This is a genomic window from Huintestinicola sp. (assembly GCF_051882455.1).
Lineage (GTDB): Bacteria > Bacillota > Clostridia > Oscillospirales > Ruminococcaceae > Huintestinicola.
Map to the genome: position 1 here is coordinate 1 of NZ_JBJERV010000009.1, position 57,671 is coordinate 57,671.

Below are 57,671 nucleotides of genomic sequence, written 5' to 3' on the forward strand. Positions count from 1 at the left end.
TGTTTCTTGCCGAGGACAGCAAGATAAAGGACCCGAGTATTCTGGAGCAGATAAAATAATAATTTACTCAGGCATAGCCGTAAAAGGGTTATGCCTGATTTTTTTAATACAAAGCCACTGCAGTTCTCAATACGGCAAGTACGGCATTATCCCTTGAAAATCCCAAAGTAATATGGTATAATTGTAAAAATACTTATTGGCAAGAATGTCTGTTATCTTATGATTTTGGAGAAATGAAAATGTACAGTATAGGAGTGTTTTCAAAGCTTACAAGAACTACCGTAGCCGCTCTCAGATTTTATGACAGAGAAGGCATATTCAAGCCTGCATACACCGATGAAAAAACAGGGTACAGATACTATCTTTCCTCTCAGCTTTCGGAGCTTCAGGAGATCATTTCTCTGCGGCAGACAGGTATGTCTGTGGAGCAGATAAAGGAGATATCGGTTTGTACGGATAAAGGCAGGTATCTGTCCGAATATCATAAGCAGCTTGAAAATAAGCTTTCCGAAATGCAAAGGCAGCTGAAAAAGCTTGAACTTATGCAAAGCGGACAAGACAGCTATAAGGCCGCAGTCAAGGACATTCCGGAATGTAAAGTTTTTTTCAGAACAGCTTCCGTTGAAAGCAATAAAAAGCTGTATGATTTTATAAGCGATACCGAACGTGAGTTTTTCACCCGATACAGCGGACTTAAAACCGCTGTGCCCGATTACTGCTTTCTGACATACCTTGACAATGAATACCGCTGTGAAAATATGACGGTTGAATACAGTATGGCAGTCGCCCCCTGCGAAAGAGAAGCTGACGGCATCGAATTTAAGTATCTTAAAGGATGTCGGGCAGCCTGTCTGTATTTTAATGGCTCAAACAAATACATAGGTGCAGCTTTTGCATATCTGTACGACTGGATAAACAAAAGCGGATACATACCCTGCGGTGCTCCGAGAGAGCGCTACATAGACGGTATGTGGAATGTGGATTCGGTTGATAGGTGGCTTACGGAGATACAGATACCTATTGAATAATATTGCACAAAATTTCGTGTTGGGCTTGTGCTATATCACGATTTTTTCAAAACCGCTTGACTCTATCCTTACATCAGAGTTTATAATATCCGTAACATCTTTGATGAAAGGATATGGTCATATGAAAAAGCGAATAATTGCGGTATGCGTACTTAGCCTTATGGTGTCTGTGTTTATATGCGGCTGCCAAAACAGTTCTCCCGACAGTTCGGATACAGGCGGGGAGATGGTCACAGAAGCAATTGCAGACACAGAAAAAACAGGCAGATATTCCGAAAATATCTTTGAAAATATCACGTTGGAAAAAGATATTGTTTACGCTGTGAAAAAGGACAGCAAACAGGCAGATACCGAGCTGAAGCTTGATGTTTACAGCCCCGGGGGTGATACCGAAAATGCCCGCCCCGTAATTATCTGGGTACACGGCGGGGGAATGTACACGGGCGGAAAGAGTGAAAGCTGGGAGCCCGCTGTCATGCTTGCCTCAGATCTTGCAAAAAAAGGCTATGTCTGCATTTCCATAGATTACCGTCTTGACCCCGAATGGGAGCAAAACGGTACATTCAACGAAGCTATAAAAAATGCCGCTGAGGACGTTGCTTCCGCAGTTGAATGGGTAAGGGAGAATGGGGCGGCCTATGGCATGGACGACAGTAAGATTGTCCTGGGCGGATATTCCTCAGGCGCTGAAATTGCGGATAATTTCTATTTCAGCAATTATCTTTGCAGCGAAAAAACAGTTGACAAAAGCGGGATAAAAGCCGTTATCTCCATAAGCGGCAACAGATTGTTTTTTGACAGCTCCGCCTGCTCGGGCGATGAAAATGTTAAATGTCTTATCCTTCACGGCGACTCGGACGATATAAATCCCTTGTCGGACGCAGAGACCTTTTTATCGCAGCTCGGCGAGCGCGGAGAAATGAAGACCATGCCCGGAAACGGTCATTTCTGGCTTGATAATGATGAACAGAAGGCTTTCCTTGAAGAAAATATCACCGAATTTCTGCTCAGAGAAGTAATTTCGGAGGAGTATCTATGGACAAAATAGTATTAAATCAGATAGGCTATCTGCCGAAAGCCGAAAAAAAGGCAGTTTTCAGAGGCGAATGCTCCGATAAGGAGTTTGAGGTCGTGGACGCTCTGAATAATTCGGTGGTATTTACAGGAAAAATATCCGAAAAAGGTCACAGCGCTTCATCGGGCGAAAATGTATGCACGGGCGATTTTTCTGAGGTCACCGAAGCAGGTGAGTATTATATCCGTTCGGAAAGCTGCGGCAGTTCTTTTCCTTTTAAGATAGGCGGAAATGTGTTTGACAGGCTTCTCAGGGACTCTGTCCGTATGATGTATTTTCAGCGCTGCGGAACGGAGCTTGACGAAAAATATGCAGGAAAATTCTCGCATAAGCCCTGTCATATGCATAAGGCATATCTTTACGGCACCGATGAGAGCATTGATGTATCGGGCGGGTGGCACGACGCCGGAGATTACGGAAGATATACCGTTGCTGCTGCGGTCACAGCTGCACAGCTGCTGCTTGCGTATGAAAAGGCTCCGTCTCTTTTTACGGACGATACGGGTATCCCCGAAAGCGGAAACGGCGTTCCCGATATCCTTGACGAGGTGAAGTATTGTCTTGACTGGCTGTTTAAAATGCAGACCCCCGATGGAGGAGTATATCACAAAGTTACCTGTGCGGATTTCCCAGGATATGTTATGCCCGAGGAGGAGACGGACAGACTTATAATATGCCCTGTTTCAAAAACAGCTTCGGCTGATCTTGCTGCTGTAATGGCTATGGCATATGAAAGCTTCAAGGATATTTATCCCGATCACGCATTAAAATGCTTAGCTGCCGCCGAAAGGGCATGGACTTTTCTTGAAAACGGCGGAGGGACGATAATAACGGAAAATCCCCCGGGTATCGTTACAGGCGCATACGGTGACGATAGCTGTGACGATGAACTTTACTGGGCTGCAGCACAGCTTTATAAGGCGACGGGCAGGGAAAAATACAGGTCGTATTTTGAAAAAGCTGCCCATGAAAATGTATTTGCGGGCTTCGGCTGGAGAAATGTGGGGCATTTCGGAAATATCGCCTATCTGAGCCTTGACGATGAAATGAAAGACCCGTCTGTTTCCGAAATGATAAGCAAAGCGGTGATAAAGGAGGCGGAGCATTATATTTCCTGTGCCGCTTCCGACGGATACGGTTCAGCTTTAGAGCATTATTGGTGGGGGAGCAATATGCAGATAATGAGCTGCGGAATGACCCTTATGCTCGCATATCGGCTGACTGAGGACCCATTGTATTATAACGCCGCAGCCGAGCAGCTGAACTATCTTCTCGGGAAAAATCCTTTGGGTATGTGCTTTGTCACAGGTCACGGAACACGTTCGCCTCATGACCCTCATCACAGACTGTCAGCAGCAATGGGTGAGGCTGTAAAGGGTATGGTCGTAGGAGGGGCGGACGAGGAGCTTGAGGACCCTGTTGTCAAGGAAAAATGCAAAGCTGCCTTCCCTGCAATGTGTTACATAGACGACCATAACAGCTATTCCACAAATGAGACAGACACCTATTGGAACTCACTTCTGACCTTGCTGCTCGTCTGGATATATTAAAAGGATGTATTAAAATAAGAAAGTGCCGCTTATTATCAAGCTTGACCCGGTAATAAGCGGCACTTTCGTTATGCACGTATTTCTCCGCCGCAGAGATCTTTATATTTTTGTTTGTCCTTGTACATCTCGGCATCAGCTCGTGCGCACACTTTGTCAAAATCCTCGGCTGTGATGTATGCGGCACCCAGAGCGCAGGTGTAAGGCGTATTTTTCATTTCCGAGCGGATATCATCGAGCATTTTTTCAACAGTGCTCTGTTCTGTCCCGGTGCATAGTATCACAAATTCATCGCCGCCTGTGCGGTAAAGGGTGCAGCCTTTGGAAAGAACGTTTTCTATAGTATTCACAACCGCACATATAGCTTCATCGCCCTTGGCGTGACCTTGGATATCGTTGATCTTTTTCAGGTCGTTCAGATCTGCGGAGACCACCGCAGTCAGCTCCGCTCTGTGCTTCTCCGAATCGATATACAGGCAGCGTCGGTTGCGTGCACCGGTCAGAGGGTCGCGTTTGAAGCTTTCCACACAGAAAAATGAGGAATACAGAACAATGGAAAGAGTGTATGCGTTTCTGATAACACCGTGCATTCCTGCAAACGACTCCATCAGCATCGCAATAACATTGACAATTACTATCAAAAATACAAGGAGTCCCTCCGAATAATCCTTGTTGCAGAATTTCCTGAACGTAAGCACCATCATAATGATAAGATAAATTATGCTTACAATATGTGCGGAAAATCCCAAAGGCCCTCTTACAAATTTATTTGCGGAGTCATATGAATAAGCAATATCTGTAAAGAAAGCCGAAAAAGCAACCAGCATATTGATAGGCATGGGCAAAATGATAAGAGCTCTTGACAGATCACTTATCTTTTTATCCCTCAGAAGCAGCATAACAAAAAGATAACATATCATAGGACGTACTGAGTAGCCGACCGCAGATAAGAATATCCTGAGAGCTGTCGGTCTGTCGAGACTTGCTGTCCATAATTCGGCGCAGTAAGCGATCATTTCAATGACCGTCAGTACAAGGCTCTGAGCGAAAACAGCGTTTATCTTTTTTGGAAAGATGGAATTTATCATCAGAAAAGCCGACATATATACAATTATTACCAGAGTGGGGAAATTCATTTCAATAAACCATTTTATCATAGTGTCACTCTCCCGGCGCTCATTTTGTGCAGATCTTTTTTTTAATTATATCACAGTAATTTGACTCTGTCAATTAACGGATATGTTACAAAAATTTTTTTCACGAAACATACTTAAAAGACTTTTTCGTTTAGTGCGAAACATAGATCTTTTGCCGAAAGTATTGCTTTTTTTTGATATATATGATAAACTCTGACTGTCGGAAACGTTACCGATAACGTTTCCGACAGTCAGAGTTTTTTCGAGGCGGTGAAATATCATTGACAATAAAGGATATTGCAAGGCTTTCGGGATGTGCCGTAAGCACAGTATCGAGAGCGCTGAACGATCACCCCGATGTGAATGCCGAAACCAAGGAACGCATATGCAGGATAGTAAAAGAGTATAACTACTGCCCGAACCGCAATGCAAAGCTTTTAAAGCAAACCTCGGGAAAAACTGTACTGCTTATTGTCAAGGGCAGCGCTAATCTGTTTTTTACACCCATACTTGAGCAGATACAGTCTGCGGCGGGGAAAAAAGGCTTATCAGTTACCGTGAGCTACATAAGCGAAACTGACAATGAGGTCTCCGAGGCGCTGCACCTGTGTGAAGAAATGAAGCCTATCGGGATAATTTTTCTCGGCGGAAACATATGCATTTTCCGCAAGTGCTTCGACAGGATAAATATTCCCTGCGTCCTCTGCACAGCGTATGCAGGAAAGCTTGGTTTTGCAAATCTTTCATCGGTCAGCGTAAATGACTTTCTTGGAGGAAAAGCGGCTGCACGTAAGCTGTGTGAGCTGGGTCATCGTAAGATAGGCATATTAAGCGGCGACTACAAATCTGCGGGACCCTTCTGCGAGCGCTTCGGGGGCATATGCGAAACTCTGTCGGAGTATGGCATCACCGATGTGGAGAATGTGACCGAGATCTGCGAATTTTCCTTCCGCTCGGCATATGAGAAGGCGTGGAAGCTGATCTCGGAGCACGGCGATATAACGGCGGTGATCGCTATGTCGGATATAATGGCAATAGGCGCTGTAAGGGCATTCGGGGATATGAAGCTTAAAATTCCCGATGATATTTCCGTTATCGGTTTTGACGGACTGGAGCTTGCGGATTTTTACACTCCCAGGATAACTACCTTTCATCAGCCTGTGGACAAGCTTGCCGAGATAACGGTAAAAATGCTTATTGATATGATTGAGCATAATGATGAGGCATCTCATATTCTGCTTGACGCCGAATATGTCAGAGGTGAAACAGTCAGGGAAAGAGGGGTCGTATGAGAAAAAGCGGTATTTTATTTCACATTGCCTGCCTGCCGAATGATTACGGCATAGGTACCATGGGCAAAGAAGCATACGAATTTGTGGATTATCTGAAAGAATGCGGTCAGTCCATATGGCAGATACTTCCCTTGTCGCCCACAAGCTTCGGCGATTCACCCTATCAGAGCTTTTCGATATTTGCGGGCAATCCTTATTTTATCAGTCTTGAAGCTCTTGAAGAAGAAGGACTGCTTAAAAGAGAGGAATACGGGGAGATAAAGTGGCGTGAGGACGAACGGTATATCGACTACGGAACGATTTATGAAAATATCTACATCGTCCTGAAAAAAGCATATCTTAGGTTTATCGAAAATGATGATATGAAAGAAATGCTTCGCCGCTTTTCCGAGGATAACCCATGGGTCCATGAATATGCGCTGTTTATGGCGCTCAAAACAGTCCACGGCGGCAGACCCTGGAACGAATGGGACGAGCCCTTGCGAATGCGCGATGAGAATGCGCTCAGGGCAGCGCGTGAGCAGTATGCCGAGGAGATAGATTTTCAGAAATTTATGCAGTTTAAATTTTCCGAGCAGTGGGAACGTCTCAAGGCATATGCAAATAAAAATGGCATACAAATAATCGGCGATATCCCAATTTACTGTGCATATGACAGCTGTGATGTCTGGTGTGAGCCTCAGCTTTTCGAGCTTGATGAAAACAGAGTTCCCGTTGTTGTGGCAGGCTTTCCGCCCGACTGCTTCTCGGCGGACGGTCAGCTCTGGGGAAATCCCATATACAACTGGCAGCGCATGAAGGAAGAGAATTTCGACTGGTGGGTAAAGCGCATAGCCTATGCCAAAAAGCTGTATGATATTGTGAGGATAGACCATTTTATCGGCTTTGAAAGATACTATGCCATACCCTACGGCGATACTACCGCACGTAACGGAAAGTGGCGTCAGGGACCTTCCTATGAGCTTTTCAGCGAGATGATCCGCCGCACCGGCAAGGGAAATATCATTGCGGAGGATCTGGGGATAGTGACCCCCGCAGTCAGAAGGCTGTTAAAAAAGACGGGATATCCCGGAATGAAGGTGCTGCAGTTTGCCTTTGACCCTGAGGGAAAAAGCGAATATATGCCGCAGAACTACAGCAGCAGAAACTGTGCGGTATACACCTCTACTCATGACAGCGACACCGTCGCAGGGTGGGTAAGACATAACAAAAGGGGGGATAACAGATTTTGCCGTGAATATCTGAATGTCAGAAAAAATTCCGACATTCCTCATGCAATGATACGTCTTGCGTGGCAGAGCACAGCCGATATTGCCATGACCACCATCCAGGAAATGTGCGGATATGGCAGCGAAGCGCGTATCAACGTCCCTTCAACTATCGGCAGCAACTGGAGATGGAGAGCGGTCAGATCGGATTTTTCAGCGGAAAATGCAGATATGCTCAGACGTCTTACCGAAATATGCAACAGAAAGGAAAAGTAAGCTATGAAAATCGAAAATTTACAGGCAAAGATCAGGGCAGAGCTTGAAAAAAATAGCGGCAGCACCGAAAAGTTTACTCCCGAACAGCTTCACAACGGCGTTTCCGCGGTGGTGATGAACGAGCTTCGTCCCGAATGGGATAAAAGCAGGGCAGCCCATGACAGCGCCAGAAAGGCAAGCTATCTTTCAATGGAATTTCTTGTGGGCAGAGCGATATATAACAATATGCTCTGTCTGGGAATTACAGAGGACGTTTCCGCGGCGCTTGAGGCTATGGGAGCGGATATCAACGATATGGAAGAGATAGAGGACGCAGCTCTCGGAAACGGCGGTCTCGGTCGTCTTGCAGCCTGCTTCCTTGACAGCGCGGCATCTCTTTCCCTTCCCCTTGACGGATACGGTATCCGCTATAAGTACGGACTTTTCAAGCAGAGCATCGAAAACGGATTTCAGTGCGAGACTGCCGATGACTGGTCCCGTTTCGGAGACCCCTGGAGCATAAGGCGTGACAGCGAGGCTGTGACCGTTCATTTTGCAGATCTTGACGTTAAGGCGGTTCCCTATGATTATCCTGTTATAGGCTATGGCTGCGATAATATCGGAACTCTTCGCTTATGGCAGGCGGAGACGGAGAATGAATTTGATTTCGGGCTCTTCAACAGCGGAAAATTCTCCGAGGCAAGCGAGCTTAAACGCCGTGCGGAGGATATTTCAAGAGTGCTTTATCCCAATGACGAGACCGATGAGGGCAAAAAGCTCCGTCTGAGACAGGAATACTTTTTCAGCGCAGCCGCTGTTGCCGATCTTATGAGAAAGCACCGCAGACTGTTCGGAAATATGGAAAGCTTTGCCGAATATAACGTTATCCAGCTTAACGATACCCACCCCGTTATCGCAGTTCCCGAGCTTATCCGCAGGCTTATGAACGAGGAAGGATATTCCTTTGAGAAGGCATTTGATACTGCACGGAAGGTGTTCTGCTACACAAATCACACCATAATGGCGGAGGCGCTTGAAAAGTGGAATATCCGTCTTATCAAGGAAATACTCCCCGATATATACAGCATTATCATTATGATAAACGAGCATTTCCATTCCGAGACCATACGCAGGAATATTTCTGCCGAAAGCAGAGACAATATGCGTATTATCAAGGGCGATACCGTTCATATGGCGAATATGGCTGTGTATGTGTCTTCATATGTAAACGGCGTTGCAAGGATACATACGGAACTTCTTAAATCTACCGTTCTCAGTGACTGGTACAAGCTTTATCCCGAGCGCTTTACAAACAAGACCAACGGAATTACTCAGAGAAGGTGGCTTGCACTCTGCGATCCCGGGCTTTCCGCACTTATCACCGAGCTGCTTGGCGATGACAGCTGGATAACCGACCTTGACAGACTTGCGGAGCTGAAAAAGTATGCGGACGATGAGAACGTTCTGAACAGGTTTATAGAGATAAAAAATGCAAACAAGCACAGACTTGCAGCATATATTTCCGAGAACGAGCATATTGACATCGACCCCGATATGATATTCGACATTCAGATAAAGCGTCTCCACGAATACAAGCGTCAGCTTATGAATGCTCTGTCAATACTGTACCTTTACTTTGAGATAAAAGAGGGCAGGCTGAAGGACATCGTTCCCACAGCCTATATCTTCGGCGCAAAGGCTGCTCCCGGATATTACCGAGCGAAGGGCATTATCAAGCTTATCGGCGAGATAGGCAGGCTCGTAAATTCCGACCCGGATACAAGAGACCTGATAAAGGTGGTATTTGTCAGCAATTACCGCGTTACCTATGCCGAGAAGCTGGTTGCCGCCGCCGATGTTTCCGAGCAGATATCTATGGCTGGAACGGAGGCTTCGGGTACGGGCAATATGAAGCTTATGCTCAACGGCGCAGTAACTCTCGGTACCCTTGACGGCGCAAATGTTGAGATAGCCGAGGAGGCAGGTGCGGAAAACAATTATATTTTCGGCGCCACTGTTGAGGAGCTTGAAAAGCTGCTTCCCGAATACGATGCCCGTGCTGCAGCGGAAAATGACCCGAAGATAAAGCGTGTGCTGAACGCACTTATTGACGGCACATTGGACGATAACGGCACAGGTATGTTCAGAGAGCTTTATTTCTCCCTCATGGACGGCGCAAGCTGGCACAAGCCCGATAATTACTATGTTATCGGCGATCTCATGAGCTATATTGACGCAAAGCTTAAAGTAAATTCCGATTATAAGGACAGGATATCTTTTGCGAGAAAATGCTGGCTCAATATGTGCAGCGCAGGCAAGTTCAGCTCCGACAGGACAATTGCCGAATATGCCGATGAGATATGGAAGATCAGGAAGATATAGTCATTTTGTATAATGGAATATTTTACTATTTGTTGATAGTTACAAATCTACAAAATGTGCGTATCTTTTCGAAAAAAATTAGCAAAAACGCTTGACAAATCTAAAGCGTGGTGTTATACTTTAATTAAAGTTTCGAAACAAAAATAAAGTATCGAAACAAAACGAAAATACAGGAGGAAAAGATTATGAAAAGCAGAAGATTTATTGGTGCACTGGCAGCTATGGCTATTACAGGAACACTTTTTGCAGGCTGTTCAAATTCAGCCGATACGGGAAATACGGAAAACGGAGGCAATGCAGGGGGCAATGCAGCAGCAGGCGGAGAAGCGGTAACACTTACCGTCTGGGGACCTCAGGAGGGTCAGGAATCCCTCAAGAAAATGTGCGAATCCTTTGCAGCAGCAAACCCCGATAAGAGCTATACCTTCAACTATGGCGTTGTCAGCGAGGCTGACGCAAAGAAGGAGGCCCTCAAGGACATTTCCGCAGCAGCCGATGTATTCGCCTTTGCTTCCGACCAGACAGGCGAGCTTGTTTCCGCAGGCGCTCTTTACAGAATTACCAAGAACAAGGAGCAGATAGTTGCCGATAATTCCGAGCCTTCCATACAGGCAGCAACGGTTGACGGCGAGCTTTACGGCTATCCCTTCGTTTCCGATACATACTTTATGTATTACGACAAGTCCAAGTTCACCGAAGAAGAGGTGCTTTCACTTGACGTAATGCTTGCAAAGGATATTGACGGAACATCAACAAACTTTGCATTCGATACCGATAACGGCTGGTATCAGTCGGCATTCTTCTTCGGCGCAGGCTGCAAGCTTTTCGGAGATGACGGCACAGATCCCACACAGTGCGATTTCAACAATGACAGAGGTCTTCTTGTAGGCGAGTATCTTATCGACCTTGTTAAAAATCCCAAGTTCGGAGCAAACATGGACGACGGTCTTATCAAGGCAGGCTTTGCCGACGGCTCTGTTGCAGCGGCTGTAACAGGAACATGGAACGCTGCCGATATCCAGGCATCCCTCGGCGATAACTATGCTGCAACAAAGCTCCCCAGCATTACTCTTCCCAACGGCGAAAGCGTTCAGCTGGGCGGCATGGCAAACTTCAAGATCATGGGCGTAAATTCCGAGACAAAAAATCCTCTCGACGCAATGGCACTTGCAGAATGGCTCACAAACTATGACAATCAGGTAATAAATTTTGAAGAGCGTTCATTTGCTCCTTCAAATGTAAAACTTGCAGCAGACACAGAAAAGCTCAATTCCAATATAGCAGTAGCAGCTCTTGCACAGCAGGCTCAGTACGCAACCGTTCAGACCTCCATTCCTCAGTCGGGCAACTACTGGACACCCGCAGAGGCATTCGGTCAGGACCTCATCGCTGGCAATATCACAAAGGATAATCTCCAGGAAAAGCTTGATAAGTATGTTGAATCCGTTCTTTCGGCACTTACAAGCGAGTAATCTCAGCTAACCTTTTTTCTCCTTAAATAAAGCCTGTTATCCGCAAGCGATATTGCGGATAACAGCTTTGAACAAGTATCCGAAATGTTCGGATATTTGTTTAAAGCTGTATCGGGGCTTTATCAAATGAAAATAAAATTATACGGAGGGATCGATATGACGCAGTTAGAATATTTCCTTTTGCCGTGGTATACGAAGCTTATTGTTAAGATCGTGGAGACTGTCAAAGGAGCTGTATTGGGAATAGTGAATTTCTTCAGGGGAATTCCCAAAAATGTGTCCTCATTTTTCAGAAAGCTGGGAGACGGCTTTAAAAATTTCGGAAAGACCTTTGCCGAAGGCGGGTTGCGCACAAAGCTGTCCTTCTTTATAATGGGCATGGGAAATCTTTTCAGAGGACAGATAGTACGAGGCTTGCTTTTCCTTGCTTCTGAGGTGTCGTACATATGGTATATGGTGACCAGCGGCGCAGGCTGCATTGCAGGGCTTAAAACTCTCGGAACTGTCCGGCGCGGCTGGTATTTCGACGAGGAGCTCGGAATTGATGTTATGCGCGAAAACGGCGATAACTCAATGCTCATACTTCTTTACGGAATACTCGCATTGTTTGTGACAGCGGTATTTATTGCAGTTTATCTGAACAATGTCTCATCTGCCGCAGAGGCTGAGAAGCTTTCAAAGGCAGGCTCAAAGCTCCCCAAATTCAAAGATGATGTGGCAGCGCTTCTTGACGGCAAGTTCCACAAAACACTTCTTGCTTTCCCCATTGCAGGCGTTCTGATATTTACCATAATCCCTCTGGTCTATATGATACTCCTTGCCTTCACCAATTACGACAAGGATCATCAGGTTCCCGCAAATCTGTTCACCTGGGTAGGACTTGACAATTTCAAAACAATGCTCGGGGCAAATTCCGTTCTTTCTCAGACCTTCTGGCCTGTTCTGGGCTGGACCCTTGTATGGGCTGTATTTGCAACATTTCTGAACTATGTTTTCGGAATTATCCTTGCAATGCTCATCAATAAAAAGGGAATTAGATTTAAATCGTTTTACAGAACTCTTTTTGTTCTGGCGATCGCAGTTCCCCAGTTCGTTTCCCTGCTTGTAATGAAGAATATGCTTGCAGAGGCAGGACCCGTGAATGTGCTTCTTATGGAGCTTGGTCTTATTGACACCCCGCTGCCCTTCTTCACCGACCCTACCTGGGCAAGAGTAACGGTAATTCTCGTAAACCTCTGGATAGGTATTCCCTACACAATGCTCATAACCTCCGGTATCCTCATGAATATCCCCGAGGACCTTTATGAAGCAGCAAGGATAGACGGTGCGTCTCCCTTTGTTATGTTTACGAAGATAACAATGCCCTACGTGCTTTTTGTTACCACACCATACCTTATCACACAGTTTATCGGAAATATCAACAACTTTAACGTCATCTACTTCCTCACAGGCGGAACTCCCGCAACACTTGATTACTATCAGGCAGGAAAGACAGACCTGCTCGTTACATGGCTCTACAAGCTTACAGTCAACTCGAGAGACTATTGCTATGCGTCCACCATCGGAATACTCGTGTTTGTTATCTGCTCGGTCATCTCGCTGATAACATTCCGTAATTCTCAGTCCTACAATAATGAGGAGGCGTTCCAGTAATGTTTGATCTGAATAAATCATACAAGGCACAGCAGAAATTCACAAACGGCTTTATACAGATACTGCTGCTGGTTCTCGGCATCATCTGGATACTGCCCCTGTGCTGGGTGATACTCACATCCTTCCGTGAAGAACCCGGTTCCTACACCAGCTACTTCTGGCCCAAGGGCTTCACCGTAAATAACTACGTAAATCTTATAACAAAGGATCAGCAGTTCCACTTTACAAAATGGTTTGCCAATACTCTTCTTGTGTCGGTAATATCCTGCATCGGTTCTACACTTATCGTGCTTGCAGTCTCCTTTGCACTCAGCCGTCTGCGCTTTAAAATGAGAAAGCCGCTGATGAATGTAGCGCTTATTCTCGGAATGTTCCCCGGATTTATGTCAATGATAGCAGTTTACTACATACTCAAGGGTATGAATCTTCTGAACGAACCTCTTGTATGCCTTACCCTTGTTTATATCGCAGGCTCGGGACTTCAGTATTATATTGCAAAGGGATTTTTTGACACAGTTCCCAAGGCGCTTGACGAATCCGCCTATCTGGACGGCGCAACAAAGTCACAGGTATTCTTCAAGATAACTCTTCCGCTTTCAAAGCCGATAATCGTATATACTATCCTCACTTCCTTTATGGCACCCTGGATAGATTATATCTTCCCCAGCATCATCTGCGGCTCGAATTATGAGAGCTATACCGTTGCGCTGGGAATGTTCAAAATGCTTGAAAGAGAATTTATCGGAGCGTATTATACACAGTTTGCGGCGGGTGCGGTACTCGTTTCCATTCCTATCGCAGCACTGTTTATTTCAATGCAGAAATACTATGTTGAGGGTGTTACAGGCGGCGCTGTAAAGGGCTGATACTTCATCTGTCTTCAATAAAAAGGGAGGAATGAGCTTGGGCAAAAGAGTCACGATACAGGACATTGCCGATAAAATGAAATTGTCCAAAAGTACGGTATCAAAGGCGATCTCGGGTGCTACCGATATCAGCGACGAGACTCGCGAGAGCATAATGAGATGTGCTGCCGAGATGGGATATTATATCAGTCCCGAGCGTATGCTCAGAAAGAAGAACGTGGCAGTCCTCGTATACGGCATACATTACGGAACAAGCAGCCAGTTCGGCTATGAGATAATCGCAGGCGTTCAGGCTGCCGCTGTGGAGAATAATATCGGTCTGAATATTATTTCGGTCACAGAGGATCAGGTCAATACGGGAAACTATGACCATCTTGTGATCGGCAACGGCTATGAGGGGATATTCTTTCTCGGCTTCAGACCTCATATTGACTTTATCGAGCGCAACAAGGGGCACAATCTCCCCATGGTGGTCCTGGATAACTACATTGAAAATCCCCTTGTGGCAAGAGTAGGCTGCGACAATGCCGACGGTATATCTCAGGCAGTAAAATATCTTTACCGCAAGGGACACCGACAGATCGGCTTTATCGGGGGAGAGGCGGACAGCATCGTTACCGTGGAGCGAAAGAACGCTTTTCTGAGCAATATGGAGGAGCTGGGACTGACCGTTGCCGACGGCACTGTGAAATGCGGTCATTTCTCGGGAAGAGGCATAAAAAAGCTGACTCTTGACATAGCCAAAACGGGTGTAACAGCTATCGTGTGCATAAGCGATGTAATTGCCTCGGCAGCAGTGAAGGAGCTTGTAAAGGCGGGCTACCACGTTCCGCAGGATATAAGCGTTACAGGCTATGACAATCTTCCTGCTGCGGAATACTGCTCTCCCGCGCTTACAACTATAAACCAGAACAGGATACACATAGGAAAGGCTGCATTTTATACCATGATGCAGATAAAAAACGGAATACAGATCAGCTCGGTGCAGCTTCATACAAACCTTGTTGAGCGGGACTCGGTTGCTGATATAAATTGAGAAACAGAATGAAACAGAGCGTGAGGTCACTACTCACGCTCTGTTTCATTCATCGGGATATCGTTTCATTATTTCAATGAATTTATCAAAGTTCTGAACAAATGCATCTACCACCTCGGGGTCAAACTGCTTTCCGCTCTGGGAAACTATCTCATCATAAGCTTCCTCAGGCGCCCAAGGCTTTTTGTATGCTCTGCGGCTTACCAGAGCGTCAAAAACATCGGCTAAAGCCACACATCTTGCATAAGGCGCAATATTATCGCCGCGGATACCCATATAACCTGTACCGTCCCATTTTTCGTGGTGCTGGTAGGCAATTTCCGTTGACATTTTAAATAATTCTCCCGGAGAGGTCTCAAGCATCTGTTTTCCGTATTTAATGTGGTCTTTTACGATATCAAATTCCTCGGCGGTAAGTTTTCCGGGCTTTTCCAGAATATTTTCGGGTATCATAATTTTTCCCACATCATGCATCATAGCAGCCAGACTTATCTTCCAGCTTTCTTCTGCGCTGTATCCAAGACTTCTGCATAAGACCTCCGTATATTCGGAAACACGCTTTACATGCTGTCCTGTATTTTCCGACTTGTTTTCAATTATCTGGGAAAGTGACAAAATAAGATTTTCCTGGTCTTCATATAGCTCTTTGTTTTTATTTGCAAGAGTATCGACCAGCTTTTCTATTCTGTCCGAAATGAACAGGCAGATTATTACCACAGCACAAAATTCAATTGTCCGCTGGATTATCCCATACAGTATAGTGCCCTTTAAAGTGATCAGCGGTTCATCGGGAACAACTTTTAAATAATATGCCGCAAAATGGGATATCACTATCATGGGGATACTCAGTACAGAGGTGTAAATGACATATTTTCTTTCGTTGTAAAGACAGGACATCACTAATGGAAATACTAACATTATGATGGTGTGATAAGAAAGGGTGGCATATTGCAGACCTGACTGAAATACCATGAGCCCTAAAATAAAATATCTCATTCCGACAGAGCTGATCTTTAGGATATTGCAGAGCAGGGTCGGCAAAAAGAAATTAACTATTGATACTGCCACAGTTAAATACAAGGGGAGCGGCTCGATCTTAAATACTCCCGAAATATTTAATACCGCGACCAATAACATAAATCCGATCATTAACCGACAGACAAAAGCAAGACGTTTATCGGCATTTTCCCTGTATTCATTTATAATTTTATCTGAGAAATTCATACGTCATTATCCTTTCGGAAGCAAATGGAAAAATATTTTCAAAAATGACAAATTATACTATTTTTATTATACTCCAATACAATGATTTAGTCAAGCAGCATTATGGAATAAATCGGAAAAGGTCATCTGCGGCTGCTATAAAATGCTCCTGCCGCTCTGCTAAAAAAACAGCCGAAGGGTCGGTTTTTTATTATAGATGTGATATGATCAGCGAGGAAATAATATGCTTGAAAAAATCGCGCTCATATAGTATAATAGAAATAAAGCAAATCACTGCAAAGGATTGAGCATTTTGGATAGTTATATGGACAAAAAAGAGCTTGCCATAGCAGGAATTTCCGAGGCAGAGCTTATAAAATATTATATTATGCCCGACGGTGTAACGGGGCTGCTTGTGATAAAGGGGACAGAGGTGTTTAATCTTTCGGCGGGGGAAGAGCATTTTGACAGCTTGGAGCAGGCGGCGGTAAGGGCATATGCCGCCTGTCCCGAGGCAGCGGCAGATGATTATACCCGTGAGATACTGAAAGGGAGAATGGGAGCGGATATATCCCCAATGCTTGGGCAGTATGAGAGCGCAGACGGCGCTTATGAAAAAGGTCTGCCCTTTGAAAAGGACTCCGTCTCGGCTTTACGCCTTATGATGGAATATTATCTTGAAATGATATATGACAAGCTGGGATACACAGCGATGTTCCCATCGGAACTCAAAGGGTACCGCAGAAAATATACCCTTAGTTTCAGACTGAGCGGCGAGCGGAAAGCTATCCCGTTTTCGTACAGCGAAAAAGGCAGCTGCTTTGAAATGGTGTTCGGCAATGTTATCGCACCCTCCGACAGTATAAAGCTTTCGGTAAAATATTCCTTCGGGGTCATAACAGCCGCCGCCGATGTGAGATGCGGCAAGCGTATGCGGATAGAGAACACATTTGATATTATCCATAAAGCGGAAAAGCTCAGGATATTCGACGAGACGGAAATAGTATATGACGGCAGCAAAGCTCTGGCTTCATCGCCAGAGAATGATACCGAGGAGATAAAAATGCTTTCCGGCGGCGGCAGCTGTGAAATGATGAAGCTTCCCTTCGGCAGGGCTTACTGTTTTTATTCGGATAATAAGACCGAAATAATAGTATCTCAGAAGGAGTCAGATGACAAAGCTTCGTTTTTGTATCATTCCGAGCGGGAATATCTGTCTTGTGACACGAGCATTGTGACCGACAGCTTTAATGCTGTTCATGAGATATTCCGCAGTGACGGAAAAATGAGCATCTGCACGCATTTCCTTCCGACAGATTCTTTTTCACGAGGGATATACAAGCAGAAATATGAAAACCGATATTTTTACCGCAGCATAGGGGGCAGGGAAAATGGCAGCTAAAAAAAGCAAATTCGATACAGTTGCAGAGCAGATAAAGTCACTTATAAATAAAGACGGAAGATATGCCTTGTTCAGCGCATACTTAAATGACATAAAGAAAAATCCCGAAAAAAATCCTTTCGGTTCCATTGAACTGCTGGGAGAGCTGGCAGAGAGAATTCTGGTGCTGAAAAAATACGGAAGCATAAAAGAGGCGCTTGATGACGCGGAGGAAATATACAGCACGGTCATTCCTCTTGGTGAGAAAACGGAAAACTATGAATTTCTGGAAGCCGTTTTTCTTAAAATATTTGAGAAAGACGGGATATATGCCTTTGATATTTTTTCCGCGCCGCTGTATACCTGCTTTGCGGACAAGCTCATATACATAAGCGTGATGAATTCGCTTATGTATATCCACAAGGTCCAGGATAATATTGAGCTGATATCCGATTATGCCGTGGCTGTACGTCAGTATTATACGGACGAGCAGGCATTCGGCTCAGCGGTCATAAATGCGGCGGAAAAGCTGTCGCTTGCGGGGGACAAGTCCGAGGTGATGAAGAACCTTGTTTCGCTTGCCCGGAGGTCTGCGGGAATATATGATGTCAGCGAGGAGCTGCTCAGTGCTGCGGATATCAATACAAGAAAGGCGGAAATGCTGCTTGAGAGTGCCGAGAAAAAGCTTGCCGCATCGGAAAAGCATTCCGCAGGCTACAAGGCTCTGGCAGAGAGCTGCGAGCAGACCCTTAAAAGCATATCGGTATCCGAAACACAAAGCATACGCAGCGAGGCGTCTGCCGCTATCCTCGATGTAAAGCGTGCGTATGAGGAAATGCTTGCAGCGGAGCAGAAAAGGCTTGATTTTGACAAGGACAAGCTGCTTCGGGATATTATTGACTCTGCGGACAAGAAAATAAGAGAGCTTCGCATGATATCCGAAAGCATAAAGGAAAGCACATCTGCCGATCTTTACAGAATAAACACCGAGGCAAACAGAGCGGCAGAACGGGCTGCCGAAATGCTTCAGAGCGACGAGATAAAAAATATAATAAAAGAGCTTAATCAGACTGAGGGACTTGTTGAGAAGATAATCCACGTTGAGCAGTTCAGCAGAAATTTTGATGAGGAGACTATGGCTGTAAAGGCTGTGCCTGTATCTGTTCCTGCGGCTTCGGTGCCTGCTTCGCCGTCTGTGGATGAAACATACAGCGCCCCGCCCGATATGACGGTGAATTTCTTCTTCAATGAAAGCGTTGCCTTTGCCGACAGGTTTGCTGAACTGAACAGGATAAAGGAAAAGGACATAAACGAGAACGGCGCTCTTTATCATGACAGATTTAACGATGTTATCACAGCGGTGATCGAAAATTCCAATCCCTATCTTATCGGTCCGTCGGGCTGCGGAAAGACCTTTCTTGTGCAGCAGATAGCTTCTCTGCTTGGCGTTGAATTTATCGATATCGGCTACATAAACGAGGAGTATGACATTATCGGCTTCCAGACAGCGTCCGGGGGATATAATTATCCTGCGTTCTACAGAGCATACAAATACGGCGGGATAGTTTTCTGCGACGAATTTGACAATTCCAATTCCAGGGCGGCGGTAAAGCTCAACAGCTTTATGTCGGGGGGAAGAAATGCAAGCTATTGTTTCCCCAATGGCGAGAGAGTGATGCGTCACCCCAATTTCAGGATAATCGCCGCGGGAAATACAGCAGGCAGCGGTGCCGACAGAAATTACAGCACCCGTGAAAAGATAGAGGAATCTGTCCAGCAGAGATTTACGGCAATGTATGTAAGCTATGACAACCGCCTTGAAAATCAGATATTAGCCGATTATCCGCAGTGGTTTGATTTTGCTGTTCAGTTTCGCAGTGCCACCGATAAATGGAGCCGTGCAAATGACTGCTCCGCTCCGGGAATATTTACCACCCGTGACGCGGCAACTATCAAAAAATATCTCGATCACCAAAGCTTTGACGAAGCGGCAATTATAAATTACGAATTTATTGAGACAAAGGATACCGAATATCTTCTTTATATCGTAAAGCAGATGGAAGAATACTATGCCGAAGAGCGTGAAAGCTCTGCTATATTTGAGCTGTTCAGAGACCGTGTATCGGAGATAGCGGGGAATGGGGGAATACGATGAGCTCCTCTCCCGTAACGGAAATTATCCCGTACAAATTTATGAAAATATATAAGGTGTCGTTTAAAAGTATGAGCGAGCTTTATATGTACTTATCTGGCGATCCCCCCGTAAACAGGAACGTATTCGCAAGACAGCACAGTATCCTTGGAAATGCGGAATTTGCAGGGGAGCCCTTTGAAAAAGCGCTTGACTACTGCCTGGGAGACTATGAAGGTGATTACAGGATAGTTATGAAAATGCAGAAGGAGCTTGAAAAATACGTCCCCGTAAAGGTGCGTATCCGCAGAACGGAAAAGTCTGTGGCAGGCTCTCACCCCAATGTTCCCGCCTTTGTGGCAGGCAGTCCCAAGGCGATGTATCGTCAGGAGCGCACAAAGGAAAAGAAATTCTGCACCGTTTATTTTAATCTTGCCTGCCCTGTGAAGACCTCGCATAATGCAATACTCAACAGGGGAGCCCTGGCTCTCAGCCTTGTAAAGCTCCTTGAAGCGGAGGGCATGGGGGTCAATCTCAAGGTGTTTATGAGCGTGTATACAAGGGACGAGATATTTGTTTTTGACATATCGCTGAAAGCCCCCCAGGAGCTTCTGAATGCGAAAAAATGCTTTTATCCGCTGTGTTCAAGGGAGTTTGTGAGACGGATAGTTTTTCGTGTGATGGAGTCTGTTCCCTTTGAATGCAGCGAGTGGTATCCCAATTACGGAAAAGCCCTGAGCGACGGGCAGTTTCGCAATATTTTCGGGATCTCACAGAACGATATGGTCATATCATCACCTGAAGAAATGGGTGTGACAGGCGAAAATATCTTTTCGGACGGAGCGGAAATGTTCCGGATAATGGGCATCGGCGACAATATAATAATTCCGCTTATGAAGGCAGGCGAAGAAAATGTATGAAATGACCGAACACGCTGATACAGCGTCTCTTATGGCGAAAGCTGACAGCTCGAGAAAGAAAATCGCGGCGGTATCAGATATATTGTTCAGGCTTTCCCAAAGTGACCCCGATGTGAAGATATGCGGCACTCTGACCGCCGCAGTCCGCTCTCTCGGGACGGAGGATATCCCCGATGTCAGCGGGATAAAAAGGTATATATATCTTGCCCGTGTGCTTGAAAGGATAGACGAGACGGAAGAAAGGCTGAGCGGCTTTCAGTCCGAGCTTAAAGGAGCGCTTACAGAGCTTTACAAGACAGATGAGCTGCTCAGAACACTTTCGGAGCAGCTCATAAAAGAGAGTGATATTCTGTTGTCGCTTGAAAACAGGATAAAGGAGCTCTTGAGCTCGGGAGAAGAATTTTCACAAAATGAAAAGGAGCTTCTTGAGCGGCAGCTCAGAGATATGGATATGTCCCGCATAGTGGCTGCGAAAAACGGACAGCTTATCGACAGCTTTGCGGCAAAAAACAGCGGACTTATCTCGGGTATATTGTCTGTCGAGACCACCCTTCTCCCATTATGGAGATCGCAGCTTTCCGAGGCGAGGGCTTCCTGTACAGCCGATGACATCGGAAGAGCCTTTGAAACAGGACGGCTGACTGCGGAAAAGCTGCTGTCCTTTTCAAGCTCAAGAAAATAGTTTATTTTTCCTCATCCAAAGCTTTGTCACAGCCGAAGACTATTTTAAAAAACTTTGCCATAAGAGGGATATATGTGAGCACAAAAACGCCTGCCGCCGCTGCGGTCACGGCTTTTTTGTGTTTCGGAGCGATATTTGCTCCTATGATGATCCCCATCGCACACAGGCAGAATTTAATAAGAGCAAGGTCCTTCCAGCTGCTTCCCTCTATGTATTTCTCGGCGTATTCAAATAATTTCTGCATAGCATTTCCTCCCGCATTATGCTTTAGCTTTTTTCGGTATCGTATCGGCAATTCCCTACCTGTCTTCATTATACCATATCCGAAAAAATATTACAAGCATATATTTGATCATGCGTAATGTCAAAGCTCCGAGAGCTTTTTTCTGTACTCGGTGGGGGAACAGCCTGCGATTTTTTTAAACTGCCTGTTAAAATTGGAGATGTTTGAAAATCCGCAGTCAAGGGCAATTTCCAGAATGTTCTTTTTCGTGCCGATAAGCGCCTTGCAGGCTTTATCTATCCTGAAATGGGAAATATATTCTATGGCACTCAGTCCCACCTGTTTCCGAAAGCGGTCCATAAAATAGCTTTCGCTCAGATGGACCGAGGCGGCAAGCTGACTGACGGTGATCCTTTCGCTGAAATGCTCCCCGATATATTCCAGCGCGGGACGTATCATACTGTCCGAGCTGCAGGACAGTGACACGGTCTCCGCTTCCGACTCAAGCAGCCAGAACAGCTTTATTATCTCGCTGCGCATGAGCATATCCAGCCGAGGGGCGTCGCCCTTTGCGCAGGAGAAGATGTTTTCGGCTGCCATTGCAAGCTCCCGGTAATAGTGGTGCTTCGGGGTGATATGGGTAGGGACTCTCATGCTGCCGTTAATAAGCGGTCTTATACATTCGCATATATATCTGTCGGAGTCCGTCCCGCCGAATATCTCATGGCTGAAAACAAGAGTATCATATACCTGTCGTGCATTTGCGCAGGGATATATCGAGTGCAGAACATTGGGCTGGGTAATGATAATATCACCGCAGGCGGAAGTGAATTTCTCCTCGCCGCAGATGAACTCTGCCGAGCCTTCGCGGATAAAATTTATCTCAAATTCGCTGTGCCAGTGCATGGGAACGCAGTTGAAATGGTCGGGGATAACACACTTGTAGTAGCTGAAGGGCTTGACCTCAGAGCTGTGAATGCGGTTTTCTTTTGATGATATATTATTCATATGTTCTCCTTTGGAAAATAGGATAGTATCAGGATATGGTAGAATATCAATAGATTTTGCTGCTGTTTTATAGTATTATATCATATAGAAAAGAAAATTTCAATGACTGCTTCGAAAGGAAGTGCTGAAAAATGATAAAAAAATATGTTTACGGTACCCCCTTCCCCACCGACGCTGCGGTAAAAAATATTGATGCCTCGGAGGATAAGCTCCCGTTTTTTGAAACGGATAATAACGGGGTGTTTACCTATACTCTTTCCGAAGATGATATTGTTTACGGTCTGGGCGAACAGATAAGAGGAATCAACAAGAGGGGCTGGCAGTATGTCAGCTGGAATTACGACAATCCCAATCACCACGAGGACACCCGCTCTCTCTACGGCGCCCATAATTTTATTATCATAAGCGGAAAGGTGACCTTCGGAGCATTTTTCGATAATGCGGGCAAGATGGAATTTGACATCGGCTACACAAGAAGGAGCGAGATGAAGATAAGCTCCGAAAAAAATGACCTTATAGTCTACATCATCACAGGGGAAAACGAAAAGGACATCGTAAAGCAGTTCAGACAGCTTATCGGCAGAAGCTATATCCCGCCCTTCTGGGCATTCGGCTACGGACAGAGCCGCTGGGGCTACAGAAACGAGCAGGATATCCGTGCCGTTGCGGAGCAGTACAAGGCTGCGGGCATACCCCTTGACAGTATCTATCTGGATATAGACTATATGGAGCGCTACAAGGATTTTACCGTTGACAGGGAGCGTTTCCCCGACCTTGAAAAGCTTGTGAGCGATATGAAGGAGCAGGGGATACGCCTTGTACCCATCATTGACGCAGGAGTCAAGATAGAGGACGGCTACGATGTTTACGAGGAAGGCGTCCGTGAAAATTACTTCTGCAAAAATGCCGATGGGGAAGACTTTGTAGGTGCGGTATGGCCGGGACGTGTGCATTTTCCCGACTTTCTGCAGCCCGAGGCAAGGAAATGGTTCGGCAGAAAATATTCCGCTCTCACAAAGCTTGGCATTGAGGGCTTCTGGAACGATATGAACGAGCCTGCGATCTTCTACACCGAGGACAGGCTTGCGGACACCTGCGCCGAGATCGAAAAGCTTACCTCGGGAAATATGGGCATAAACGAGTATTTTGCATTTACGGGAATGGTTGCGGGACTTAACGGAAATATGGGCGATTATGACAAGTTCTATCATAATGTAAACGGTCAGCAGGTAAAGCACAGCGATGTCCATAATCTTTACGGAATGAATATGACCCGCTCCGCATTTGAGGCTTTGCAGGAAATTTGCCCCGATAAGCGCACCCTGTTCTTCTCCCGCGCATCATATATCGGCGCACACCGTTATGGCGGCATCTGGCAGGGCGACAACAAATCCTGGTGGTCGCATATTCTCCAGTCCATGCAGCAGCTTCCCGCGCTCAATATGGCAGGCTTTCTCTTCACAGGCTCGGATACGGGCGGATTTGGCTGCGACACCACCGAGGACCTTATGCTCCGCTGGCTGCAGTATTCGCTGTTCACGCCCCTTTTCAGAAATCATTCCGCAGACGGAACACGTATGCAGGAGCTTTACCGTTTCGATAATGTGAGTGCGGCAGCCGAGATGATAAGGATAAGATATTGTCTCATTCCGTACCTTTACAGCGAATTTCTCAAGGCAGCGCTGAAGGATGAAATGATGTTCAAGCCCCTCGCGTTTGATTTCCCCGATGACGATATGGCAAAGCAGACCGAGGACCAGCTCCTGCTGGGCGATGAGCTGATGATAGCGCCTGTGTACAAGCAGAATGCACGGGGCAGGTATGTATATCTCCCCGAGGAAATGATGCTTGTGAGAATGAAGTCATGGGATAATTATGTTACTCAGATACTTCCCAAGGGTCATCACTATGTGGATATCCCTCTTGACGAGCTTGTTTTCTTTATCCGCAGCAAAAAGGCGATACCCTTCTGCAGCCCTGCGGGAAATACATCAGAGATAGATCATGAGTCAATGAAGCTCATAGGATATGCCCACAGCTCCTATGAACTGTATTACGATGACGGATATTCTCCCGACCCCAAGGACAGCCTCGAAAAATATACGATCTCGTAATATCAGTGAGCCGATCTTTTCGGAAAAAAGCAGGTACCTCGGTGCCTGTCAGCGTGTCGCTGAAGCCACCTCGTTGGAAAAATTGCAATAATTTACCGGTTTTGTGGCTCGGTAGCTTAAAAGTGTTGAAGCCGGATCATGCAGATGAACTTTTTTCGGTGTATGATCCCGGCTTTTTCGACAGACTGACAGGTGCCTCGGTGCCTGTTTTTTTATCATGGTGCAGACTATTCCGCTTTTTTAAAATGTGAAGGGGTCATTCCTTCATACCTTTTGAAAAGCTTGCAGAAATAGCTTGCGGTGCAGAAGCCTGTTTCCGAGGCTATCTCCTCAATGGTCTTGTCCGAGCCTGTGAGCAGTTCCTTTGCCGCCTGTATGCGCCGCTTTGCAATATATTCCATGGGGCGGGAGCCGAGAGTTTTTCTGAAAAGCAGGCAGAGATACTGCTTTGACACCCCCGAGACTGCGCATAGCTCGTTCATGGAAATGGGGGAAGCATAGTTGAAATTGATATGGTCAAGAGCCTTCATAAGCGCGGAATTTGGCGCTCCCGAAACTCCCGACGATGAGATAAGGCGGTAGAACTCGATAAGAAAATCGTACAAATAGCCCGATGCCCTGTAATTGCCGAAAACGCTGTCCGCTCTTATAGCTTCGTGCATTTTTCTGAAAATATGCTCAAGCATATTCACCTCATTAAGCTCATATATTTTCGGCTCTGAAAGCCCGAAATGCTTGAGTATATCATCGGCGGCAAAGCCTGCGGGCACTACCCAGTGTATATCCCAGATGTCGCCGTCGGGATAATATTCATGGGGGTGAAATGCAGGCATAAATATGGCTGTGTACGGTGAGATGTGAAATGCTTTATTGTCCATGAGAAGTGTTCCGCCGCCCTTTGTGCAGTAAAGTATCTGGTGACAGGGATAGCCTTCCGTTCTGATGATATGGTCCTGACAGTGCTGCTGACCCATGTTCAGAAGAAAAAGGGGCAGCTCCTTTTCCCCGCGTATGATAGGATAGTCGCAGAAAAACAAAATATTTCGCCTCCATATTCATATTGTTATATAATGATAATATCATTTATTGACTTAACAGTCAAGAGCATATATAATCGTATATAGTGACCAATTAACCTATGGACAAAATACGGCGGCTATAATACTCCGGCTCTGCGTCAGACTCCCTTGATTTGCCGTATTCTATCCACTATAGTATAATAAAAAGAAAAAACACAACGGAGGACGCTATGACTTCAGATGAAAAACTTGCAGGAGTACACCCTCACGAAAGACAGGTGCGGTTTCAGCAGCTTGAATTTTACGCTTTTATCCATTTTACCGTCAATACCTTTACGGACAAGGAGTGGGGCGACGGCACAGAAAGCCCGGAGATATTCTGCCCCGAAAAGCTTGATGCGGAGCAATGGGTACGCGCCGTAAGCTCTGCAGGAATGAAAGGGCTTATCCTCACCTGCAAGCATCATGACGGCTTCTGCCTGTGGCAAAGCAGGGTCACAAAGCATACCGTTGCAGCTTCACCCTGGAAAAACGGCAGGGGAGATGTGGTAAGGGAGGTCTCCGACGCCTGCAGAAAGTACGGCATAAAATTCGGCGTATACCTTTCCCCATGGGACAGAAACTGCCCCCTTTACGGTCAGGGGAAGGCTTACGATGACTTCTTCATTGAACAGCTGACAGAGCTTCTGACGGGCTACGGTGATATTTTTTCGGTGTGGTTTGACGGTGCCTGCGGAGAAGGTCCTGACGGGAAAAAACAGTACTATGACTGGGAAAGATATTACAGCGTCATACGCAGGCTGCAGCCGGGTGCCTGCATTTCCGTCTGCGGTCCCGACATACGCTGGTGCGGCAATGAGGCAGGCTATACCCGTGCTGCCGAATGGAGCGTTGTGCCCGAGCATGCAAAGGACAGCGAGATCGTGTCCGAAAAAAGTCAGCATACCGATGACGAGAGCTTCCGCCTGCGAAGGGTGGACGCCCGTGACGCCGACCTGGGCAGCAGGAAGATGCTTGAAAATGAGGATAAGCTTATCTGGTATCCTGCGGAGGTGAACACCTCTATCCGTCCAGGCTGGTTCTGGCACGAGAGCGAGAATGACAAGGTGCGCAGCCTTGCGGAACTGATACACATTTACAATAATTCCGTGGGCGGAAATGCCACATTCCTGCTGAATATACCGCCGACAAATGAGGGACTTATCCATGAAAATGATGTTAAGCGGCTGGCGGAGCTGGGAGAATATCTGAAAAAAGCGTTTGCCGAAAATCTTCTTGAAAATGCCGGACTCATCGCTGACGGCAAGGAAATTTCCGCTGTCCGAAACGATAATTACGATGAATATTATATTGCCGAAAAGGGCAGCACGTCCGCTGAGCTTACTGCAAGATGGGAATTTCCCGTTGCTGTCGGAAATATCGTATTAAAGGAAAATATCCTCTGCGGACAGCGTGTGGAAAGCTTTGCCGTGGAGGCTGAGCAGGACGGGGAATACACCGAGATATACAGCGGAACAGTTATCGGATATAAGCGCATAGTCCCGCTTAAAAATATCAGGACAAGGTCTGTAAGGATAAAGATAACCGATTCACGAACAGAGCCGACCCTGGCTTTTCTTGGGATATATAAAGGAGAATGAGTATGGACATTTCAAAAATTTCCGCACAGGGCTCGCCCAAAAGCAAAATGATATATCACGAGGACCCATTTCAGCTGCACGTCAATACTCTTGAGAAGCACTGCTATTTCATACCCTTCGGCGCAGGGGAGGACCCCTTTGACAACAGGGAAAATTCAAGCCGTTTCGAGCTTCTGAACGGCGAGTGGGATCTCAGATACTATGACAGCATTATCGATATGGAGGACGATTTCATATCCGTCCCGTCTGACAAAAAGATACCTGTTCCCTCAAACTGGCAGCTTCACGGCTATGACAGACCGCAGTACACGAACGTGTGCTATCCTATCCCATACGACCCGCCCTACGTCCCCGATGATATACCCGTGGGCGTTTACAGCCGCAGCTATGAATATGTCTCCGACGGACTTGACAGGATACTGGCTTTTGAGGGCGTTGACAGCTGCGTGTATCTTTACATAAACGGTGTATTTGCAGGATATTCCCAGGTATCCCACAGCACCTCTGAATTTGATATCACCCCATTTCTCAGCGAGGGGGAAAACCGTATTACCGCTGCGGTTTTAAAATGGTGCGACGGAACTTATCTTGAAGATCAGGACAAGTTCAGATTGTCGGGGATCTTCCGTGATGTTTACGTTTTGTCACGTCCGAAAAAGCGCCTTGAAAACTATATCGTCAGGACGGATATTTCAGACGGCTTATCTTCTGCAAAGCTTGTTTTCACTCCATTCGGCTGTGATGTCAGCGCAAAGCTTACCGATAAGGCAGGAAATTTAGCCGCAGAATTTTCCGCAAGGGACGGCGAGACTGTTTCCTGCGAGATAAGCGCACCCGTTTTATGGTCTGCGGATAAGCCTTATCTTTATGCAATGACAATATCCGCCGGTGACGAGGTCATCGGTGAAAGGGTCGGTTTCCGCAAAGTATGCATAGAAAACGGCGTTGTGAAAATAAACGGAAGAGCTGTGAAATTCAAGGGAGTTAACCGTCATGACAGCTATCCCGATACGGGATATTACGCTTCCTGTGAGCAGATGAGAAAAGATATCCTGCTTATGAAAAAGCATAATATCAACGCCGTGAGAACGTCTCATTATCCCAATTCACCGCTGTTTTACAGGCTTTGCGACGAGTACGGGCTTTACGTTATAGACGAGGCTGATATGGAGTCCCACGGCTGTGTGGAGGTGTACAACGACTTCAAATGGAGCTGGGAGAACGGCTATAACGGTATCGCTCTGCTTGCTTCGGACGAGCGCTTCGGGAAGGCGATACTCGACCGTGCGGAAATGCTTGTAAAGCGTGACATAAACCGTCCCTGCGTCATATTCTGGTCTCTCGGAAACGAGAGCGGCTACGGCAGGAATATGCTTGCGGCAGGGGAGCTGGTCAAGTCCCTTGACGATACCAGGCTCCTCCATTACGAAAGCACCCACAGGCTTGACGATACTCCCGATGATATTCTTGATGTTGTTTCCGAGATGTACACCTCTCCCGAGGATATGATGAAATTCCTTGATAAGAAGGAGGAAAAGCGCCCCTTTATCCTCTGCGAATACTGCCACGCAATGGGCAACGGTCCCGGCGACCTTGAGGATTATCACAATGTATTTTATTCAAACGAACGCTTCTGCGGCGGCTTTGTATGGGAATGGAGCGACCATGCCTGCATAATGGGGAAAACGGAGGACGGCAGGATAAAATACGGCTATGGCGGAGATTTCGGCGAGAAGCACAATGACGGCAATTTCTGCATGGACGCCCTTACCTATCCCGACAGAACGCCCCACACGGGACTGCTTGAGCTAAAGCAGGTATATCGTCCCGTCCGCATTGAAAAGGGCGAAAAGGACGGCAGCTTTATTTTTAGAAGTATGCTTGAATTTGAAAATGCGGGGGATATCCTGGACTGCCGCTATGAGATGACCTGCGACGGCGGCATTATTGCCCGGGGGAATGTCAATTTTGACCTGCCGCCAATGGAAAGTTCGGAGATCTTCATTCCCGGCGCAGCGGAGCATTTTGACAAGGATACATATATACGATTTATCTTTACGATGAAGGAGGATACATTATTCTGCGAAAAGGGATATGAGGTATGCTTTGACCAAATTAAAATAAGTGAGGTCAGAGAAGAAATTATCCGCACTGAAAACAGCGCAGAAATAAGCCTTGAAGATACTCCGCTTTGTGTAAATATCACCGCAGGAAATGCTTCATACCGCTTTAACAAAAGGCTGTCGGAGTTTGACTCAATAAAATGGGGCGGCAGGGAGATACTCGACAGACCCATAGCCTTCAACTTCTTCCGTGCGCCCGTGGACAACGATGTTATGAAGGGAGACTGGTACAGAGCGCACCTTAACGACCACACAGTGAAAAATTACGGCGCAGCCGCAGCAGCCTTCCCCGACAGAGCGGAAATTACCCTGAAGCAGTCCTTCGGCTGGAGCATTCATCAGCCCTTCGCCTATATGGACGTGAAATACATCATCTCGGCAGACGGGCTTGACATACAGTGCAAAGCGGAATTTTCAAACAAGGTCACATTCCTGCCCCGTTTCGGCATAAGGCTGTTTATGCCCAAAGCCTTTGACAGTGTGGAATATTTCGGCTTTGGTCCCCATGAAAGCTATATTGACAAGCATCAGTCATGCTATATGGGAAATTTCACGGCGAAGATATGCGATATGCACGAGGACTATATCCGTCCCCAGGAAAACGGCTCTCATTTCGGCTGTAAGCATATGACCGTCACCGACGGAAAAGTAAATGTAAGGTTCACCGCAGCGGAGGACTTCTCCTTTAGTGCGTCCGAATACACACAGGAGGAGCTTGCGGCAAAGCGGCATAATTTCGAGCTTGAAAAATGCGAGAGCAATGTTGTCTGCGTTGACAGCAGAATGGCAGGAGTAGGCTCAAACGCCTGCGGTCCCGCACTGGCGGAGAAATACCGTCTGCCGCTGCCATCGCTTAATGCGCAGTTTCATATTGAAATATCCGAAAGAAAGGAAGCATGAAAATGAACAACAGGCTTATATCTGTCATAATGGCAATAGCTTTGATGCTCGGCTCATCGGCTTGTGCAGGCTCAGATGCGTCACAAAGCCCTTCGGCACAGGAGGTCGCCGAAAATATGGGCATCGGTCTTAATCTGGGAAACACAATGGAGGCGTATGAAGCTTCAGGCTGCGAAAAGATAACATACGAGTGGATACCCGTTGTGGGAAGCAATACCCCGAAGGATTACGAGACCTGCTGGGGCGCTGTGGAGACCACTCAGGAAGTGATAGACGGAATAAAGGCAGAGGGCTTCAACACAGTGCGCATACCCGTTTTCTGGGGTAATATGATGGCAAATGACGGCACCTACACCATAAACCCCGATTATATCGCCAGGGTGAAGGAGATAGTTGATTACTGTCAGAAGGACGGTCTTTACACCGTCATAAACATTCACCATTTTGACGAATTTATAATCCGCCGCAACTCCACCGAGGAATGTGCCGGGATATTCACCCATTTATGGACACAGATAGCGGAGTATTTCAAGGATTACCCCTACACGCTGGTATTTGAGGGCTATAACGAATATCTGGGCGGAAACCGGTTTGACGAAAACGGAGATCTTGCGGAGCTTCCGAAGGGTGAGGCTTACAAAATGACCAACACCCTCAATCAGGCGTTTGTGGACGCGGTAAGAGCCACAGGCGGAAATAACGGGGAGCGCGTGCTTATCGTTTCGGGCTACTGGACGAATATCGACAACACCACATCGCCCCTGTTTGTTATGCCCAACGATACGGCAAGCGACAGGCTGATGGTATCGGTGCATTACGTTGACAATATGATGTACTGGATAAACAAGATAGGCGGAGAGGACTGGCTTGCTTATACGGACGCACAGATAGACCTGCTGGACAAGGCATTTCTGTCAAAGAATATCCCCGTTTTTATGGGGGAGACCACGGCAGGCTACCCCGCTTCCAACTTTGACCGCGCCGCTGTCCATAAGGACTCGTCGGAATGTGTTGAGATAGTTCTGGACAAGCTTACCGACAAGGGGATAGTTCCCGTTATATGGGACACAAACGATAATTTCTACTCCCGCACCGAATACAGGATAAAGTCCGATCCCGACAGGGAGGTCATTAAGAAAATATCCGAAAAGCTCAGAAAATAACAGAAAAAACGGGACGCCTGACAGCTCCCGTTTTTTTGTGCCTGCAAAATGGGGAGATACAAAAAAAGCTCTTGCGTATCCTTGTAAATTATGGTATAATAAAAAAGATAACCATGAAAGGAGAGCCGCCATGAGCAAGAATTACAGCTCAGACCCCAAGGGCAGGAAATTTATATCCGCAACAGCGTTTCTGCTGACAATAGTGCTGCTGGTGCTGCTCAATATACTGCGGCTCTACGCTCTCGACAAGTTTCCCCAGTATATGCCCGATACGCCTGCTCTGCCCGTCAGAGTGATAAGCGCTCTTATGATAATTTTTGCGGCAGTATATGTGGTGTTCATAGTGCTGCTCCTGCCCATGTGGTACAAGTCCATACGCTATGTTATAAACGAAAAAGAGGTCATTTCCTATTCGGGGATATTCACCCGCACCTATCGGATAATGAAGCTCAGCTCCGTACAGCACGCCGTGCGTATATCCGCGCCGCTGTCGGGATATACGGGCTTTAACTTCATTTTCTTAAAGGCGCTGGGGGGAACCATGCCCATACTTTTCCTGTCTGACAAGGACTGCGCAGAGATACTTGAGCTGTTTCGGGAGCGCTGCGAGACCAAAGCTCCCCAGCCTCAGGGAAAATATTTCGTGGAATATTCTCCCGAGGAAAGCAGCTATGTTTACACCGACAGCTCGGATATCCTCAGCTCCCGTGAGATAAGCGAGATAGCCGAGGATTTCGACAGCGTTACTCAGCTTACCTTTGAAGATGTGTCCTCGGGACAGCTCAGCTTCAACGATGTCGAGAAGGAAAGCGAAGATGAAAAATAAGGAGGGAGCGGCGTGAGACGACAGCACCCTGCTGCGCTTCTCGGATATACCACAAAAAACTTCTGGCTGCTCCTTATCCCCCTTGTAAGAGGTCTGGCGGCGCTCAGGTTTGATTTTTACAAGTGGTCCCGGGGCGCAGGGTGGGATATTCTGGCAGTTACCGCTATGATAGCCATTGCTGTGATAAGATGGTACTTTACCTCTTACGATTTCGGGGAGGACGGAATTACGGTAAGAAAGGGAATGATATTCAAGTCCGACACAAAGATACCCTGCCTTAACGTAAGCGCCGTGACCAGCGAGGAAAATCCCGTTCTGATACGTTTCGGAGCGGTAAGGGTCTACATCGACACCGACGCTGCTTCGGGGGGCAGGACATCTGCTGACCTGAGTCTTATGATATATAAGTCCGACAGGGCAAAGCTTTTCAATATCCTGTCGGCTGCTTTCAGAAGCCCCGGCAACAAGGGCGGCAGACGGGAAAAAAAGCCCGACGGAATGAATTTTACCTACAAAGCCTCGTCCAAGAGCCTTATAGCCTTTTCGCTGCTTTTCTCCTCGGCGCTTTCGGGAGTGGTGCTGCTCATGACCGCTCTGTCCGGAAGCACGGACATTATCGGGGACAGGCTGGAAAGAGAGTTTTTCAAGGCGGTGAACAATGTGTCCGACGCCGTTACCACCCTTGCAGGCAGGCTCATTTCGGGCATATCTCCCGCAGGCGTGGCTATCTCCGTAATAATCGGCATCGGCTTTGTGATATCATTTTCAGCAAATATCCTCAGACACCTTAATTTTACCGCAAGCAGACGGGGAAAATGCATTATCATAACCAGCGGCTTTATCGTTAAAAGAATGTACTGCATAAACAGCAGGAAGATAAACATTGCGGATATGCGGCAGAATTTGCTGATGAAGCTTTTCGGTGTGACCTCCGTTCACGTTAACTGCACAGGCTACGGCAAGCGGAAAAATGAGCTGCCCGTTTTTGTTCCCGTCTGCTCCATAAGAGGAACAAGGAGCGGCGGAGTAAAAGGTCTGGGCAGCGTTATGGATAAGCTCCTTACGGGCTTCTCGAGGAGCGAGACCTATATCAATCCTAAGATCACCTACATTATGCGCTTTATCGGTCCTCCCGCTCTGCTGATACTTGCCATACAGGCGGCAGGCTTCGTGGTGCTGATGATGTTTCCCCAGTGGCGCGAGCTTATCACCTTTATGACCATACTCTGCGAGGTGCCTGCGGTCTGGCTGCTGTTTGTGAAGGCGTGCGCCTACTGCACCAACGGCATAAACATCACTTCCGACAGCGTTTGCGCCAAATACTGCAAGGGCTACGAGTTCCACACCGTTACTGTCCCCCTTGAAAGAGTGGCGCAGATACGCATAACCCAGAACATTTTTCAGAGAATGAACAAGTCCTGCGATGTGCATATCTTCACAAGCTCGGAGCATATCGGCAGCCATCGGATAAAGAGCCTGCCCATAAGAGAGGTGCAGGAGCTTATCAGAGAGAGATTTTAACGGTTGACGTACAGCCTCAGATATGTTATACTAATCTTTAACCAACCTATAGACAAATCCGACAGCTATAACGCAGCCACTCGTCGTCAAGCTCCCTTGCCGGGCGACAGCCCGCCTGCGGTCGCTTTCCTAGATTGGCAGCGTTCTATCTGCCGCCTTTGTCTACAGAACGATTAAAGATTAGTATTAAACTGATATTGCAGGAAATTCTCCTGCGGTCACTTATGATAAAAGAAAGGATATATAAATATGGAAACAGTTTCCTGCTGCGGGATAATGTGCAATGAATGTCCCGTTTTTATAGCCACCGAGCGTGACGATGATACCATGCGCAGATTTCTCGCCCACGAATACTCCGACGGGGAAAGAAAATTTTACCCAAAGGACATTTCCTGCTGCGGCTGCCGCACCGTTTCCGCCGACTGCAACAAGTTCGGCAAGGGCTGCGAGATAAGAAAATGCTGCAAGGAAAGGCACGTGAAGCTCTGCGCCGAGTGCAAAGATTTTCCATGCGATAAGATACAAAGCTATGTTCCCCGGGGCAGCGAGCAGCGAATGAGACTTGAGGAGATGCATGATGCCTGCAAGGAGCTTCTGAAGTGAGTACTTATAAATTCTGACAAAGGTAACGGCACTTTATTGTCTGATATGTATATTGATTTGTGACTTTTCATATGATATACTGTAAGTGTAACAAAATGTTAAGTTCTGCGCTCATTGCTATGCGCATTATAAATAGGCAGTGTATCAGTTCCTCGCTGATTGTTATGCGAGTAATCAAGTAAACAATGTTTAAGTTCCGTAACAGCCTTCTTCTGATTTTGAAGAGGGCTGTTATACTATGGGTGAGTAAATATGAATTTTGTGAGCGGACGATTGTATTTTATAAATGGCAGTGAATAAATTTCTTTTCTTACGCTTGACAATCCAGCTGCTATGTGCTATAATAAATAAAACCGAATATGACAGGGAATGACGTTCTCCCTTGGGCAACCTAAACCGCTTGCAAAGCTGATGACATCTGCTGTTTACGCAGATGCTGTCGGCTTTTTTGATTACAGGAGGAATTTATAATGTTGTTTTCGCTTGCAGTAATTTTTCTTGTGGGGCTGTCTGCCGCAGAGATAGTAAGGCTTCTGAAGCTGCCGAGGATAATCGGTATGCTTGCCGCAGGAATTGCGGTGGGACCCTATGTGCTTGATCTTCTTGACCCCACGATACTTGGCATATCCTCGGAGCTGAGACAGATAGCGCTTATCATAATACTTGTGAAGGCAGGGCTGTCCCTTAATTTGTCCGACCTGAAAAAGGTGGGCAGACCTGCAGTGATGATGTCATTTGTGCCTGCCTGCTTTGAGATACTGGGATATGTCTGCATCGCCCCGTATCTGTTTGGGATATCACACACGGAAGCGGCGGTGATGGGAGCGGTGCTCAGCGCAGTTTCTCCTGCGGTGGTGGTGCCCCGTATGGTAAAGCTCATCGAGGATAAATACGGAACGGAAAAGAGCATTCCTCAGATGATACTTGCAGGGGCGTCCTGTGATGATATTTTCGTCATAACCCTGTTTTCTGCATTTGCCGCCATGGCACAGGGGGGCACTGCAAGCGCCGCAGACCTTCTTGATATCCCCGTATCGATGGTGCTCGGGGTGATAACGGGTGCGGTCTGCGGCTTTATCCTGTATTTTCTTTTTGATATCACGGGCAGGAAGGAGCATAATATCAGAAACTCCGTCAAGGTCATAATAATTCTGTCGGTATCCTTCCTGCTGATGTGGACGGAGACCGTTATCAAGCAGTATGCCGCATTTTCGGGTCTGCTTGCGGTGGTGGCGATGGCGTGCGTTATAAAGCTTAAAACCGACGAAAGCATATGGAGCGGACTTGCGGCAAAATTCGGAAAGCTGTGGATAGCGGCGGAGGTGCTGCTGTTTGTGCTGGTGGGAGCGGCTGTGGATATCAGGTACACCCTTTCCGCAGGTGGTGCGGCTGTGCTTATGATATTTATAGCTCTTGCGATACGCTCGGTGGGCGTGCTTATCTGCCTGTGGGGAACAGAGCTTAACGCAAAGGAGAGGCTTTTCTGCGTTATCGCCTATCTCCCGAAGGCAACGGTGCAGGCGGCTATCGGTTCGGTACCCATGGCAATGGGGCTGTCCTGCGGAAAGATAGTGCTGTCGGTATCCGTCCTTGCCATAATCATTACCGCTCCACTGGGGGCGATCGGCATTGACAGCAGCTATAAAAAGCTTCTTCGGGATAACGGTAAGGCATGAAACAGCCGCTCCCCGACCGATACGGGGAGCGGCTGATGCGGGTGACGATCCGCGGCGAGCACGTTGGGGAATTTCTTGTGAATTATTTCATTTGTGGCACGGTAACGTTAGGTTTAATGAAAAAATTATAAACTTCCGGAATTTATATATCACCATTCTCAAGTATCGCCGCCGAGGACTCCATAAGCTCTGTGAACACCCCTGCGCCTATCTTTCTGGACAGCTTTTTGCGTGCCTCGGAAAATTTCGGCGCACGTGAGGACATATTGTGGCAGTCGCTGCCCAGAGCCGCAACTCCGCCGCTCTTTAAAAGCTTTGCCGCAAGACGGCAGGAGGGAACGGAAAGAACTGCCTCGCAGTTTATCTGTGCGGGAGCGGACTCAAGCAGCTCAAAAAGGGTCTCCTCACCCGCATATGCGGCATAGCGCTCCAGATGAGCGAGTATGGGGCGCACCCGTCCGCAGGAGGCAAGGCTCCTGAAGCTGTCCTTCACGTTCTGGGTTATCTGGGTGTAGGGCAGCTCGATAAGAAGATAGTCCGTATCGCCGATGCAAAGCTTTTCAAGGTCGGGGTCGTTTATGAGGGCAGTGGTGAAATAGACCTCCGCGCCGATAATTATTTCGGGAACGTGGGTTATCCTCTCTGCGGCAAGATATGAGCGCAGTTCGCTGTATGCCCTGTCTCTTCTTGCGATAAAATCTCCTATGCTCTCATCGTAGCGGTAAAAGTGGGAGGTGGAAACTGCGTGGGTCACTCCCTGCTCGTACAGCTTCACAAGCATCTGTGCGGCGGTTCGGCAGTCGGCAGGACCGTCATCAAGAGCGGGCAGAATGTGCGTATGAAAATCTATTATTTTTTCGGGCGCAGTGTGCATTTCCCAAAAACTCCTTTCATCGGAAGCGGGTTTGCCGCAATTTTTCATTCTATAACTTGATTATACACCATTTTTTTTGATATTTTTTGGATTGTCAACAAATCTTCTGTAAATTTATCGGATTTATTTGACATTTCCGGCAGTTTGGGTTATAATAAAAATATAATATCAAATAACATTGCATCACATCGAAAGGAAGTTATAAAATGAGCGAATGTACTCATAACTGCTCCTCCTGCGGCTCGGACTGCGCTGAGAGAAAATCTCCTCAGAGCTTTATCGAAAAGCTGGGCGAGGGCAGCAGCGTTAAAAAGGTCATCGGTATCGTCAGCGGCAAGGGCGGCGTGGGAAAATCCCTGGTCACAGGTCTGATGGCTTCGGAATTTGCCAAAAAGGGCGTACACACCGCTATCCTTGACGCGGATATCACAGGTCCCTCCATTCCCAAAATGTTCGGCACCACAGAAAGGGCTATGGGCAGCGAAAAGGGACTTATCCCCGTAAGGAGCAAGGGCGGCGTTGATATAATGAGCATAAATCTCCTGCTGGAGAACCCCTCCGACCCCGTTATCTGGAGAGGCCCTGTTATCGCAGGAGTTGTAAAGCAGTTCTGGAACGAGGTCATCTGGCAGGACGTTGACTATATGTTCGTGGATATGCCTCCGGGAACGGGCGATGTGCCTCTTACCGTTTTTCAGTCTATACCCCTTGACGGCGTTATCATCGTTACATCGCCCCAGGACCTTGTTTCTATGATAGTGGGCAAGGCTGTGGGTATGGCGAATATGATGAATATCCCTATCCTCGGAATTGTGGAGAATATGAGCTATGCACAGTGCCCCGACTGCGGAAAGAAGCTCTATCTCTACGGCGAGAGCCATATCGATGAAATTGCGGCTGAGTACGGTCTCAAGGTACTTGGCAGACTGCCCATCGACCCTGCTATCTCGGCAGCCTGCGACAGCGGAGAGATCGAAGCTGTTGAGGATAAATGGCTTGCCGATGCGGTTTCGGCTGTGGAAAACGCTCCCGCATCAAAGAAGGAATAATATAGCTAAGCCCCGAAGCGGACGACTCTGTATGCTTCGGGGCTGGTATTTTATCTTACATTGCTCTGAGCTCGCTCCATGAAAGGTCAAAATAGGGCTTTATCCAGCGGTACTGACTGTCATCGGGATATTCCCTGAACTTGCCCTCCGTCATCATAGTAAGATAGAGGACGATATCGTACCAGAGTATCCGTATGCGCTCGGCTTTGGAAAAATCGGTCTGACCGAAGCCCCTCAGGAATGCGTCATTTACGCTGTGCCTTCGGAAACGGTCCTCCATAAGCACGTCACCCCACAGCGCCCTTTCCCAGTCGATAAGGGCACAGACATGACCGTCCTTCACAAAGATATTTCCCTCCCACAGGTCATAGTGGACAAGCACGGGAGATACATCTTCGAAAGCCGCCTTGTGGGCTTCAAGCAGGGAAAGTATCTCCTCGGGAGAAACTCCGATAACTATCTCCTTCTCCTTTGCGTCCGCAAGGACGTTGCGTATAAGCGTTCTTAGAAAATCCCAAAGCTTATCGTAGCTCTCGGCGCCGTTATAAAGCTGACCGAAATGCTCTCCCTTTATTTGTGCGATATCCCTGACGATACTGCCGACCTCCGAGTATATGGCGTATCTTTCCTCCTCGCTCAGCTTGTCCTGAAGGGAGACGAGGCTTTCCCCCTCAAGATATTCCATAATGAAATAATCGCCCGTGCAGAGAGCTTTGCTCGTATCGTAATACTGCACCTTGGCAGTCCTGACGCCGTGGATATTTTCCGCAAGCTTCATAGCGTTTACCTCTGCGTTCATAAGGCATTTTTCGTTCCGGAGCAGCGTGCTGTTATACTGCGGCGCTATTTTCAGGATACTTTTGCTGCCGTCGGAAAACTCAATGCGGTAGGCTATGTTGCAAAGCCCCTCGGACAGCTCCGCACAGGCGGTCATTTCCTTTTCGGGGAATGCATTTCCGATCATTTTTTCAATTGCTTCTCTGCTCTGGATATTTTTGGTAATTCCCATGTTCTTTCCTTCCTTCCCCATATGTGGCTTACGGGAAATATGGCATTTGCATATTGTAATTATAACGCTTTTTTCTGCGGCTTTCAAGTGCTTATGGGAAATTTCGGGGATAAGCACAGGCTGAAAATGTCCTATACAAATATTTAACATTTGGTATTATCAAAATATGCTTGACAGCGGGGATAATATAGGGTATAATACTAATATGGAATAATTTTTTGACAGGAACAGTGTGCTGCTTGCTTTGAATAACGGCAAAGCGTTTTTATCCTGCGGTTTGTTAAAAAAATCACAATGTATATTGTTTTTTTTAAGCAGATTTTGCAAGTTGCTTTGCGGTATTATTCATTTTCGGCTCTGTTTTCGTTAAAAATATCATTTAATAAAGGAGTTTTGAAGTATGGCACTTACAAACAATCCCAACGTACTCAAGTGGGTAGACGAAATGGTCGCTCTCACAAAGCCCGAAAAGGTCGTATGGATCGACGGCTCCAAGGAGCAGCTCGACGCTCTTACCGACGAGGTCTGCGCTCTTCCCGAGGGCAACAGAGACAAGATGTACAGACTTAATCAGGAAAAGCTTCCCGGCTGTCTGTACCACAGAACTCTCCCCAACGACGTTGCACGTGTTGAGGACAGGACCTTCATCTGCACACCTACAAAGGAAGAGGCAGGCCCTACCAATAACTGGTGCGACCCCGCCGAGATGTACGCTAAGCTTTCAAAGCTTTACGACGGCGTTATGAAGGGCAGAACAATGTACGTTATCCCTTATTCCATGGGTCCTATCGGTTCTCCTCTCGCTAAGGTGGGCGTTGAGATCACCGACTCCATCTACGTTGTTCTCAATATGAATATTATGACAAGAATGGGCGCACAGGCTTTCGAGAACCTGGGCGATACCTCCAACGATTTCGTAAGAGGTCTCCACTCCAAGGCTGATGTTGACCCCGAGAACAGATACATCGTTCAGTTCCCTCAGGACAACACTATCTGGTCCATCAACTCCGCATACGGCGGAAACGTTCTCCTCGGCAAGAAGTGCTTCGCTCTCCGTATCGCTTCCTATCAGGGCAAGAACGAGGGCTGGATGGCTGAGCATATGCTTATCCTGGGCGTTAAGAAGCCCGATGGCGAGATGAAGTATATCACCGCTGCATTCCCCTCTGCCTGCGGCAAGACCAACCTTGCAATGCTCATTCCCCCCAAGGCTTACAAGGATAAGGGCTATGAGGTATTCACAGTAGGTGACGATATCGCTTGGATGAAGCCCGGCGAGGACGGCAGACTTTACGCTATCAACCCCGAGAACGGCTTCTTCGGCGTTGCTCCCGGTACAAATGCAAAGTCCAACTACAACGCTCTTGCTTCCACAATGAAGGATACCATCTTCACAAACGTTGCTCTTAACAACGCTGACAACACCGTTTGGTGGGAAGGCCTTGACAAGAATCCTCCCGAGGACGCTACCGAGTGGAAGGGCGCTAAGGTAAACGGCAAGGAGTTCACAGCTGTTATGGGCGCTGACGGCAAGCCTCAGAAGCTCGCTCACCCCAACTCCAGATTTACTGCTCCCGCTCACAACTGCCCCTGCGTATCTCCTGAGTTTGACAACCCCAAGGGTGTTCCCGTTTCCGCTATCATCTTCGGCGGCAGACGTGCTTCCACAACTCCTCTCGTATATCAGTCCTTTGATTGGACTCACGGCACATATATGGGCTCTGCTGTTTCCTCCGAGACAACTGCTGCAGCTACAGGCGCAGTAGGCGTTCTCCGTCACGATCCCATGGCTATGAAGCCCTTCATCGGCTACAATGTAGGCGATTACTGGGCACACTGGCTCGAGATGGGCGAGAAGCTCGGCGACAAGGCTCCCAAGATCTTCAACGTTAACTGGTTCAAGCAGGACGAGAACGGCAACTTCATGTGGCCCGGCTTCGGCGACAACATGAGAGTTCTCGACTGGATCATCAAGCGCTGCGAGGGTACTATCGACGCTGAGGAGACCGCTATCGGCTACCTCCCCAAGAAGAGCGATATCAACCTCACAGGCATCGAGGACGAGGTTACTCCCGAGATACTGGACAAGCTTCTTGCTGTTGACAAGGATCTCTGGAAGAAGGAAATTGCCGAGATGAGAAGATACTACGATGAGGACATCACCGCTAAGGGCGGCCACGTTCCCGCAGCTCTCTACGCTCAGCTCGACAAGATCGAGGCAAGACTTAACGGATAAAATAATTCCGGATCAAAGTTAATTTTTAAAAGCCCCCTGCAGGTCCTGCAAGGGGCTTTTTCTAAGGCCGGTGATATAATGCTTGATTTGATATGTAATTACTGCGGATATTGCGGTCACGGATGCAGCAAAGCTAATTTTGTATGCCCTGTATGCAGACTGTTTTCTTTAAATAAAATATTTATTGACATTATGTAAAGACGCTTGACAAACGCTGCGCACAGTTGTATAATGTTACTAACAAAATAAATCAAGGAGTTGACTTCTCAATGAAATTATTTAAAAAGACAGCAGTTATCTGTATGACAGCTGCGGCAGTATTATCAGCCGCTGCAAACTGCTTTGCCGCAGAGTGGAAAGAGACCGACAAGGGTATGACCTACATAAATGACAGAGGCAAGGCTGTAACAGGTATGCAGGAGATCGACGGCGAGACCTATTATTTCAACAGCAAGGGCATTATGAAAAAGGGCTGGCTCACCACAAAATCGGGCAAGAAGTATTATTTCAATTCCGACGGAACTATGCGTACAGGCTGGCTGAAGCTCAAGTCGGGCAAATATTACTTCTCAAAGAATGGCGTAATGAGCGTCGGCAGCGTTAAGATCGGCAAAAATTACTATTTCTTCGGCGATGACGGTGTTATGCTCACAGGCTGGCAGGACGTGGACGGAACGGATTACTACTACTGCTCCGACGGAAAAAGAGCCGTTAACAAAACTGTTACCATTGACGGCGAAAAGGTAAAATTTGATAAGTACGGCAAGGTGAAAAAGGGAGGCAGCGGCACGACCAAGGTCGTTAAGGAAGAGGAAAAGATCGTTCCCGAGGAGATCATTGTTACCGATACTGAATTTACTGTCAGCGTGGGTACAAAGTTCAGGCTTGCATACAGCTTTAAGCCTATCAAGACAAACTGCAAGGATGTTACTTTCAAAAGCTCAAATCCCGGTGTTGTTTCAGTAAACAGCAAGGGGGATATTGAAGCTCTCAAAAAAGGCAAGGCAAAGATAACCATAAGATCTACAGCTAATATATACGCTTATGTTGTTCTGGAAATAACTGTTAGCTGATAAATTTTGAAAATGCTCCGAGACCGTCCGGACGGTTTCGGAGCATTGTTTATGAAACTCAGTTATCTTTCTTCTTGGAAGCCACTGCGATAACGCCGATGACCACGAGCACAACGCCCGCTGCGATGAATATGGAGGCGAAATTTACTTCGCTGGACTCGCAGGAAAAAGTACATTCCTTTGCGGGGTCAACAAGGAAGGTAATGCTGCCGTCGTCGCCGATGGAGCCTCCCTCGCAGTATTTTACGGCGCCGGGCATTTTCAGCGTGAAGTCAACGGCTATCATATCAGATGCCATACCTGCGTATTCACCTGCATCGTCACCCATAAGAGGAGGCATTACTGCGTCAAAGGTGTATTTGGAAACGAAAAGGCTGCCCTTTTTTTCCGCTTTTACAGAAGTGAAAAGGCTGGTGCCGTTTTCGCTGAGAGTGGTGAGATCTGCGCTCAGCTCCTCATAGCTGCTGTATTCCTCGGTAACATCGTAGCCTATGTAGTCCTTGCCGTTTACGGTGAAGTGCTTGACCTCATATTCGGCATCGGCAAAATCCTCCTCGGTGCAGTAATCGGAAGACATACCGTATGAAAGGAAAACCGTGCCTGTGTTGTTGCTTTTGAGCTCAACTCCCAGACCGATATACATACAGCCCGAAAGTCCTGCTGCCACAAGTACGCCGCAGAGCGCTGCTCCGATTTTCTTGAAAAACTTATTCATAAAATTGACCCCCATAATTTTTTTGATGTAAATAACAACATCTGTATGAACATTATATCACAAAAATAATTTTATTGCAATAGATATTTTACAACTTTACAGAAAATTCCCATTCGGGTATTGCAAAATGGGGCAGAATAGATTATGATAAATATAAGAACCTGCCTTCACAAGCATATACGCACACATTTCTTGTGAAGACAGGTTCTGAATACCCGAAAAGGACAGATGAAAATGATCATAAGAAAAGCTGCGGAAAGGGATATCCCGAGACTGCTTGAAATTTACAATTACGAGGTCATAAACGGAGTTTCCACCCTTGACCTCAATCCCAGGACCCTTGAGGAGTGGCAGGAGTGGTTTTCTCTGCATCAGACTGCGGAGCACCCTTTGCTTGTTGCCGAAACGGACGGTATCGTTGCAGGCTATGCCACACTTTCGCCCTACAGGCAGAAGGAAGCATACAGGACCACCGCCGAGCTGTCGGTTTACATTGCTCCCGAGTTCAGGCGGCAGGGCGTGGCTTCGGCGCTTATGGCGGAGATACTGAGACTTGCCCGTGAAAACGGCTCTCTTCATCTTATCGTCTCGGTCATAACCTCGGGAAATGCTGCCAGCGGGGCTCTGCACAGGAAATTCGGCTTCTCATACTGCGGCACCATCCATGAGGTGGGCTTCAAGCACGGGGAATATCGGAGCATTGACAATTATGAGCTTATACTATAGCAAGACACAGAAATAGACTGACAAAAGGAGGCGAGTGCAAAGCTTGAAGAGTTAGGAAGGAACCCGCAGGCAGGCTTGCCGCCTGTCAAGGGTGAGTGACGACACTATTCAAGCTTTGAACCGCCGAACTTGGCAGGATATTTTTGTGGATCGCTATAATAACCAATTAACCTATGGACAAAATACGGCGGCTATAATACGCCAACTCTGCGTCAAACTCCCTTGCCGGTGTCAAGCTTCGCTTGACATATGCCTGCGGTCGTTTTCCTTGATTTGTCATATTCTATCCACCGTCTTTATCCATAGAACAATTGGTTGTTAGTATTAAAATTCCATGACTACCCCTTGACAGCTTTCAAAAAATATGTTAGAATATCCTTGCGAGTAAGCTATGCGGTTGAACTCTTTTGAGTTAGGAAAGTCCGGGCATCACAGAGCAGGATAGCTGCTAACGGCAGCCGAGGGCGACCTTAGGGATAGTGCAGCAGAAATATACCGCCCCTTTCGGGATATTTCCCCCTTCGGGATATTTCCCCCTTCGGGATATTTCCCCCTTCGGGATATTTCCCCCTTCGGGGTAAGGGTGGAAAGGTGAGGTAAGAGCTCACCGGAGCGGTGGAGACACCGCTGCCGTGTAAACCCTATCCGATGCAACGTCTATTGGTACGTGTACGTCAATGTCTGCTCGGCAGGCGTACCGTAATGACGGCTAAAGCGTTTCGGCGACGATTCGCTCAGATAGATTTCCGCACACGACAAAACCCGGCTTATCGGCTTAGTCGCATTTTTGAACATCAGGGCGCAGAGGTTTTTCTGCGCCTTTTTTGTTTTACTTATTGCATAGCGGTGAGATCTGTGATATGATATGAATAGTATGAAAATATTGGGGTGATTTTTTTGAGCGGTACAACAATTAGGTTTTGTGAATGTATCCCTGATAATAAGTGCGCAGTTATCAGAACTGCCGAGCTGTCGGACGCCGAACTGCTTTTATCCTTCGACAGGCACATAAGCCCCTCGGAGCTTGAAAGCATTATCGGGCTTGGACGGGTGTTCATTCTTGAATGTGAGGGCAGATTTGCGGGGTGGCTGAGATACGGCTTATTCTGGGATAACACTCCTTTTATGAATATGCTTTTTCTCCTTGAGGAGTATCGGGGCAGGGGCTTGGGTGCAGGATTTGTAAAATTCTGGGAGCGTAAAATGGCTGAGTATGGCTATTCCGAGGTAATGACTTCCACCGCTTCCGACGAGTATGCACAGCATTTTTATAACAGGCTGGGATATATGACCGTGGGAGGCTTTGCTCCTTCGGGAGAGCCTTTCGAGCTGATACTTTCAAAGAATTTGTCACAGGAGAAAAGGGATCGCTGAAAATTTTCGGGCAGAGAGGAGAATTTCAATGAACGAGTTATGCGGTTTCATCAAAGAGCAGGCAGAGATAAATTTTATAAATCTGGAAACGGCGATAAAAACCTATGACAGAAATGCCCTTGTCTGCGGTGCGTCGGCGTGGAGATACGCTTATCATACCATTCATTCGGCGGACAAGTGGTTTTTTGACCCGTTTGAATTTGATGAGCCGAGCTTTCACGAGCATGGAATGGACGATCCCGACAATCCCTGCGATGCGGTTTTAAGCGATACCGAGCTGCTGGGGTATCTCAGTGCTGTGCGGCTGAAAACACGTGCTTACCTTGACGGGCTTACGGACGAAATGCTTTATGAAAAGCCCGGGAATTGCCGCTACACCCGCTTTGAGCTTGTGCTTATGCAGTTTCGGCACATCTCTTTCCACACGGGTATGATCAACGGGCAGACTATTGAACGGACGGGGAGGTTTCCCGTTTATGTGGGCGCGGATGGGCTTGACAGGTTAAAGAAGGGGCTTTATGACGAATAAAAAATATATAATGCGGCTTTCATTGCATTGACCCCCAAAAGTTAGACAAAGTTTTAAAGGAAAAATTATACAAAGCGACCAGAAGCGATTTTGGTCGCTTTTGTTATGCAGCTTTGTGTCTGTAATCAACAGGAGATAGTCCATCAAGCTTAAGCTTGATACGCTTGTTGTTGTACCAGTCTATGTATTCTGTAAGCTCTGAAATGAAGTGTTCAACTGAAGTAAACTCCTGCAAATACAGCAATTCCGTCTTTAACAAGCTGAAAAAGTTTTCGGCACAAGCATTATCAAGACAGTTGCCCTTTCGGGACATACTTTGTCTGATACCCTTATCCACAAGCATTTTCTGATAATGCTTATGCTGATATTGCCAGCCTTGATCTGAATGTAAGATAAGATTTGTGTTATCGGGAATTCTTGCAAATGCCTTTTCAAGCATATCAGTGGTCTGAGCAAGATTCGGATGACGGCTCAGATTGTATGAAACAACCTCACCATTATATAAATCAATGATTGGTGACAGATACAACTTTATTCCAAATAGTGCAAACTCTGTAACATCAGTTACCCACTTCTGGTTTGGCTTGTCTGCTTTAAAATCACGTTCAAGGAGATTTGGTGCAATTTTGCCGACATCACCCTTGTAAGAGTTATACTTATGCATACGAACACGGCAGAAAATTCCCATTTTACGCATTAATTTCTGTACTGTTTTATGATTGATAACATAATCATTTTTCAGTTCCTTTGTTATTCTTCGATAACCGTAGCGTCCTTTGCTTTCATCGTAAATACGGCGTATCTCAGCTTTGATTTCAGCATATTTATCAGGCTTGGGAGAATCAAATTGTTTGCTGTAATAGTAATATGTGCTGCGAGGAATCTTGGCAATATCTATGAGCAGCCATATTTTGAATTCGTGCCTCAGTTCCCATATCACTTGTGCTTTTTCTCTTGCCGTACCCTCTCGGCAACCAAGGCATTCAATTTTTTTAGGTATGCATTCTCCGCACGAAGTCGCTGCACCTCTGAGATAAGGTCTTCTTCCACTTCTTTCTTAAGCTTTGCTGGGCGACCTGTTGACTTGCGTCCTCGGCGTTCTATGTAGAAGCCTTCTTTGCCTTCTTCAAGATAGATGCGTTCCCACTTAGCAACTACTGTATCATATGACACATCAAACTGTCTTGCCGCTTCTTTGTAACTTAGCCCTTCATTGTGCATTGTTTCTATTACTTTGATTTTAAACTCTGGGGTATATCTTTTATTTGGCTGTCCTTTAGGCATAAAAATGCCCCCTTTCGTTAGTTTCAATATCGGTATATTTATATTATACCACATTGTCTAACAAAAGGGGAGCATTTCACATTTAAGAGCCGCATTTTTTGTATCAGATTTCTGTGCTCTCAAGATATTTTTTTACGTTTGCGATATAGTCCTCCGCAATGTCGCTGAGGCGGCTGTGCTTTTTGGTGATGTAGCCTATTTCCATAACAACGTTATGGTTGCTCTCGTCCTCACGGAAGGGGACCGCTGTAAAGTCGGAGCCGTTAAGCTCCTCGCAGATTATTCCCGAGCAGAGGGTGTAGCCGTTAAGTCCCACCATAAGGTTCAGCTGTGTGGCACGGTCGTTGGCGGTGATGGTTCGGGGATAGTCGTTTTCGCTGAGTATCTCCTCCGCAAGGAATACGGAGCTCTGGGCGCCCTGCTCAAAGGACAGGCGGGGATAGTCTCTTAGCTGCTCGAGAGAGATGGACGCTTCCTTTGCAAGGGGGTGGTTTTTCCAGAGGTAGACGTATGCACGGCAGTTTATGAGGGGGAAAAATTCCAGGTCGTTTTCGTTAAGGAGCTTGCCGATGAGCTTGCGGTTGTAGTCGCTTTTGTACAGCACGCCTATCTCGCTCCTGAGGGTGCCCACGTCGGATATGACTTCAAGAGTTTTGGTCTCGCGAATGGCAAATTCAAAGTTCAGGGTGTCGTATTTTTTCACCGTTTCCACAAATGCCTTTACCGCAAAGGAATAATGCTGGGTGGAGACGCCGAATTTGCGCTTGAAGGAGCCTGCGGCGGTATAGCGGTCGGTGAGAAGCTCGTACTGCTGATACAGCTGCCTTGCGCGGATAAGAAAATCGGCTCCTTCGTTTGTGGGGACTACGCCCTTGCTGGTGCGGCGGAATATCATTATGCCTATCTCCCTTTCAAGCTCCTTTACGGCGCTTGTAAGTGAGGGCTGGGAGACAAAAAGCTGCTCCGCCGATCGGTTCATAGAGCCTGTGTCCGCTATTGTTATGGCGTATTTTATCTGCTGGAGGGTCATAATTCGGGTCACTCCTTCGGGGTGTTTTGTGCAGGTATACAAAATTTATTTTATATAAACAAATGTTCTAAAATGTATTGACAAAACGGGTCAAATGTGCTATAATGAAAATGGGTCTTTCGATGGACGCTTTTTCATACGGTGATTTATTATAATTATAAGCTTTTTTGGCTTTTATGTCAAGGCTTGCTATAAATAAAATCTATAGCCGAGTATAGAAAATATGAATTTCACTTATATGAAAAACTGTGCTATAATACATACATAGACCAAAGGAAAACTCCGAAAGAAAGGACGGGTACAGGTATGAAAAATCTTTTATGCTTCGGCGATTCAAATACATACGGCTACGACCCCGAAACCAAGCTGAGATACGATTTCAGCGAGCGGTGGACGGGAATCCTGAGCCGCAGTCTCCTTCCTTTCGGAGTTCATGTGGACGAGGAGGGGCTGTGCGGCAGGACTACGGATTTTGACGATATGAACCGTCCCGGCAGGAAGGGCAGCGATGTTCTTCCCATTCTCCTTGAGAGCCACACTCCCGGGTATGTGATAATCATGCTGGGCACAAACGACTGCAAGAGCTGCTACAAAAACAGTCCCGACGATATTGCGGCGGGGGTCGAAAAGCTGGTTCGTCAGGTGAGGGATTATAACGGCAATGTTAAAATTCTCATTGTCTCGCCCATTCATCTTGCGGAGGGCGTTGGCGAAAAGGGATTTGACGAGGCGTTTGACGAAAATTCCGTAAGAGTTTCCAGAGGGCTGAGAGAGGCTTACTCCTCGGTGGCGGAAAGAACGGGCTGCGATTTCCTTGCGGCTTCGGAATTTGCTTCTCCCTCCGCTGCTGACAGGGAACACCTTGACAGGGCGGGTCACAGGCAGCTGGCAAGAGCCATATTCGGCAAAATTCGGGAGGCGGTATGATATGATACAGCTGGAAAATGTTTCCAAGACCTTTCATACTGCGGCAGGTGATTTTACCGCTCTTTCCGATGTTAATTTAACTGTCAACGACGGGGAGATCTTCGGTATAATCGGACTTTCGGGTGCGGGAAAAAGCACGCTGGTACGATGTATAAATTATCTTGAGGTGCCCACCGGCGGCAGGGTGATAATTGACGGCGACGAGCTGGGAAAGCTTTCAAAAAAGGAACTGCTCATCAAAAGACGGAGCATCGGAATGATCTTTCAGGGCTTTAATCTTCTGGAGCAGAGGACGGTGCTCAAAAATGTCTGCTTTCCCCTTGAAATAGCCAAAGTGCCCAAAAATGACGCTGTGAAAAGGGCGAGAGAGCTTCTTGCGCTGGTGGGGCTTTCGGACAAGGAAAACTCCTATCCCTCTCAGCTTTCGGGAGGTCAGAAGCAGCGTGTTGCTATTGCAAGGGCACTTGCGGCGGAGACTAAATATCTGCTCTGCGACGAGGCTACAAGCGCTCTTGACCCCGACACCACCCGCTCCATTCTTGAGCTTCTCAAAAAGGTGAACAGGGAGCTGGGAGTTACCATTATCGTCATCACTCACGAGATGAAGGTGATAGAAAGCATATGCGACAGGGCAGCTGTTCTTGACGGCGGACATATTGCCGAGCTGGCGGAGGTGAGCGAGCTTTTTGCTTCTCCTAAGTCGGACATTGCTAAGAAGCTCATTCTTCCTTCGGTTAATACTGCAAGCGAGGTCAAGGGCGGCAGGGTCATACGAATTGCCTTTGACGGGGAAAATTCCTTCAAGCCTACTGTTGCAAATCTTATTCTCACCTGTCAGGCTCCTCTTAACATTCTCAAGGCGGATACCGAGGATATCGGCGGCGTTGCCTGCGGTCATATTATCCTGGGACTGCCCGATGACAAGGCTGTGGCAGACAGGGTGATACGGTATCTTGAGGATAATAATATCAGGTACAGCGAAAGGGAGGGGGATGAAAATGTCTGAGCTTCTCATTAAGCTCTGGGAATCGGGAACTATTCAGAAGGGCATCTGGGAAACGGTTTATATGACCTTCATATCCGCATTCTTTTCCTACCTCATCGGACTGCCGCTGGGCATTTTGCTGAATGTATCGGACAAGGACGGCATTCACCCTATGCCATGGCTGTACCGCATTTTAAGCATTGCGGTGAATATTTTCAGAAGTATTCCCTTTGTTATTCTTATGGTGGCTATGCTCCCTGTGGCTAAGCTCATTACGGGAACGAGCCTCGGAAACAGGGCGATGATAGTTACACTTATTATTGCTGCGGCGCCTTATGTGGCGAGAATGGCGGAGTCCTCCTTCAAGGAAGTGGGGGGCGGAGTCATCGAGGCGGCTAAGTCTATGGGCGCTTCGGATATGCGGATAATCTGCAGGGTGCTTATCCCCGAGGCTAAGCCTTCTCTTATTGTGGGCAGCGTTATTTCACTGGTGACTATCCTCGGCTACTCCGCTATGGCAGGCACTATCGGCGGCGGCGGTCTGGGTATGATAGCTGTAAGCTTCGGTTATCAGAGATTTAACGATGATATTATCTGGGTCTGCGTGCTGCTTACAATTATCATTGTGCAGATGATCCAGGAGGTCGGCATGCTTATCGCAAGAAAGACCGACAAGCGTATCAGATAGAAAGGAAACTACGGAATGGAACGGAATTTTGAGACTCTCGTAAGAGCAAATTTCAGATTCGGACGAATGCAGCGATGTTGCCCTCCGATGATATGAAAAAAATTGAAATTTGTTATTTATGAAAGGAACTTACTATTATGAAAAATCTCAGAAAAGCTTTTGCATTTATTGTCACTCTCGCTCTTTCCGCTGCTGTAACAGGCTGCGGCGCGGCATCGGGCAATCAGGAAACTCAGACCTCTGCTTCACAGGCTCAAGAGACACAGGCTGCAGGCGGTTCGCTTGAAAAGATAGTTGTGGGCGCGACCTCCACTCCTCACGGCGAGATACTCGAGCAGGTAAAGGATGATCTTGCTGCGGCAGGGTATGAGCTTGAGATAGTTATTTTCGACGATTATGTGCTTCCCAACACTTCGCTTAATGAAGGCTCGCTGGACGCTAACTATTTCCAGCACACTCCCTATCTGAACAGCTTTAACCAGTCCAACGGAACGGATATCGTTTCTGCCGCTTCTATCCACTATGAGCCCTTCGGACTTTACGGAAACGGCGTTGCTTCCGTTTCGGAAGTCCCCGAGGGTGCTACCATCATTATCCCTGCGGACGACAGCAACGAGACAAGGGCACTTCTCCTTCTTGAGCAGGAAAACCTTATCGACCTTCCCGAGGGTGCTAATGCGGTTGACGGCGTTACTACTCTTGACATTGTGGACAACAAGGGCTACAATATAATTACCGTTCAGGCAGATACGGTTGCGGCTCAGTTCGGCAACAGCGACACAGGCTCCCTTGCGGTAATAAACGGAAACTATGCTCTTGCGGCAGGTCTTAACATTGCCGACGCTCTGGCTGTTGAGGACGCTTCGGGCAGCGCTGCTCAGACCTATGCAAACATCATTGCCGTTAGAAAGGGCGATGAGACAAGTGCAAAGACCACTGCGCTTGTAAATGCGCTCAAGACCGACAAGGTAAAGAAGTACATCGAGGACACTTATAACGGTGCTGTTGTGGCTATATTCTGATTTATCCCGATACATCAAAAAATATTTGCCTGACCCTGCGGGAATGCTCCGGCAGGGTCGGGAGCTTTTTTGCGGGTGACGACCCGCGGCGGCGGGGGACGCCCCGCGGCGAGGGCGGGTTCGACCCGCAGCGAGGGCGGGTTCGACCCGCGGCGAGGTCGCGCTGTGAATTTATGCGGAACTGCTGCTTTGTTTCCGCGTCGGCGGGTTCGACCCGCGGCGAGGTCACGCTGTGGGTTTATGTGGAACTGCTGATTTGTTTCCGCGCCGGCGGGTTCGACCCGCGGCGAGGTCGCGCTGTGAATTTATGCGGAACTGCTGATTTGTTTCCGCGCCGGCGGGTTCGACCCGCGGCGAGGTCGCGCTGTGGGTTTATGCGGGACTGCTATTTTGTTTCCGCGCCGGTAGATTTTGTAGGTCTGCGGTTTGGGCTTATGCATTTGTGCGTTACCGAGCCGCTTGTTTGCTGCCCAAATAAATTATTGAACGAGCGGATGCAGGCTCAGCCTGCTAAAAATATTAAAGGCGGTTTTATTATGAAGAAAAAATTTTTTTATCCCTGTTATTTCTGCGATGCTCCTTATGCTTTCGGGCTGCGTTAACATTGCCTCGGGCAGGGCTTTAGATCAAGGCGGAATACTGTGGGAAAACAGGACGATTTTTCTTTGACAGGGTAGAGAAAATTGATAAATGATAAGAAATATTGAGGTTAAAGTTGGTAATTATGCATAAATCTTCCAAAACTATATAAAACCTATTGACATAGTAGGAATAACGTGATATAATATCAGTAGTCTCAGGGGAGACGGCAATCCTTTTTTACGGAGCTGATATTATGAATTTTAACACCGCTCTGCTTCATCAGAGCTTTGACGGAGAAAAGTCAACAGGCTCGACCCTTGCTCCAATATTCCAGTCAAGCGCTTTCGCTCACGAATCGGCGGAAAAGCTTGAGGCGGTATTCAACAACAAGGCTCCCGGATTTGCTTATACGAGGATAAGCAATCCTACCGTTGACTCCTTTGAAAAGCGCGCTGCCGCTATGGAAAAGGGCATAGGCGCGGTCGCCTGTTCCTCGGGTATGGCGGCGGTCACCATGTCGCTTTTAAATATCCTGGAGTCGGGGGACGAGGTGATAGCGGGCTCGGCTCTTTTCGGAGGGACCATCGACCTGTTCGGTGACCTTGAGGCTTTCGGGATAAAGACCGTTTACACCGACGAGGTAACGGCGGAAAGCGTGGAAAGGCTTGCTACAGACAGGACAAAGGCAGTCTTTACGGAGCTTATCGGAAATCCAAAGCTTAATGTTACGGACATAAAAGCGGTTTCCGAAGCTGCTCACAAACGAGGTATCCCTCTTATTATTGACAGCACCACCGCGACCCCTTATCTGATAAATCCCTTTGAGTTCGGGGCGGACATTGTTGTTCATTCCTCCTCGAAATACATAAACGGCAGCGGTAACGCCATAAGCGGCGTGATAATCGACAGCGGAAGCTTCAAGTGGGACCCGAAGCGTTACAGGGGCTTTGAGGAATATAAGAAATTCGGAAAATTTGCATACCTGGCAAAGCTGAGAAACGGTATCTGGAGAAATGCGGGGGCTTGTCTTGCGCCGATGAACGCATACCTTAATTCCATCGGGCTCGAAACCCTGGGGATTCGTATGGAAAGGCTCTGCTTTAATGCAAAAAAGCTGGCGGAGTTTTTTGAGGAGGACGGAAGGGTAGAGGTCAATTATCCCGCTCTTGCCTCAAGTCCCTATCACGAGCTGGCGGAAAAACAGCTGAAGGGAATGGGCGGCGCAATAATCACCATTCGGGCAGGCAGCAAGCAAAAGGCATTCGGGCTCATAAACAGTCTGAAATATGCCTGTATAGCCACCAATATCGGAGACGTGAGGACCCTTGTTATCCACCCGGCAAGCACCATTTACACCCACAGCACCCCTGAGCAGCAGGTAAATGCAGGCGTTTATGAGGATACGATACGCATAAGCGTGGGCATTGAGGATATTGACGATCTTATTGCAGATTTTAAGCAGGCTATAGATAAAACGGAGGTTATTTAATATGGCAGTGGATTATGCAACTCTTAAAAAGGGCGGTTTTATGCGCCAGAAGCAGAAGAACAATTTCTCTCTGAGACTTCGCGTTGTGGGTGGAAATGTTACTGCAGCTCAGCTTGCAAAGATAGCTGAGGTCTCGGAAAAATACGGCGACGGTCACGTCCATCTCACTTCCCGTCAGAGCGTGGAGATACCCTTTATCAAGCTTGACGATATTGACGAGGTGAAGGCGGCGCTTGCGGAGGGCGGAGTTGAACCCGGAGTATGCGGTCCTCGTGTAAGAACGGTCACCGCCTGTCAGGGTGAGGCTATTTGTCCCTCGGGCTGTATTGATACCTATGCTCTTGCAAAGGAGCTTGACGAACGATATTTCGCAAGGGAGCTTCCCCACAAGTTCAAATTCGGCATTACGGGCTGTCAGAACAACTGCCTTAAAGCCGAGGAAAACGACCTGGGAATTAAGGGCGGCATAAAGGTAAAATGGCGGGAGAGCGACTGCATTAACTGCGGCGTCTGCGAAAAGGCGTGCCGTGTGGGTGCTATTGAGATAAAGGATGGAAAAATATCCGTTGACGAGGGCAAGTGCAATTTCTGCGGAAGATGCGTTAAAGCCTGTCCCACAGACGCGTGGGACGCTGTTCACGGATACATCGTGTCATTCGGCGGACTTTTCGGAAACAGCATAAGCAAGGGCGAGGCGGTCATTCCTTTCATCGAGGACAAGGAAAAGCTTCTGAAAATATGCGACGCTGCTATCGAATTTTTTGCGGAAAATGCAAATGCGGGAGAGCGCTTTAAATTCACTCTTGACAGGGTGGGCAGAGATAAATTTGAAAAGAAAATTCTGGAGGTTTACAATGGCTGAGATAGGTTTCAATATTGACGATAATGTAGATATTACCGATGTGGTATGCCCCACCACATTCGTTAAGGCAAAGGTGGCTCTTGAGGAGCTGGACGACGGACAGATACTTGCGGTGAAAATGAATGACGGCGAGCCTGTTCAGAATGTTCCCAGAAGCATCAAGGAGGAGGGACATCAGATACTCAAGCTCATAAACAATGAGGACGGTACATACACCCTCATTGTAAAGAAGGTCGGTGACTGAGATGGCGGTTCGTGTAAGCACAGACACCTTTGAGGCTGAGGTGAAAAACGGGGGCAAGGCTGTTATTGCGGATTTTTATTCCGACAGCTGCGTTCCCTGCAAAAGGCTTTCTCCCGTTCTTGCCGAGATAGAGGAGGAACAGGGTGACAGGGTAAAGCTTGTTAAGATAAACATCAATTTTGACGGCGCACTTGCGGAAAAATACGGTGTGATGTCCGTTCCCACACTCATATTCTTTAAAGACGGCGAGGAAATTTCCCGTTTAAACGGAGCGGTGAAAAAATCCGAGATAGTTTCGGAAATAGATAAGATATGATAATATTGTAAGGAGAAAATTGCTATGAATATTACAGTTGCAGGAGAGAAAAAAGAGGTAAAGGACGGTCTTACCGTTGCTCAGCTCGTTATTGACGAGAAGGTGGAGACTCCCGAATATGTTACCGTTACAATAAACGATGAATTTGTTGAGAGCGGCGCTTTTGAAGGCACTGTTTTAAAGGACGGGGACAGCGTTGAATTCTTATACTTCATGGGCGGAGGCTCCCTTTAATTTAATAAACGGAGGAAACGAAAATGGCATTTACCAACGAACAGCTTGAAAGATATTCCCGTCACATCATTCTTAAAGAAGTGGGTGCAAAGGGTCAGAAAAAGCTTCTGAACGCTAAAGTTCTTATCATCGGAGCAGGCGGACTGGGCGCTCCTGCGGCAATGTATCTTGCTGCGGCAGGCGTGGGAACTATCGGTATCGCAGACGCGGACGAGGTGGATCTTTCCAATCTCCAGCGCCAGATAATCCACTCCACCGCCGATATCGGCAAGGCAAAGGTGCAGTCCGCTAAGGAAACTATGGAGGCTATCAACCCCGATGTTACGGTGAAGACCTACCGCACCTTCGTTACAAGCGAAAACATTTCCGAGCTTATTGCGGACTATGATTTCATCATTGACGGCACGGACAATTTTCCTGCAAAGTTTCTCATAAACGACGCCTGTGTTATGGCGAAAAAGCCCTTTTCCCATGCGGGGATCATCCGCTTCAAGGGTCAGCTGATGACCTATGTTCCGGGACAGGGTCCATGCTACCGCTGCGTTTTCAAAAATCCCCCTCCCAAGGACGCTGTTCCCACCTGCAAGCAGGCAGGAGTTATCGGTGCGATGGGCGGCGTTATCGGCAGCTTACAGGCTATGGAGGCTGTTAAATACATTATCGGTCAGGGCGAGCTGCTTACGGGTTATCTTCTTACCTATGACGCTCTTACGATGGAGTTTCGCAAGGTAAAGCTGCCCTCGGACACTTCTAAGTGCGCTGTCTGCGGCGAGCACCCCACCATTACCGAGCTTATCGATTACGAGCAGCACGAATGTGACGGCGTTCATCTTACAAATGAGGACTGATCAAACAATGATAAGTTTAAAAAGAGCTGATTTTGATACCATTCTCAGGCACGCCGAAAGCGTTCTTCCCGAGGAGGCATGCGGACTTATTGCAGGAAGTATCACCGAGGACGGCAAGGAGATAAAGAAGGTCTATATCCTCACAAATACCGACCACTCCAACGAGCATTTTTCCCTTGACCCCAAGGAGCAGCTTGCGGCGATAAAGGATATGCGTGCAAACGGGCTTGTTCCCCTGGGCAACTGGCACTCCCACCCCGAGTCGCCCTCCCGTCCCTCCGATGAGGACAAGCGCCTTGCATATGACAGCAAGGCAAGCTATCTTATCCTTTCCCTGATGGACAGGGAAGCTCCCGTTCTGAACTCCTTTAAGATAACGGGGGATAATGCGGAGAATGAGGGTATAATAATTACAGACTGATTTTTTGGAGAATAACAAAATGATTTATGATACCATAATAATCGGCAGCGGGGCAGCAGGGCTTTCTGCGGCGATATATGCCTCACGCGCGGAGATGGATTTTATCGTTATCGAGAAAATGTTCATGGGCACGGGTCAGATAGCCGAGAGCGAACGGGTGGACAATTACCCGGGGCTTTACGGCGAAAGCGGATATGACCTGGGCGAGAAATTCCGCAGCCATGCAGAGGCGCTGGGAGCAAGATTTATCGAGGGCGAGGTCACAAAGATCGCCCCCGAAAAGGGCATATACACCGTTTCCCTGCAGGACGGCAGTGCTTTTGAGACAAAGACTGTCATATATGCCGCAGGCGCTTCTCACCGCAAGCTTGGGATAGAGGGCGAGGAAAGGCTGTCGGGCAGGGGAGTTTCCTACTGCGCAGTATGCGACGGAGCTTTTTACAGGAATAAGGCAGCTGCGGTCATCGGCGGAGGAGATACGGCTCTGGGCGACGCTCTTTATCTTTCAAAGATAGCGGAGAAGGTCTATCTTATCCACCGCAGAGACGAATTTCGCGCAAACAAGTCCCTTTGCAGGAAGGTATCGGAGGCAGGAAACATTGAAACGGTGATGAACGCAGTTCCTGTTGAGATATTTGGCGAAAACCGTGTTGAGGGCATCAGGATAATGCAAAACGGAAGGGAAGAAACTCTTACCGTAAACGGAGTATTTGCAGCTGTGGGAACTGTTCCCGGCAGCGAGCCTTTAAAGGGCGTTGTTGATATGGACAGCGGCGGATATATTATTGCAGGGGAGGACTGCGTTACCTCGGAAAAGGGCATTTTCGCCGCAGGAGATGTGCGCACAAAGCCTCTCAGGCAGGTAGTCACAGCCGCTGCAGACGGTGCAAACAGCATTTACTCCGCAGAAAAATATATATCACAGCTTTCTTATCAGCCCGAAGGCTGACGGCATAAACTGTTGAGGTGAAAAAAATGCTTGTCACAACAAAAGGAAGATATGCTCTGCAGGTGATGATAGACCTTGCTGAGCATTACAGCAGCAGATGCATACCTGTCAAGGACATTGCA

At 47.4% G+C, this 57,671-nt stretch carries 52 protein-coding genes, 1 other RNA gene and 1 riboswitch (1 of these 54 running past the window's edge); of the genes, 42 read left to right on the forward strand and 11 right to left on the reverse strand.

Translation table 11 applies throughout. From position 1 onward, the window contains the following. The first annotated feature begins 239 nt into the window (after positions 1-239). The 3 genes from ACI4J0_RS01235 (at position 240) to ACI4J0_RS01245 (ending at position 3,653) form a co-directional block, all read left to right on the forward strand. A complete protein-coding gene (locus ACI4J0_RS01235; protein WP_439763996.1) occupies positions 240-1,028 on the forward strand; it encodes a MerR family transcriptional regulator in 789 nt (262 codons plus the stop codon). A 121-nt stretch (positions 1,029-1,149) separates the two neighbouring features. After that, positions 1,150-2,076, forward strand: a complete 927-nt coding sequence (locus ACI4J0_RS01240) for an alpha/beta hydrolase (protein WP_439763997.1) — start codon at positions 1,150-1,152, stop codon at positions 2,074-2,076. Further along, positions 2,064-3,653, forward strand: a complete 1,590-nt coding sequence (locus tag ACI4J0_RS01245) for a glycoside hydrolase family 9 protein (protein WP_439763998.1) — start codon at positions 2,064-2,066, stop codon at positions 3,651-3,653. Before ACI4J0_RS01240 ends, ACI4J0_RS01245 begins: the two co-directional genes overlap by 13 nt. Positions 3,654-3,721: 68 nt before the next feature. Here ACI4J0_RS01245 and ACI4J0_RS01250 read toward each other — a convergent pair whose 3' ends face one another. Continuing rightward, complete coding sequence (locus ACI4J0_RS01250) at positions 3,722-4,807, reverse strand: GGDEF domain-containing protein (RefSeq protein WP_439763999.1); 1,086 nt, start codon at positions 4,805-4,807, stop codon at positions 3,722-3,724. A gap of 260 nt (positions 4,808-5,067) precedes the next feature. Between ACI4J0_RS01250 and ACI4J0_RS01255 the strand changes: the two genes are divergently transcribed. From ACI4J0_RS01255 to ACI4J0_RS01285, 7 genes are all read left to right on the forward strand, one after another. Further along, the gene (locus ACI4J0_RS01255) at positions 5,068-6,078 is read left to right on the forward strand and encodes a LacI family DNA-binding transcriptional regulator (RefSeq protein WP_439764000.1); all 1,011 of its coding nucleotides are present in this window, start codon (positions 5,068-5,070) and stop codon (positions 6,076-6,078) included. Beyond that, on the forward strand, positions 6,075-7,562 hold the full coding sequence (gene malQ / locus ACI4J0_RS01260; RefSeq protein ID WP_439764001.1) for a 4-alpha-glucanotransferase: 1,488 nt from the start codon (positions 6,075-6,077) through the stop codon (positions 7,560-7,562). Before ACI4J0_RS01255 ends, malQ begins: the two co-directional genes overlap by 4 nt. A gap of 3 nt (positions 7,563-7,565) precedes the next feature. After that, complete coding sequence (locus ACI4J0_RS01265) at positions 7,566-9,923, forward strand: glycogen/starch/alpha-glucan phosphorylase (RefSeq protein ID WP_439764002.1); 2,358 nt, start codon at positions 7,566-7,568, stop codon at positions 9,921-9,923. A gap of 185 nt (positions 9,924-10,108) precedes the next feature. Beyond that, positions 10,109-11,395 carry an extracellular solute-binding protein gene (locus tag ACI4J0_RS01270; RefSeq protein WP_439764003.1) on the forward strand — a complete coding sequence of 429 codons (1,287 nt, stop codon included), beginning with the start codon at positions 10,109-10,111 and terminating at the stop codon, positions 11,393-11,395. A 156-nt stretch (positions 11,396-11,551) separates the two neighbouring features. After that, positions 11,552-13,048 (forward strand): carbohydrate ABC transporter permease, encoded by a 1,497-nt coding sequence (locus ACI4J0_RS01275; protein WP_439764004.1) that lies wholly within the window; start codon positions 11,552-11,554, stop codon positions 13,046-13,048. Beyond that, positions 13,048-13,914 (forward strand): sugar ABC transporter permease, encoded by an 867-nt coding sequence (locus ACI4J0_RS01280; RefSeq protein ID WP_439764005.1) that lies wholly within the window; start codon positions 13,048-13,050, stop codon positions 13,912-13,914. Before ACI4J0_RS01275 ends, ACI4J0_RS01280 begins: the two co-directional genes overlap by 1 nt. A gap of 31 nt (positions 13,915-13,945) precedes the next feature. Continuing rightward, positions 13,946-14,950, forward strand: coding sequence for a LacI family DNA-binding transcriptional regulator (locus ACI4J0_RS01285; protein ID WP_439764006.1), 1,005 nt, complete (start codon positions 13,946-13,948; stop codon positions 14,948-14,950). A gap of 45 nt (positions 14,951-14,995) precedes the next feature. Here the strand turns inward: ACI4J0_RS01285 and ACI4J0_RS01290 are convergent, their stop codons facing one another. Continuing rightward, positions 14,996-16,174 (reverse strand): HD-GYP domain-containing protein, encoded by a 1,179-nt coding sequence (locus ACI4J0_RS01290; RefSeq protein WP_439764007.1) that lies wholly within the window; start codon positions 16,172-16,174, stop codon positions 14,996-14,998. Positions 16,175-16,466: 292 nt separating this feature from the next. Here ACI4J0_RS01290 and ACI4J0_RS01295 point away from each other — a divergent pair, with 292 nt between their 5' ends. The 4 genes from ACI4J0_RS01295 to ACI4J0_RS01310 all read left to right on the forward strand — a co-directional run bounded on the left by ACI4J0_RS01295 (position 16,467) and on the right by ACI4J0_RS01310 (position 21,267). Then, the gene (locus tag ACI4J0_RS01295; protein WP_439764008.1) at positions 16,467-17,555 is read left to right on the forward strand and encodes a hypothetical protein; all 1,089 of its coding nucleotides are present in this window, start codon (positions 16,467-16,469) and stop codon (positions 17,553-17,555) included. Continuing rightward, entirely contained in the window at positions 17,545-19,689 is a 2,145-nt protein-coding gene (locus ACI4J0_RS01300; RefSeq protein ID WP_439764009.1) for an AAA family ATPase, read from the forward strand. Before ACI4J0_RS01295 ends, ACI4J0_RS01300 begins: the two co-directional genes overlap by 11 nt. A 68-nt stretch (positions 19,690-19,757) precedes the next feature. Beyond that, positions 19,758-20,585: a DUF7192 family protein gene (locus ACI4J0_RS01305; RefSeq protein WP_439764010.1), complete on the forward strand. Its 828-nt coding sequence runs from the start codon at positions 19,758-19,760 to the stop codon at positions 20,583-20,585. After that, positions 20,578-21,267, forward strand: coding sequence for a hypothetical protein (locus ACI4J0_RS01310; RefSeq protein ID WP_439764011.1), 690 nt, complete (start codon positions 20,578-20,580; stop codon positions 21,265-21,267). Before ACI4J0_RS01305 ends, ACI4J0_RS01310 begins: the two co-directional genes overlap by 8 nt. Position 21,268: 1 nt before the next feature. Here ACI4J0_RS01310 and ACI4J0_RS01315 read toward each other — a convergent pair whose 3' ends face one another. Both ACI4J0_RS01315 and ACI4J0_RS01320 read right to left on the reverse strand, forming a co-directional pair. After that, positions 21,269-21,511: a permease of phosphate ABC transporter gene (locus tag ACI4J0_RS01315; protein ID WP_439764012.1), complete on the reverse strand. Its 243-nt coding sequence runs from the start codon at positions 21,509-21,511 to the stop codon at positions 21,269-21,271. Between the two features lie 120 nt (positions 21,512-21,631). After that, positions 21,632-22,498, reverse strand: coding sequence for a helix-turn-helix domain-containing protein (locus ACI4J0_RS01320; RefSeq protein WP_439764013.1), 867 nt, complete (start codon positions 22,496-22,498; stop codon positions 21,632-21,634). Between the two features lie 131 nt (positions 22,499-22,629). Between ACI4J0_RS01320 and ACI4J0_RS01325 the strand changes: the two genes are divergently transcribed. Further along, positions 22,630-24,612 (forward strand): glycoside hydrolase family 31 protein, encoded by a 1,983-nt coding sequence (locus ACI4J0_RS01325; protein WP_439764014.1) that lies wholly within the window; start codon positions 22,630-22,632, stop codon positions 24,610-24,612. 227 nt (positions 24,613-24,839) lie between these two features. On the opposite strand, the gene ACI4J0_RS01330 is transcribed toward ACI4J0_RS01325, so the two are convergent. Beyond that, entirely contained in the window at positions 24,840-25,649 is an 810-nt protein-coding gene (locus ACI4J0_RS01330; RefSeq protein WP_439764015.1) for an AraC family transcriptional regulator, read from the reverse strand. 212 nt (positions 25,650-25,861) lie between these two features. Between ACI4J0_RS01330 and ACI4J0_RS01335 the strand changes: the two genes are divergently transcribed. The 7 genes from ACI4J0_RS01335 to ACI4J0_RS01365 all read left to right on the forward strand — a co-directional run bounded on the left by ACI4J0_RS01335 (position 25,862) and on the right by ACI4J0_RS01365 (position 36,083). Continuing rightward, positions 25,862-27,271: an alpha-L-fucosidase gene (locus tag ACI4J0_RS01335; RefSeq protein ID WP_439764016.1), complete on the forward strand. Its 1,410-nt coding sequence runs from the start codon at positions 25,862-25,864 to the stop codon at positions 27,269-27,271. Positions 27,272-27,273: 2 nt separating this feature from the next. Continuing rightward, on the forward strand, positions 27,274-30,294 hold the full coding sequence (locus tag ACI4J0_RS01340) for a glycoside hydrolase family 2 TIM barrel-domain containing protein (RefSeq protein WP_439764017.1): 3,021 nt from the start codon (positions 27,274-27,276) through the stop codon (positions 30,292-30,294). A 2-nt stretch (positions 30,295-30,296) separates the two neighbouring features. Next, positions 30,297-31,457: a cellulase family glycosylhydrolase gene (locus ACI4J0_RS01345; RefSeq protein WP_439764018.1), complete on the forward strand. Its 1,161-nt coding sequence runs from the start codon at positions 30,297-30,299 to the stop codon at positions 31,455-31,457. A gap of 130 nt (positions 31,458-31,587) precedes the next feature. Then, positions 31,588-32,283, forward strand: a complete 696-nt coding sequence (locus ACI4J0_RS01350; RefSeq protein ID WP_439764019.1) for a PH domain-containing protein — start codon at positions 31,588-31,590, stop codon at positions 32,281-32,283. 12 nt (positions 32,284-32,295) lie between these two features. After that, positions 32,296-33,804 (forward strand): PH domain-containing protein, encoded by a 1,509-nt coding sequence (locus ACI4J0_RS01355; RefSeq protein WP_439764020.1) that lies wholly within the window; start codon positions 32,296-32,298, stop codon positions 33,802-33,804. A 249-nt stretch (positions 33,805-34,053) separates the two neighbouring features. Then, positions 34,054-34,407: a DUF3795 domain-containing protein gene (locus ACI4J0_RS01360; RefSeq protein WP_439764021.1), complete on the forward strand. Its 354-nt coding sequence runs from the start codon at positions 34,054-34,056 to the stop codon at positions 34,405-34,407. 356 nt (positions 34,408-34,763) lie between these two features. Then, a riboswitch (Fluoride riboswitch) is annotated at positions 34,764-34,835 on the forward strand. A 42-nt stretch (positions 34,836-34,877) separates the two neighbouring features. Next, positions 34,878-36,083, forward strand: coding sequence for a cation:proton antiporter (locus ACI4J0_RS01365; protein WP_439764022.1), 1,206 nt, complete (start codon positions 34,878-34,880; stop codon positions 36,081-36,083). 142 nt (positions 36,084-36,225) lie between these two features. Here the strand turns inward: ACI4J0_RS01365 and ACI4J0_RS01370 are convergent, their stop codons facing one another. Then, a complete protein-coding gene (locus ACI4J0_RS01370; RefSeq protein ID WP_439764023.1) occupies positions 36,226-36,957 on the reverse strand; it encodes a CpsB/CapC family capsule biosynthesis tyrosine phosphatase in 732 nt (243 codons plus the stop codon). Between the two features lie 206 nt (positions 36,958-37,163). On the opposite strand from ACI4J0_RS01370, the gene ACI4J0_RS01375 reads away from it, so the two are divergent. Then, positions 37,164-38,006, forward strand: a complete 843-nt coding sequence (locus ACI4J0_RS01375) for a P-loop NTPase (RefSeq protein ID WP_439764024.1) — start codon at positions 37,164-37,166, stop codon at positions 38,004-38,006. A 55-nt stretch (positions 38,007-38,061) separates the two neighbouring features. Here ACI4J0_RS01375 and ACI4J0_RS01380 read toward each other — a convergent pair whose 3' ends face one another. After that, the gene (locus tag ACI4J0_RS01380; RefSeq protein ID WP_439764025.1) at positions 38,062-39,015 is read right to left on the reverse strand and encodes a phosphotransferase family protein; all 954 of its coding nucleotides are present in this window, start codon (positions 39,013-39,015) and stop codon (positions 38,062-38,064) included. Between the two features lie 400 nt (positions 39,016-39,415). On the opposite strand from ACI4J0_RS01380, the gene ACI4J0_RS01385 reads away from it, so the two are divergent. Next, entirely contained in the window at positions 39,416-41,251 is a 1,836-nt protein-coding gene (locus ACI4J0_RS01385; RefSeq protein ID WP_439764026.1) for a phosphoenolpyruvate carboxykinase (GTP), read from the forward strand. Between the two features lie 269 nt (positions 41,252-41,520). Next, positions 41,521-42,324 carry an Ig-like domain-containing protein gene (locus ACI4J0_RS01390; RefSeq protein ID WP_439764027.1) on the forward strand — a complete coding sequence of 268 codons (804 nt, stop codon included), beginning with the start codon at positions 41,521-41,523 and terminating at the stop codon, positions 42,322-42,324. 58 nt (positions 42,325-42,382) lie between these two features. On the opposite strand, the gene ACI4J0_RS01395 is transcribed toward ACI4J0_RS01390, so the two are convergent. Further along, entirely contained in the window at positions 42,383-43,039 is a 657-nt protein-coding gene (locus ACI4J0_RS01395; RefSeq protein WP_439764028.1) for a hypothetical protein, read from the reverse strand. A gap of 234 nt (positions 43,040-43,273) precedes the next feature. Between ACI4J0_RS01395 and ACI4J0_RS01400 the strand changes: the two genes are divergently transcribed. The 4 genes from ACI4J0_RS01400 to ACI4J0_RS01415 all read left to right on the forward strand — a co-directional run bounded on the left by ACI4J0_RS01400 (position 43,274) and on the right by ACI4J0_RS01415 (position 45,668). After that, complete coding sequence (locus ACI4J0_RS01400; protein ID WP_439764029.1) at positions 43,274-43,765, forward strand: GNAT family N-acetyltransferase; 492 nt, start codon at positions 43,274-43,276, stop codon at positions 43,763-43,765. 381 nt (positions 43,766-44,146) lie between these two features. Next, positions 44,147-44,551, forward strand: an RNA gene (rnpB, locus tag ACI4J0_RS01405) — RNase P RNA component class A. A 111-nt stretch (positions 44,552-44,662) separates the two neighbouring features. After that, complete coding sequence (locus ACI4J0_RS01410) at positions 44,663-45,139, forward strand: GNAT family N-acetyltransferase (RefSeq protein WP_439764030.1); 477 nt, start codon at positions 44,663-44,665, stop codon at positions 45,137-45,139. A gap of 28 nt (positions 45,140-45,167) precedes the next feature. Continuing rightward, a complete protein-coding gene (locus ACI4J0_RS01415; protein WP_439764031.1) occupies positions 45,168-45,668 on the forward strand; it encodes a DinB family protein in 501 nt (166 codons plus the stop codon). A gap of 103 nt (positions 45,669-45,771) precedes the next feature. Here ACI4J0_RS01415 and ACI4J0_RS01420 read toward each other — a convergent pair whose 3' ends face one another. The 3 genes from ACI4J0_RS01420 to ACI4J0_RS01430 all read right to left on the reverse strand — a co-directional run bounded on the left by ACI4J0_RS01420 (position 45,772) and on the right by ACI4J0_RS01430 (position 47,994). Beyond that, positions 45,772-46,608, reverse strand: coding sequence for an IS3 family transposase (locus ACI4J0_RS01420; RefSeq protein ID WP_439764032.1), 837 nt, complete (start codon positions 46,606-46,608; stop codon positions 45,772-45,774). Continuing rightward, a complete protein-coding gene (locus ACI4J0_RS01425; protein WP_439764033.1) occupies positions 46,605-46,952 on the reverse strand; it encodes a transposase in 348 nt (115 codons plus the stop codon). Before ACI4J0_RS01425 ends, ACI4J0_RS01420 begins: the two co-directional genes overlap by 4 nt. 103 nt (positions 46,953-47,055) lie before the next feature. Continuing rightward, positions 47,056-47,994, reverse strand: a complete 939-nt coding sequence (locus tag ACI4J0_RS01430) for a LysR family transcriptional regulator (protein WP_439764034.1) — start codon at positions 47,992-47,994, stop codon at positions 47,056-47,058. Between the two features lie 294 nt (positions 47,995-48,288). Here ACI4J0_RS01430 and ACI4J0_RS01435 point away from each other — a divergent pair, with 294 nt between their 5' ends. The 13 genes from ACI4J0_RS01435 to ACI4J0_RS01495 all read left to right on the forward strand — a co-directional run. After that, the gene (locus ACI4J0_RS01435) at positions 48,289-48,909 is read left to right on the forward strand and encodes a GDSL-type esterase/lipase family protein (protein ID WP_439764035.1); all 621 of its coding nucleotides are present in this window, start codon (positions 48,289-48,291) and stop codon (positions 48,907-48,909) included. Between the two features lies 1 nt (position 48,910). After that, positions 48,911-49,915, forward strand: coding sequence for a methionine ABC transporter ATP-binding protein (locus ACI4J0_RS01440; protein WP_439764036.1), 1,005 nt, complete (start codon positions 48,911-48,913; stop codon positions 49,913-49,915). Next, positions 49,908-50,582, forward strand: a complete 675-nt coding sequence (locus ACI4J0_RS01445) for a methionine ABC transporter permease (RefSeq protein ID WP_439764037.1) — start codon at positions 49,908-49,910, stop codon at positions 50,580-50,582. The genes ACI4J0_RS01440 and ACI4J0_RS01445 overlap by 8 nt, the downstream gene beginning before the upstream one ends. Positions 50,583-50,719: 137 nt before the next feature. Continuing rightward, complete coding sequence (locus tag ACI4J0_RS01450; RefSeq protein ID WP_439764038.1) at positions 50,720-51,604, forward strand: MetQ/NlpA family ABC transporter substrate-binding protein; 885 nt, start codon at positions 50,720-50,722, stop codon at positions 51,602-51,604. Positions 51,605-52,439: 835 nt separating this feature from the next. Continuing rightward, positions 52,440-53,675 (forward strand): O-acetylhomoserine aminocarboxypropyltransferase/cysteine synthase family protein, encoded by a 1,236-nt coding sequence (locus tag ACI4J0_RS01455; RefSeq protein WP_439764039.1) that lies wholly within the window; start codon positions 52,440-52,442, stop codon positions 53,673-53,675. 1 nt (position 53,676) lies between these two features. Next, on the forward strand, positions 53,677-54,537 hold the full coding sequence (locus ACI4J0_RS01460; protein WP_432649627.1) for a 4Fe-4S binding protein: 861 nt from the start codon (positions 53,677-53,679) through the stop codon (positions 54,535-54,537). Next, positions 54,530-54,781 carry a sulfurtransferase TusA family protein gene (locus tag ACI4J0_RS01465; RefSeq protein WP_439764040.1) on the forward strand — a complete coding sequence of 84 codons (252 nt, stop codon included), beginning with the start codon at positions 54,530-54,532 and terminating at the stop codon, positions 54,779-54,781. Before ACI4J0_RS01460 ends, ACI4J0_RS01465 begins: the two co-directional genes overlap by 8 nt. 1 nt (position 54,782) lies before the next feature. Beyond that, positions 54,783-55,097: a thioredoxin family protein gene (locus tag ACI4J0_RS01470; RefSeq protein ID WP_439764041.1), complete on the forward strand. Its 315-nt coding sequence runs from the start codon at positions 54,783-54,785 to the stop codon at positions 55,095-55,097. Positions 55,098-55,121: 24 nt separating this feature from the next. After that, positions 55,122-55,331 (forward strand): sulfur carrier protein ThiS, encoded by a 210-nt coding sequence (thiS, locus tag ACI4J0_RS01475; RefSeq protein ID WP_439764042.1) that lies wholly within the window; start codon positions 55,122-55,124, stop codon positions 55,329-55,331. Between the two features lie 23 nt (positions 55,332-55,354). Then, positions 55,355-56,179, forward strand: a complete 825-nt coding sequence (thiF, locus tag ACI4J0_RS01480; RefSeq protein WP_439764043.1) for a thiazole biosynthesis adenylyltransferase ThiF — start codon at positions 55,355-55,357, stop codon at positions 56,177-56,179. 7 nt (positions 56,180-56,186) lie between these two features. Continuing rightward, positions 56,187-56,600 (forward strand): M67 family metallopeptidase, encoded by a 414-nt coding sequence (locus tag ACI4J0_RS01485; RefSeq protein ID WP_439764044.1) that lies wholly within the window; start codon positions 56,187-56,189, stop codon positions 56,598-56,600. 19 nt (positions 56,601-56,619) lie between these two features. Continuing rightward, positions 56,620-57,549 (forward strand): NAD(P)/FAD-dependent oxidoreductase, encoded by a 930-nt coding sequence (locus tag ACI4J0_RS01490; RefSeq protein WP_439764045.1) that lies wholly within the window; start codon positions 56,620-56,622, stop codon positions 57,547-57,549. Between the two features lie 26 nt (positions 57,550-57,575). Further along, positions 57,576-57,671: the beginning of an RrF2 family transcriptional regulator gene (locus ACI4J0_RS01495; RefSeq protein ID WP_439764046.1), read on the forward strand. The gene runs 321 nt beyond the window's last position; only the first 96 of its 417 coding nucleotides appear in the window; its start codon is at positions 57,576-57,578; the stop codon falls past the right edge of the window.

Bases quoted from the DNA above. Each gene is read 5' to 3' on its own strand.
- ACI4J0_RS01340 (WP_439764017.1), top strand. From the start codon at position 27,274: ATGGACATTTCAAAAATTTCCGCACAGGGCTCGCCCAAAAGCAAAATG.
- ACI4J0_RS01445 (WP_439764037.1), top strand. From the start codon at position 49,908: ATGTCTGAGCTTCTCATTAAGCTCTGGGAATCGGGAACTATTCAGAAG.
- ACI4J0_RS01315 (WP_439764012.1), bottom strand. From the start codon at position 21,511: ATGCAGAAATTATTTGAATACGCCGAGAAATACATAGAGGGAAGCAGC.
- ACI4J0_RS01385 (WP_439764026.1), top strand. From the start codon at position 39,416: ATGGCACTTACAAACAATCCCAACGTACTCAAGTGGGTAGACGAAATG.
- ACI4J0_RS01400 (WP_439764029.1), top strand. From the start codon at position 43,274: ATGATCATAAGAAAAGCTGCGGAAAGGGATATCCCGAGACTGCTTGAA.
- ACI4J0_RS01490 (WP_439764045.1), top strand. From the start codon at position 56,620: ATGATTTATGATACCATAATAATCGGCAGCGGGGCAGCAGGGCTTTCT.
- ACI4J0_RS01370 (WP_439764023.1), bottom strand. From the start codon at position 36,957: ATGCACACTGCGCCCGAAAAAATAATAGATTTTCATACGCACATTCTG.
- ACI4J0_RS01275 (WP_439764004.1), top strand. From the start codon at position 11,552: ATGACGCAGTTAGAATATTTCCTTTTGCCGTGGTATACGAAGCTTATT.
- ACI4J0_RS01235 (WP_439763996.1), top strand. From the start codon at position 240: ATGTACAGTATAGGAGTGTTTTCAAAGCTTACAAGAACTACCGTAGCC.
- ACI4J0_RS01280 (WP_439764005.1), top strand. From the start codon at position 13,048: ATGTTTGATCTGAATAAATCATACAAGGCACAGCAGAAATTCACAAAC.
- ACI4J0_RS01345 (WP_439764018.1), top strand. From the start codon at position 30,297: ATGAACAACAGGCTTATATCTGTCATAATGGCAATAGCTTTGATGCTC.
- ACI4J0_RS01375 (WP_439764024.1), top strand. From the start codon at position 37,164: ATGAGCGAATGTACTCATAACTGCTCCTCCTGCGGCTCGGACTGCGCT.
- ACI4J0_RS01425 (WP_439764033.1), bottom strand. From the start codon at position 46,952: ATGCCTAAAGGACAGCCAAATAAAAGATATACCCCAGAGTTTAAAATC.
- ACI4J0_RS01270 (WP_439764003.1), top strand. From the start codon at position 10,109: ATGAAAAGCAGAAGATTTATTGGTGCACTGGCAGCTATGGCTATTACA.
- ACI4J0_RS01310 (WP_439764011.1), top strand. From the start codon at position 20,578: ATGTATGAAATGACCGAACACGCTGATACAGCGTCTCTTATGGCGAAA.
- ACI4J0_RS01440 (WP_439764036.1), top strand. From the start codon at position 48,911: ATGATACAGCTGGAAAATGTTTCCAAGACCTTTCATACTGCGGCAGGT.
- malQ (WP_439764001.1), top strand. From the start codon at position 6,075: ATGAGAAAAAGCGGTATTTTATTTCACATTGCCTGCCTGCCGAATGAT.
- ACI4J0_RS01460 (WP_432649627.1), top strand. From the start codon at position 53,677: ATGGCAGTGGATTATGCAACTCTTAAAAAGGGCGGTTTTATGCGCCAG.
- ACI4J0_RS01305 (WP_439764010.1), top strand. From the start codon at position 19,758: ATGAGCGAGCTTTATATGTACTTATCTGGCGATCCCCCCGTAAACAGG.
- ACI4J0_RS01465 (WP_439764040.1), top strand. From the start codon at position 54,530: ATGGCTGAGATAGGTTTCAATATTGACGATAATGTAGATATTACCGAT.
- ACI4J0_RS01240 (WP_439763997.1), top strand. From the start codon at position 1,150: ATGAAAAAGCGAATAATTGCGGTATGCGTACTTAGCCTTATGGTGTCT.
- ACI4J0_RS01455 (WP_439764039.1), top strand. From the start codon at position 52,440: ATGAATTTTAACACCGCTCTGCTTCATCAGAGCTTTGACGGAGAAAAG.
- ACI4J0_RS01470 (WP_439764041.1), top strand. From the start codon at position 54,783: ATGGCGGTTCGTGTAAGCACAGACACCTTTGAGGCTGAGGTGAAAAAC.
- ACI4J0_RS01325 (WP_439764014.1), top strand. From the start codon at position 22,630: ATGATAAAAAAATATGTTTACGGTACCCCCTTCCCCACCGACGCTGCG.
- ACI4J0_RS01360 (WP_439764021.1), top strand. From the start codon at position 34,054: ATGGAAACAGTTTCCTGCTGCGGGATAATGTGCAATGAATGTCCCGTT.
- ACI4J0_RS01320 (WP_439764013.1), bottom strand. From the start codon at position 22,498: ATGAATAATATATCATCAAAAGAAAACCGCATTCACAGCTCTGAGGTC.
- ACI4J0_RS01395 (WP_439764028.1), bottom strand. From the start codon at position 43,039: ATGAATAAGTTTTTCAAGAAAATCGGAGCAGCGCTCTGCGGCGTACTT.
- ACI4J0_RS01265 (WP_439764002.1), top strand. From the start codon at position 7,566: ATGAAAATCGAAAATTTACAGGCAAAGATCAGGGCAGAGCTTGAAAAA.
- ACI4J0_RS01290 (WP_439764007.1), bottom strand. From the start codon at position 16,174: ATGAATTTCTCAGATAAAATTATAAATGAATACAGGGAAAATGCCGAT.
- ACI4J0_RS01335 (WP_439764016.1), top strand. From the start codon at position 25,862: ATGACTTCAGATGAAAAACTTGCAGGAGTACACCCTCACGAAAGACAG.
- ACI4J0_RS01350 (WP_439764019.1), top strand. From the start codon at position 31,588: ATGAGCAAGAATTACAGCTCAGACCCCAAGGGCAGGAAATTTATATCC.
- ACI4J0_RS01365 (WP_439764022.1), top strand. From the start codon at position 34,878: ATGTTGTTTTCGCTTGCAGTAATTTTTCTTGTGGGGCTGTCTGCCGCA.
- ACI4J0_RS01300 (WP_439764009.1), top strand. From the start codon at position 17,545: ATGGCAGCTAAAAAAAGCAAATTCGATACAGTTGCAGAGCAGATAAAG.
- ACI4J0_RS01415 (WP_439764031.1), top strand. From the start codon at position 45,168: ATGAACGAGTTATGCGGTTTCATCAAAGAGCAGGCAGAGATAAATTTT.
- ACI4J0_RS01245 (WP_439763998.1), top strand. From the start codon at position 2,064: ATGGACAAAATAGTATTAAATCAGATAGGCTATCTGCCGAAAGCCGAA.
- thiS (WP_439764042.1), top strand. From the start codon at position 55,122: ATGAATATTACAGTTGCAGGAGAGAAAAAAGAGGTAAAGGACGGTCTT.
- ACI4J0_RS01250 (WP_439763999.1), bottom strand. From the start codon at position 4,807: ATGATAAAATGGTTTATTGAAATGAATTTCCCCACTCTGGTAATAATT.
- ACI4J0_RS01485 (WP_439764044.1), top strand. From the start codon at position 56,187: ATGATAAGTTTAAAAAGAGCTGATTTTGATACCATTCTCAGGCACGCC.
- ACI4J0_RS01380 (WP_439764025.1), bottom strand. From the start codon at position 39,015: ATGGGAATTACCAAAAATATCCAGAGCAGAGAAGCAATTGAAAAAATG.
- ACI4J0_RS01285 (WP_439764006.1), top strand. From the start codon at position 13,946: ATGAGCTTGGGCAAAAGAGTCACGATACAGGACATTGCCGATAAAATG.
- thiF (WP_439764043.1), top strand. From the start codon at position 55,355: ATGGCATTTACCAACGAACAGCTTGAAAGATATTCCCGTCACATCATT.
- ACI4J0_RS01435 (WP_439764035.1), top strand. From the start codon at position 48,289: ATGAAAAATCTTTTATGCTTCGGCGATTCAAATACATACGGCTACGAC.
- ACI4J0_RS01390 (WP_439764027.1), top strand. From the start codon at position 41,521: ATGAAATTATTTAAAAAGACAGCAGTTATCTGTATGACAGCTGCGGCA.
- ACI4J0_RS01450 (WP_439764038.1), top strand. From the start codon at position 50,720: ATGAAAAATCTCAGAAAAGCTTTTGCATTTATTGTCACTCTCGCTCTT.